Origin of the sequence: Rhizobium sp. NPDC092011 (genome assembly GCF_044756305.1) — a bacterium.
Taxonomy (GTDB): domain Bacteria; phylum Pseudomonadota; class Alphaproteobacteria; order Rhizobiales; family Rhizobiaceae; genus Rhizobium.
Genome location: NZ_JBIVSO010000013.1, coordinates 1 through 56145 on the forward strand (window position 1 = coordinate 1; position 56145 = coordinate 56145).

At 58.2% G+C, this 56145-nt stretch carries 54 protein-coding genes and 2 pseudogenes (1 of these 56 only partly in view); 30 read left to right on the plus strand and 26 right to left on the minus strand.

The window, feature by feature from the left end; translation table 11 throughout:
- The first annotated feature begins 254 nt into the window (after positions 1 to 254).
- Positions 255 to 422 carry a hypothetical protein gene (locus ACIQJ2_RS31040; protein ID WP_171026527.1) on the plus strand — a complete coding sequence of 56 codons (168 nt, stop codon included), beginning with the start codon at positions 255 to 257 and terminating at the stop codon, positions 420 to 422.
- Between the two features lie 344 nt (positions 423 to 766).
- Positions 767 to 940, plus strand: a complete 174-nt coding sequence (locus ACIQJ2_RS31045; protein WP_171026528.1) for a hypothetical protein — start codon at positions 767 to 769, stop codon at positions 938 to 940.
- A gap of 43 nt (positions 941 to 983) precedes the next feature.
- Here the strand turns inward: ACIQJ2_RS31045 and ACIQJ2_RS31050 are convergent, their stop codons facing one another.
- Positions 984 to 1253, minus strand: coding sequence for a WGR domain-containing protein (locus tag ACIQJ2_RS31050; protein ID WP_137935210.1), 270 nt, complete (start codon positions 1251 to 1253; stop codon positions 984 to 986).
- Positions 1254 to 1868: 615 nt separating this feature from the next.
- Between ACIQJ2_RS31050 and repA the strand changes: the two genes are divergently transcribed.
- The 3 genes from repA (at position 1869) to repC (ending at position 5441) form a co-directional block, all read left to right on the plus strand.
- Entirely contained in the window at positions 1869 to 3032 is a 1164-nt protein-coding gene (repA, locus tag ACIQJ2_RS31055; RefSeq protein WP_232375874.1) for a plasmid partitioning protein RepA, read from the plus strand.
- A complete protein-coding gene (gene repB, locus ACIQJ2_RS31060; RefSeq protein WP_137935212.1) occupies positions 3029 to 4036 on the plus strand; it encodes a plasmid partitioning protein RepB in 1008 nt (335 codons plus the stop codon). The genes repA and repB overlap by 4 nt, the downstream gene beginning before the upstream one ends.
- A 190-nt stretch (positions 4037 to 4226) precedes the next feature.
- Entirely contained in the window at positions 4227 to 5441 is a 1215-nt protein-coding gene (gene repC, locus ACIQJ2_RS31065) for a plasmid replication protein RepC (protein WP_137935213.1), read from the plus strand.
- A gap of 20 nt (positions 5442 to 5461) precedes the next feature.
- On the opposite strand, the gene ACIQJ2_RS31070 is transcribed toward repC, so the two are convergent.
- Together ACIQJ2_RS31070 and ACIQJ2_RS31075 are read right to left on the minus strand one after the other, a co-directional pair.
- The gene (locus ACIQJ2_RS31070) at positions 5462 to 5842 is read right to left on the minus strand and encodes a hypothetical protein (protein ID WP_137935214.1); all 381 of its coding nucleotides are present in this window, start codon (positions 5840 to 5842) and stop codon (positions 5462 to 5464) included.
- Positions 5839 to 6522 carry a ParA family protein gene (locus tag ACIQJ2_RS31075; RefSeq protein ID WP_171026529.1) on the minus strand — a complete coding sequence of 228 codons (684 nt, stop codon included), beginning with the start codon at positions 6520 to 6522 and terminating at the stop codon, positions 5839 to 5841. Before ACIQJ2_RS31075 ends, ACIQJ2_RS31070 begins: the two co-directional genes overlap by 4 nt.
- A gap of 487 nt (positions 6523 to 7009) precedes the next feature.
- Between ACIQJ2_RS31075 and ACIQJ2_RS31080 the strand changes: the two genes are divergently transcribed.
- Together ACIQJ2_RS31080 and ACIQJ2_RS31085 are read left to right on the plus strand one after the other, a co-directional pair.
- Positions 7010 to 7378, plus strand: a complete 369-nt coding sequence (locus tag ACIQJ2_RS31080; RefSeq protein ID WP_137935216.1) for a MobC family plasmid mobilization relaxosome protein — start codon at positions 7010 to 7012, stop codon at positions 7376 to 7378.
- Positions 7368 to 9938 (plus strand): relaxase/mobilization nuclease domain-containing protein, encoded by a 2571-nt coding sequence (locus ACIQJ2_RS31085; RefSeq protein WP_171026530.1) that lies wholly within the window; start codon positions 7368 to 7370, stop codon positions 9936 to 9938. The genes ACIQJ2_RS31080 and ACIQJ2_RS31085 overlap by 11 nt, the downstream gene beginning before the upstream one ends.
- Before the next feature lie 7 nt (positions 9939 to 9945).
- On the opposite strand, the gene ACIQJ2_RS31090 is transcribed toward ACIQJ2_RS31085, so the two are convergent.
- Complete coding sequence (locus tag ACIQJ2_RS31090; RefSeq protein WP_137935218.1) at positions 9946 to 10164, minus strand: hypothetical protein; 219 nt, start codon at positions 10162 to 10164, stop codon at positions 9946 to 9948.
- Between the two features lie 404 nt (positions 10165 to 10568).
- Between ACIQJ2_RS31090 and ACIQJ2_RS31095 the strand changes: the two genes are divergently transcribed.
- From ACIQJ2_RS31095 to ACIQJ2_RS31105, 3 genes are all read left to right on the plus strand, one after another.
- Entirely contained in the window at positions 10569 to 10871 is a 303-nt protein-coding gene (locus tag ACIQJ2_RS31095; protein WP_137935219.1) for a hypothetical protein, read from the plus strand.
- Positions 10872 to 11279, plus strand: coding sequence for a helix-turn-helix domain-containing protein (locus tag ACIQJ2_RS31100; RefSeq protein WP_137935220.1), 408 nt, complete (start codon positions 10872 to 10874; stop codon positions 11277 to 11279). It abuts the gene before it with no gap.
- Positions 11280 to 11716: 437 nt separating this feature from the next.
- The gene (locus ACIQJ2_RS31105; RefSeq protein WP_232375875.1) at positions 11717 to 12283 is read left to right on the plus strand and encodes an RHE_PE00001 family protein; all 567 of its coding nucleotides are present in this window, start codon (positions 11717 to 11719) and stop codon (positions 12281 to 12283) included.
- Between the two features lie 119 nt (positions 12284 to 12402).
- Here the strand turns inward: ACIQJ2_RS31105 and ACIQJ2_RS31110 are convergent, their stop codons facing one another.
- The 3 genes from ACIQJ2_RS31110 to ACIQJ2_RS31120 form a co-directional block, all read right to left on the minus strand.
- On the minus strand, positions 12403 to 14157 hold the full coding sequence (locus ACIQJ2_RS31110) for a thiamine pyrophosphate-binding protein (protein ID WP_137935221.1): 1755 nt from the start codon (positions 14155 to 14157) through the stop codon (positions 12403 to 12405).
- 304 nt (positions 14158 to 14461) lie between these two features.
- Positions 14462 to 15199, minus strand: a complete 738-nt coding sequence (locus ACIQJ2_RS31115) for an aspartate/glutamate racemase family protein (RefSeq protein ID WP_137935222.1) — start codon at positions 15197 to 15199, stop codon at positions 14462 to 14464.
- 43 nt (positions 15200 to 15242) lie between these two features.
- Positions 15243 to 16952, minus strand: a complete 1710-nt coding sequence (locus ACIQJ2_RS31120; protein WP_137935223.1) for a GMC family oxidoreductase — start codon at positions 16950 to 16952, stop codon at positions 15243 to 15245.
- Positions 16953 to 17297: 345 nt separating this feature from the next.
- Here ACIQJ2_RS31120 and ACIQJ2_RS31125 point away from each other — a divergent pair, with 345 nt between their 5' ends.
- Positions 17298 to 18242 (plus strand): LysR family transcriptional regulator, encoded by a 945-nt coding sequence (locus ACIQJ2_RS31125; RefSeq protein WP_137935224.1) that lies wholly within the window; start codon positions 17298 to 17300, stop codon positions 18240 to 18242.
- Between the two features lie 30 nt (positions 18243 to 18272).
- Here ACIQJ2_RS31125 and ACIQJ2_RS31130 read toward each other — a convergent pair.
- Positions 18273 to 18623, minus strand: a pseudogene (locus ACIQJ2_RS31130) (aldehyde dehydrogenase family protein); the annotation flags it as partial.
- Positions 18624 to 18716: 93 nt separating this feature from the next.
- Here ACIQJ2_RS31130 and tnpA point away from each other — a divergent pair.
- From tnpA to tnpC, 3 genes are all read left to right on the plus strand, one after another.
- Positions 18717 to 19115 (plus strand): IS66-like element accessory protein TnpA, encoded by a 399-nt coding sequence (gene tnpA, locus ACIQJ2_RS31135; protein ID WP_137935546.1) that lies wholly within the window; start codon positions 18717 to 18719, stop codon positions 19113 to 19115.
- Positions 19112 to 19459 (plus strand): IS66 family insertion sequence element accessory protein TnpB, encoded by a 348-nt coding sequence (gene tnpB / locus ACIQJ2_RS31140; RefSeq protein ID WP_137935547.1) that lies wholly within the window; start codon positions 19112 to 19114, stop codon positions 19457 to 19459. Before tnpA ends, tnpB begins: the two co-directional genes overlap by 4 nt.
- Positions 19460 to 19524: 65 nt before the next feature.
- Positions 19525 to 20931: an IS66 family transposase gene (gene tnpC, locus ACIQJ2_RS31145; protein WP_292855363.1), complete on the plus strand. Its 1407-nt coding sequence runs from the start codon at positions 19525 to 19527 to the stop codon at positions 20929 to 20931.
- Here tnpC and ACIQJ2_RS31150 read toward each other — a convergent pair.
- Entirely contained in the window at positions 20874 to 22061 is a 1188-nt protein-coding gene (locus ACIQJ2_RS31150; RefSeq protein ID WP_292855365.1) for an IS110 family transposase, read from the minus strand. The two genes, tnpC and ACIQJ2_RS31150, sit on opposite strands and share 58 nt — an antisense overlap.
- A 256-nt stretch (positions 22062 to 22317) precedes the next feature.
- On the opposite strand from ACIQJ2_RS31150, the pseudogene ACIQJ2_RS31155 reads away from it, so the two are divergent.
- The 3 genes and pseudogenes from ACIQJ2_RS31155 to ACIQJ2_RS31165 all read left to right on the plus strand — a co-directional run.
- Positions 22318 to 22602, plus strand: a pseudogene (locus ACIQJ2_RS31155) (transposase domain-containing protein); the annotation flags it as partial.
- Between the two features lie 81 nt (positions 22603 to 22683).
- Entirely contained in the window at positions 22684 to 23136 is a 453-nt protein-coding gene (locus ACIQJ2_RS31160) for a hypothetical protein (RefSeq protein WP_137935549.1), read from the plus strand.
- A 24-nt stretch (positions 23137 to 23160) separates the two neighbouring features.
- Entirely contained in the window at positions 23161 to 23394 is a 234-nt protein-coding gene (locus ACIQJ2_RS31165) for a hypothetical protein (RefSeq protein ID WP_137935550.1), read from the plus strand.
- Between the two features lie 16 nt (positions 23395 to 23410).
- Here the strand turns inward: ACIQJ2_RS31165 and ACIQJ2_RS31170 are convergent, their stop codons facing one another.
- The 10 genes from ACIQJ2_RS31170 to ACIQJ2_RS31215 all read right to left on the minus strand — a co-directional run bounded on the left by ACIQJ2_RS31170 (position 23411) and on the right by ACIQJ2_RS31215 (position 32386).
- On the minus strand, positions 23411 to 24514 hold the full coding sequence (locus ACIQJ2_RS31170; protein ID WP_137935361.1) for an aldehyde dehydrogenase family protein: 1104 nt from the start codon (positions 24512 to 24514) through the stop codon (positions 23411 to 23413).
- A 15-nt stretch (positions 24515 to 24529) separates the two neighbouring features.
- Entirely contained in the window at positions 24530 to 25222 is a 693-nt protein-coding gene (locus tag ACIQJ2_RS31175) for an amino acid ABC transporter permease (RefSeq protein ID WP_137935360.1), read from the minus strand.
- The gene (locus ACIQJ2_RS31180) at positions 25219 to 25893 is read right to left on the minus strand and encodes an amino acid ABC transporter permease (protein ID WP_137935359.1); all 675 of its coding nucleotides are present in this window, start codon (positions 25891 to 25893) and stop codon (positions 25219 to 25221) included. The genes ACIQJ2_RS31175 and ACIQJ2_RS31180 overlap by 4 nt, the downstream gene beginning before the upstream one ends.
- Positions 25894 to 25948: 55 nt before the next feature.
- Positions 25949 to 26851: a transporter substrate-binding domain-containing protein gene (locus ACIQJ2_RS31185; RefSeq protein WP_137935358.1), complete on the minus strand. Its 903-nt coding sequence runs from the start codon at positions 26849 to 26851 to the stop codon at positions 25949 to 25951.
- Between the two features lie 365 nt (positions 26852 to 27216).
- Positions 27217 to 28569: an FAD-dependent oxidoreductase gene (locus ACIQJ2_RS31190; protein ID WP_171026548.1), complete on the minus strand. Its 1353-nt coding sequence runs from the start codon at positions 28567 to 28569 to the stop codon at positions 27217 to 27219.
- Complete coding sequence (locus tag ACIQJ2_RS31195; RefSeq protein ID WP_137935356.1) at positions 28562 to 28828, minus strand: 2Fe-2S iron-sulfur cluster-binding protein; 267 nt, start codon at positions 28826 to 28828, stop codon at positions 28562 to 28564. The genes ACIQJ2_RS31190 and ACIQJ2_RS31195 overlap by 8 nt, the downstream gene beginning before the upstream one ends.
- The gene (locus ACIQJ2_RS31200) at positions 28825 to 29589 is read right to left on the minus strand and encodes an NAD(P)/FAD-dependent oxidoreductase (protein WP_400746678.1); all 765 of its coding nucleotides are present in this window, start codon (positions 29587 to 29589) and stop codon (positions 28825 to 28827) included. The genes ACIQJ2_RS31195 and ACIQJ2_RS31200 overlap by 4 nt, the downstream gene beginning before the upstream one ends.
- Positions 29586 to 30773: an IS110 family transposase gene (locus ACIQJ2_RS31205; RefSeq protein WP_292855365.1), complete on the minus strand. Its 1188-nt coding sequence runs from the start codon at positions 30771 to 30773 to the stop codon at positions 29586 to 29588. The genes ACIQJ2_RS31200 and ACIQJ2_RS31205 overlap by 4 nt, the downstream gene beginning before the upstream one ends.
- Positions 30774 to 30837: 64 nt before the next feature.
- Entirely contained in the window at positions 30838 to 31461 is a 624-nt protein-coding gene (locus ACIQJ2_RS31210) for an FAD-dependent oxidoreductase (protein WP_400746673.1), read from the minus strand.
- A 307-nt stretch (positions 31462 to 31768) separates the two neighbouring features.
- Entirely contained in the window at positions 31769 to 32386 is a 618-nt protein-coding gene (locus ACIQJ2_RS31215; protein ID WP_067941717.1) for a TetR/AcrR family transcriptional regulator, read from the minus strand.
- A gap of 332 nt (positions 32387 to 32718) precedes the next feature.
- Here ACIQJ2_RS31215 and ACIQJ2_RS31220 point away from each other — a divergent pair, with 332 nt between their 5' ends.
- The 4 genes from ACIQJ2_RS31220 (at position 32719) to ACIQJ2_RS31235 (ending at position 37114) form a co-directional block, all read left to right on the plus strand.
- On the plus strand, positions 32719 to 33468 hold the full coding sequence (locus tag ACIQJ2_RS31220) for an electron transfer flavoprotein subunit beta/FixA family protein (RefSeq protein WP_067941716.1): 750 nt from the start codon (positions 32719 to 32721) through the stop codon (positions 33466 to 33468).
- A 27-nt stretch (positions 33469 to 33495) separates the two neighbouring features.
- Positions 33496 to 34431 carry an electron transfer flavoprotein subunit alpha/FixB family protein gene (locus ACIQJ2_RS31225; RefSeq protein ID WP_067941714.1) on the plus strand — a complete coding sequence of 312 codons (936 nt, stop codon included), beginning with the start codon at positions 33496 to 33498 and terminating at the stop codon, positions 34429 to 34431.
- A gap of 49 nt (positions 34432 to 34480) precedes the next feature.
- Positions 34481 to 35356 carry an aminotransferase class IV gene (locus ACIQJ2_RS31230; RefSeq protein WP_067941712.1) on the plus strand — a complete coding sequence of 292 codons (876 nt, stop codon included), beginning with the start codon at positions 34481 to 34483 and terminating at the stop codon, positions 35354 to 35356.
- 87 nt (positions 35357 to 35443) lie between these two features.
- A complete protein-coding gene (locus ACIQJ2_RS31235) occupies positions 35444 to 37114 on the plus strand; it encodes an FMN-binding glutamate synthase family protein (protein ID WP_067941710.1) in 1671 nt (556 codons plus the stop codon).
- Between the two features lie 146 nt (positions 37115 to 37260).
- Here ACIQJ2_RS31235 and pcaF read toward each other — a convergent pair whose 3' ends face one another.
- The 7 genes from pcaF to ACIQJ2_RS31270 all read right to left on the minus strand — a co-directional run bounded on the left by pcaF (position 37261) and on the right by ACIQJ2_RS31270 (position 45957).
- A complete protein-coding gene (gene pcaF, locus ACIQJ2_RS31240; RefSeq protein WP_033967481.1) occupies positions 37261 to 38463 on the minus strand; it encodes a 3-oxoadipyl-CoA thiolase in 1203 nt (400 codons plus the stop codon).
- Positions 38464 to 38491: 28 nt separating this feature from the next.
- Positions 38492 to 40516, minus strand: a complete 2025-nt coding sequence (locus tag ACIQJ2_RS31245; RefSeq protein WP_093744152.1) for a 3-hydroxyacyl-CoA dehydrogenase NAD-binding domain-containing protein — start codon at positions 40514 to 40516, stop codon at positions 38492 to 38494.
- Between the two features lie 98 nt (positions 40517 to 40614).
- Positions 40615 to 41766, minus strand: coding sequence for an acyl-CoA dehydrogenase family protein (locus ACIQJ2_RS31250; protein ID WP_033967480.1), 1152 nt, complete (start codon positions 41764 to 41766; stop codon positions 40615 to 40617).
- Positions 41767 to 41984: 218 nt separating this feature from the next.
- On the minus strand, positions 41985 to 43355 hold the full coding sequence (locus tag ACIQJ2_RS31255) for an aspartate aminotransferase family protein (RefSeq protein ID WP_033967567.1): 1371 nt from the start codon (positions 43353 to 43355) through the stop codon (positions 41985 to 41987).
- Between the two features lie 68 nt (positions 43356 to 43423).
- On the minus strand, positions 43424 to 44221 hold the full coding sequence (tcyJ, locus tag ACIQJ2_RS31260; protein ID WP_137935353.1) for a cystine ABC transporter substrate-binding protein: 798 nt from the start codon (positions 44219 to 44221) through the stop codon (positions 43424 to 43426).
- An 87-nt stretch (positions 44222 to 44308) separates the two neighbouring features.
- Positions 44309 to 45154 carry a transporter substrate-binding domain-containing protein gene (locus tag ACIQJ2_RS31265; protein WP_137935352.1) on the minus strand — a complete coding sequence of 282 codons (846 nt, stop codon included), beginning with the start codon at positions 45152 to 45154 and terminating at the stop codon, positions 44309 to 44311.
- 152 nt (positions 45155 to 45306) lie between these two features.
- On the minus strand, positions 45307 to 45957 hold the full coding sequence (locus ACIQJ2_RS31270; protein ID WP_151652876.1) for a TetR/AcrR family transcriptional regulator: 651 nt from the start codon (positions 45955 to 45957) through the stop codon (positions 45307 to 45309).
- A 386-nt stretch (positions 45958 to 46343) separates the two neighbouring features.
- On the opposite strand from ACIQJ2_RS31270, the gene ACIQJ2_RS31275 reads away from it, so the two are divergent.
- The 9 genes from ACIQJ2_RS31275 to ACIQJ2_RS31315 form a co-directional block, all read left to right on the plus strand.
- Positions 46344 to 47051, plus strand: a complete 708-nt coding sequence (locus ACIQJ2_RS31275) for an ABC transporter permease (RefSeq protein ID WP_137935350.1) — start codon at positions 46344 to 46346, stop codon at positions 47049 to 47051.
- 6 nt (positions 47052 to 47057) lie between these two features.
- The gene (locus ACIQJ2_RS31280) at positions 47058 to 47777 is read left to right on the plus strand and encodes an ABC transporter permease (RefSeq protein ID WP_093744157.1); all 720 of its coding nucleotides are present in this window, start codon (positions 47058 to 47060) and stop codon (positions 47775 to 47777) included.
- On the plus strand, positions 47774 to 48568 hold the full coding sequence (locus ACIQJ2_RS31285; RefSeq protein WP_093744154.1) for an ABC transporter ATP-binding protein: 795 nt from the start codon (positions 47774 to 47776) through the stop codon (positions 48566 to 48568). The genes ACIQJ2_RS31280 and ACIQJ2_RS31285 overlap by 4 nt, the downstream gene beginning before the upstream one ends.
- A 263-nt stretch (positions 48569 to 48831) precedes the next feature.
- Positions 48832 to 50049, plus strand: coding sequence for a CaiB/BaiF CoA-transferase family protein (locus ACIQJ2_RS31290; protein ID WP_067938298.1), 1218 nt, complete (start codon positions 48832 to 48834; stop codon positions 50047 to 50049).
- A gap of 5 nt (positions 50050 to 50054) precedes the next feature.
- On the plus strand, positions 50055 to 50810 hold the full coding sequence (locus ACIQJ2_RS31295) for a TetR/AcrR family transcriptional regulator (protein ID WP_081988879.1): 756 nt from the start codon (positions 50055 to 50057) through the stop codon (positions 50808 to 50810).
- 2 nt (positions 50811 to 50812) lie between these two features.
- Entirely contained in the window at positions 50813 to 52048 is a 1236-nt protein-coding gene (locus tag ACIQJ2_RS31300) for a pyridoxal phosphate-dependent aminotransferase (protein WP_292855362.1), read from the plus strand.
- Positions 52049 to 52065: 17 nt separating this feature from the next.
- Positions 52066 to 53634 carry an acetolactate synthase large subunit gene (locus ACIQJ2_RS31305; protein ID WP_292855361.1) on the plus strand — a complete coding sequence of 523 codons (1569 nt, stop codon included), beginning with the start codon at positions 52066 to 52068 and terminating at the stop codon, positions 53632 to 53634.
- 62 nt (positions 53635 to 53696) lie between these two features.
- Positions 53697 to 55145, plus strand: coding sequence for an aldehyde dehydrogenase family protein (locus ACIQJ2_RS31310; protein WP_137934791.1), 1449 nt, complete (start codon positions 53697 to 53699; stop codon positions 55143 to 55145).
- Positions 55146 to 55218: 73 nt separating this feature from the next.
- Positions 55219 to 56145, plus strand: the 5' portion of a protein-coding gene (locus ACIQJ2_RS31315) for a sarcosine oxidase subunit beta family protein (protein ID WP_137934800.1). The gene runs 324 nt beyond the window's last position; 927 of the gene's 1251 nt are visible here — the first part of the coding sequence; its start codon is at positions 55219 to 55221; its stop codon lies beyond the right edge, outside the window.

A 56145-nucleotide genomic window follows, 5' to 3' on the forward strand; every position in this document is an offset into this window, starting at 1 on the left:
CATCGCTCGACAGCGCATTTGACGCCATCATGGCAGACGAGGAGCCGCCAGAATGACGGCGCCTTCTCCAAACAGGACGCTTGACTAAGACCTAAGAGCGGTTCCCCCAAATTTCAGTCCCGCCCCTTGAGGGCCGCGCCAGAAATTCGGCTCCCCCACTCGCCGGCTCCGCCGGTCGCGTTCCGCGATCCTTGACTCCTGCCTGCCACCATGACCGCGCGCGTCGTCTTTCACAAAACGTCAAGGAGACGACGATGACCTACGACCTCGACCGCACGATCCTCGAACTCGAAGCTGAAGCCCGCAACGCCGATCCGGCCGAGCGCCGTCAGATCGAGGCCGAACTCGGCCTGGCGCGGGCCGAACGGGAAACGATCCTGGCCGAACAGGACGGTCGCATGAGCGCCGAGCCGCCGTTCTAGGGGCGGTTTCTGCCGTGTCGACGGGCCAGCCGCGGATCGACCGACGCAGCCGGCGCGAAGCCCAGCTTCGCCTTTCCAGGCGGGAGGAAAGCGGCCGGAGGAGGAGAAAGGCCGGTTGCCGCTCCTTCCTTTCGATGCCCTGTCATCGGCATCGGGGATGTTGCATCCCTCCCGGCGCGCCGCAACCCGCCGCCGCCAGAATTTTCCCCGCCTGCGGCTCCTCGCGCGCCAAAATTCAGGTGCCGTCTGGTCCTCCGCATCCGCTGCGGCCGTCCCGGTGCAGCGCGCCTCTCCGGGTTGCCGCCTATCCCCGCAATGAAAGCTTATCGAAAGGAGTAGAGATCATGCGCCAACTCGCCAAATTCCTCACCGTCACCGGCCGACGCCTCCGCACCCTCGCCAAGGTCGCCGCCCAGTTCTTTCGCAAGGGCAAGCTCGGCCTGAAGATCGCGTTCAAGATCCCGTTCTTCGTCGAGATCGAAGTCGCCTTTGAGACTGACTGGACCCGACGTCGATGAGGCTTCCCGCGAGGCCCGTCGTCGCGGGCCTCCTCCCCCTCCCTCAGACGGCGCGGTCGGTTCGACTCGGTCCCGCAGGACGATAGCCGCGCGCCCGCTTCTGGCGTAGGAGATCGAGGAACAAGTGAACCGCCTCTTCCTCCCGCTCGAAATGATGCACCTTCTCCTGGCCCATCCTGCCGATGCGTCCCCATCGCCGTGTCAGGCAGGCCGTTCCGAACAGCGTCGGTTCGATCGTCATGGCGTAATACCGGGCCATGTTCTTCGTTGGCTCGGTGCGCTCGACATAAAGCTGGTAGGGCTGCGTGATCATGACGGAATCGTCGCTAATTGGGGCATTACTGTCCAACGACAATTCTGAATCGTTCGGACTTGATTGATTCACGTCGTTGATGGACGGCTGGACCGAGGAGAATCGGGCGAGATGCTTTGGCGATCGCGTGTTAGTCGATGCGCCGGGGAGCCCGAATACGGTGTCCGCCCATTCAACCCACCCCTCTCAAACTCTCCCCATGAAAGGTCAGGGCAGGATCTGCCGCCTCAAACACCCCACCCAAGGAAGGGCAAGCCCCTCCCTTGAACTCTACACTGGGGGAAGGGGATGGTTTCTTCCTCCCTTTCCTTAGACCCTATGCCTTTCCCGAGGGTGGCCCTTCGACGTGGACTTTTCGTTTTGCCTTGTTTCCCAAGGGGTTCAGCGAGTTGCCACATGGCAACTTTCGGCCCGGATCACCTATCCTGCTCCGCGGGAATCCTCATCGCTGGTTTCTACAAATCGCGTTAAGGTTTTGTTAACCCTATTTTCCTTGCCAACGATTGCGACTCGGAGCATTCTCGCCTACGACTTATTCGCCAACTTTGGAGAATTTTCGTAGTTATGTTGAAGGCTCGTAGTCAAGCCGCCGTTCCAGAGGCACCGAAGCCGTTGATGACCGACGTCATCGCGGGCGATGGCGCTGCGCTCTCCGAAGAGCTGCTTGCGATGCGCAAGGCGCTGTTCCCACCCGTTTCGAAAAAGACCCTTCGCTCTTTCTCCTCCGTCGAATCCGCGAAGTTAATTGGTATTGGCGACGCATACCTTCGTCAGCTTTCTCTTGGCGGGAAGGGCCCCCAGCCGGAAATCGGGTCTGGCGGCCGCCGCTGGTATAGCCTGGACCAGATTAATCAGATTCGCGCCGTCTTGGATGAGAATTCGAAGAGCAAGAATTATGTCCACCGGCGCAGGCCGGGTGAGCATTGCCAAGTCATGGCCGTCGTCAATTTCAAAGGTGGCAGCGGCAAGACCACGACCGCCGCTCATCTCGCGCAATATCTAGCGCTCCAGGGCTATCGCGTCCTTGGTGTCGATCTCGATCCGCAGGCCTCTATGACGGCATTGCACGGGTATCAGCCCGAGTATGACATCCAGGCGAATGAAACCATGTACGCTGCAATCCGCTACGATGATAAGCGGCGTCCCCTCTCGGAGATCATCAAGCCGACCTACTTCACCGGCCTCGATCTTATTCCCGGCAATTTGGAGCTGATGGAATATGAGCACGATACGCCCCGGGCCCTTGCAGAGCGATCCACGGAGCCCTTTTTCGGTCGCGTTGCATCCGCGCTCGGTTCCGTGGAAGCCAGATACGATGTGATCGTGATCGACTGCCCGCCACAGCTCGGTTTCCTGACACTGGGAGCGCTTTGCGCTTCGACGGGTCTGTTGATCACCGCCCATCCGCAGATGCTCGACGTCATGTCGATGTGCCAATTCCTGCTAATGACGTCCGACCTGCTCAGTGTGGTGCAAGATGCCGGTGGTGATCTCGACTATGATTTCATCCGATATGTCGTGACCCGTTACGAACCATCTGACGGCCCACAGGCGCAGATGGTCGGCTTCATGCGCTCGCTGTTTCGCGAAAGAGTGCTCACAAACACAATGCTGAAATCGACGGCAATTTCCGACGCTGGCTTGTCGAAGCAGACCCTGTACGAGGTGGGCCGTGAGAACTTCGCCAGGTCGACGTATGACCGGGCCATCGAGTCGCTCGATGCCGTAAACGGGGAAATCGAGAGCCTGATGAAGCAGGCCTGGGGGAGGGCGTCATGAGCCGCAAGGATACGCTCAAAGCCATGCTTTCCAGGCGAGACAGCGAGTTGCCACATGGCAACTCCGATGAGGAAGCGCACGAACTTGAAGCGGGCCAAGAGAAGAAGCTTCAGCATATCCGCTCGGGCGCCGTTGGGGCCATGGGACGATCGTTGGGCAACATTGTTAGCGCCGCAGACCAGGCGCGTGCCCTGATCGCGGAGGGGGCGGCAGTTGTCGATATCGCCCCCGACTTGATCGACAGCTCCTTCGTCTCCGATCGTCTGACGGATGACGGCGATAGCTTCCAGCAACTGCTGGAGGCTATCCGCACCTCCGGTCAGAGGAGCCCGGTCCTTTTGAGGCCGCACCCTGAAAAGTCTGATCGCTACCAGGTCGTCTTTGGTCATAGGCGCGTGCGCGTTGCCACCGCACTCCGGCGCCCCGTCAAAGCGGTCGTGAAGAACCTGTCCGACGAAGAACTGGTCGTTGCACAAGGTCAGGAAAACGCAGCGCGGGCCGACCTTAGCTATATCGAGCGCGGCCTGTTTGCTCTCGCACTCGAGGAGCGCGGCTTCGACCGGCAGGTAATCATGTCCGCATTGGGGATGGAGAAGACCCAACTCTCAAAACTTATGAGCGTCGCGCACTCGGTGCCCAGATCGATCATCGAAGCAATTGGACCAGCCCCGAAGGCTGGACGACCGCGCTGGATGGGATTGGCCGAGAAGCTCGCGGCAAGCAAGCCGAAGGCACTCGACGGTCTTCTGCAGAGCAAGGAATTCCGGGCTGCTGACACCGACGACCGCTTCGCGATGGTGATGGATGTGCTGACAGCAAAGCGCAAGGGAGTGAAACCCGAGACCGTCAAGTCAGAAAGCGGCCAGAAACTCGCGACCGTGCAGAGATCTGCCAAGGCCCTCAATCTGAGTTTCGATGAGAAATCTTCGCCTGCATTCGGCGATTTTGTGATCAGCAAACTCGAGCAGCTTCATCGTGAATATCAGGCGTCGATGGAGAGCTGACGTGGTTTACTTCTAGGACGACGGAAAGGATCAATCCGCAAAAGAAAAAGGCCCCCAATCGGTAAACCGTGGAAGCCTTCCTCGTATTCTGTAGCAAGATCGAGAATCGCATTTCCACGAATCACAGTCAAGAGTCTTTGGCACCGTTTTGGTGAGTGGATTTCTTTTGCCCTTTGAAAGGTGAAAGAAAATGCAAATTGGACGTGTGACAACGCCCCATGGGCGGCCGATGACGCTTGCCCTGGTGAGAGGCCAGCTCGAAACTGCCGACCGCGGCGCGGGCAAGGCGGTCAATAAGTGGAAAGTCTTCAATGACGTCGGCGAGGCGAAGGATGTGTTCGGCCTCCAGGATCGTTCGATAACGGTGCTGCAGGCACTGCTGAGCTTCTATCCGAGCGATGAACTCGCGGATGAGAGCGGTGGTCTGGTCGTTTTTCCGTCGAACAATCAGCTGTCGCTGCGCGCGCACGGCATCGCCGGCACGACCTTGCGCCGGCATCTTGCCGCGCTGGTCGATGCCGGCCTGATCGAGCGCCGCGATAGCCCGAACGGCAAGCGCTATGCGCATCGGGGTAGGGGAGGGGACATTGAGGCTGCTTTCGGCTTCAGCCTCGCGCCTCTGCTCGCCCGTGCGAGCGAGTTGGCCAGCCTGGCGCAACAGGTCGCTGCCGAGCGTCTTCAATTCAAGCGCGCGAAAGAGGCGTTGTCGCTTTGCCGCCGTGACGTTCGCAAGCTGATCTCAGCCGCCATGGACGAGGGCGCGGATGGCGATTGGGAGGCGATCGAGGCGATGTACATTGCGCTCCTGGCCCGTCTGCCGCGCTCTCCTCGTCGTCAGGACGTCGATGCGGTGCTCGAAGAAATGGCGCTTTTGCGTGAGGAAATCATCAACCGACTGGAAATTCAGGTAAAAGCAGAAAAAACGGGTGTCAATGACAGCCATGGCAGTCGTCACATACAGAATTCAAAACCCGAATCCTTCCATGAACTTGAACCTCGCTCCGAAAAAGAGCAGGGCGAGATGCCGAGCCCGAAACCGAACCGGACTGCCGAGCCTTTGAAAGCTTACCCGTTGCCACTGGTGTTGAGGGCCTGCCCGCAGATTGCCGACTACGCGGCCGGCGGCCGGATCGAGAGTTGGCGCGAGCTGATGACGGCCGCCGTAACCGTCCGATCGGCGCTCGGGGTCAGCCCGTCGGCCTATCAGGAGGCTTGCGAGGTGATGGGGCCGGAGAATGCCGCGATTGCGGTCGCCTGCATCCTGGAGCGGGCCGAGCACATCACCTCGCCCGGCGGCTATCTGCGCGATCTCAGCCGCAAGGCGGCGCGTGGTGAATTCGGGCTCGGGCCGATGCTGATGGCGGCGCTCAGGGCGAATGGGGAGGCCGCAAAGCGAAGCGCGTGATGACCTCTCCCTTTTCCCGCTCAGGAAATATCGGGAATCCGCTCGGCGATCTTTTCGAGATAGTCGTCGATCGCCTCCTCGATGTAGGAGTTGAACTTCCGCCGCTCGATCGCAGCGAGGATCTTCAGCTTCTTGTGGACCTCGGCGCGGATATGGATGCCGGTGGTGACTTTCTCGGTGTCGCGGAAGCGTTTGCCGGCAACCGGGTCGCGGCTTTCGCCCCTGGCCACCATGTTGCGGAGCTGGCCGCGCGCCAATGGCGGCTTCGCTGATGGTGCCGGCGCCTGGTCTTCTTCAGCGGATTTTGCGGGGGAAACCATCTTTTCGCGAACCGAAGGGCGATCGCGGCCTGTCGAGATCAATCCGAGGACGAGGTTCTTGCTGTCTACGCCGTCGCTCATCGCTTTGCCTCGCTTGTCTTCGACCGGTAGAGGGCAAGCAACTCGCCAAGGAGCGTTTCCATCTCGGCGATCGCCTTCGGATCAGGCTTCGCTGATGTCTGGAGCGTGCCGGCGGCGCCAATCGATTGATAGGACGCGCGGCGCGCGATCGGTTGGCTGGCGAGAGCGACACCGCTCTCGCGTAAAATTTCCCGGAGCGGCTCATGCGCCTTGGCGCGGCCGGTCACCAGATCGTGCTGGTTGATGACGATCATCGTCGAGAGCTTGCGCTTCTGATCCTCTTCGACCACCGGCACATGGTTCAGCGCGAGCTGCATGCCGGCAACGACGTCGTCCTGGGTCGTCTGCAGCGGGATCAGCACGATGTCGGCACAGTAGAGGCCGGCGAACAGGTTTTCGTTGGTCGTGCCCTCGACATCGACGAAGACGATCTTGCCCTCCTGCTGATGATGGAGAGCGAGCTTGTAGATCTGGTTGGGATCGAGGCAGCTTTCGGCTTCCAGCCGGTCGGGCCAGACGTCCATCTTTTTCGACATCGTGACCCAGCGCATCGTATTGGCGCGACTGTCGGCATCGATCAGGAAGACGTCGTTGCCGGCATGGGCGGCCGTGCCGGAGAGAGCGCGGACGAGGGTGGTCTTGCCGGTTCCGCCCTTGGGATTGGCGATGGTGACGATCATGATGGCTCCTTCATTCTGAGAATAAACTATAGTTATTTCCTCGCTTGTCTTTCCGCAATGCATTCGTTGCCCTTTGTTCGTTCACCGTTGATGATTGTCGATTGCTGATTGACCGCCGACAACGGGCAATGACCAACAGACAATTGCCAGTTGCCCGTTGACAATGAGTAACGGAAGCGCGGTTAACTGTCAGTGATTAATGGGTAATTGGGCGATTGCCAGTGATATCGCTAGCAATGATCGCACGAACAACGGGGAACTGTTAACGGGCCGGGTGGCGTTGGAGGTGCGTGGTTGTGGTGGGAGCTTGGGCGAGAGTGTTTGTATTGTGATGATGAATTGTAAAAAAATATATTTTAGTTATAGGTGGCAGGATAGTCAAGTTTGTGGTACAAACTCGACGTCGCCCCGCCTCCGGCAGGGCTCAGGTTCGCGCCGGTGGCGCTCTGGGGTCGCCTCCGGCAACCTCGCAAGCGGAAGGAAAGCGATGCGCAGCGAAGTGGTCAGGGTCCGTCTAAGGCCGGAGGAGCGGCAAGCTCTTGCGGACCTTTGCGGTGAAGACCGCACCGCCAGCGATGTGATCCGGCTGCTGTTTCGCGACCGGGCTGGGCTTCCGCTTCCCGTTGGACCCGTCGAAGCCGACGCTTTACGAGCTACGAACGAGGAGCTTCGCCGCATCGGTATCAATCTCAACCAGGCAGTTCGGGGTATTAATGAAGGCCGCGTCGGCTATGAACCCCATCTTGACGCAGCACTTCGCAGCCTTCTCGAAGGTGTCTTCCGGCTGCGGGCCGACGTTGACCTGATGCTGCGGATCAGCCGACGGGGGCGGAGGAGAGATGGTCATGGCGTATGACTGGACGAGCCTGCTCAGTGATATCGAGGGCTTCCAGGTGCGTCGGACAAAGTCGCTCCTCGAAGAGGAAGACGAGCGCCACAGGCGCGCAGGAATGGTGCGGATGGCCATTACCGCCGAGGCGCCCCAGCAACGATACGTGCCAACGGGCATCGCCAGCAAAGCCCGGCCAGCTGCTGTCCTCTCACCAGAACCGACTATCGCCTCCATCCTCCAGCCTGCAAGTGCCTCCGAGCGGGACGTGATCACCCTTTTTGGCGCTCTTGGTGCTGGTTCGAAATCCGTAGAGGATGACGAGCTGCGGAGATCGGGCGGCGGCGGAGGAGGGGCTGGCGGGACGCCGCGCGTCGACCGGCCGCCGGTTATGCGATCTTCTTCCCGCAAGCCGTCATCGATGGAGACGGCGAGCCGGGCGGCGATCGCGGCCGGTGCGCAGGCAGTCGTCATCAAGGTCACATCGACTGTTTCGAGCAGGGCGTCGGCCGTGGGTCTGATGACCTATCTCGGTACGCGGGAGGTCGAAAAGGAAAACGGAGAGAAGGGAAAGGTCGACATCCCGATTATCGACCAGGAGGGTGTGACGATTGCGAGCCGCGAAGAACGGGCGGCCGTTCTGCAGGAGTGGCTGTCAGAGTTTCGCGAAGCCTATGCGGTGAACGCAGTTGCCACCTTGTCGATCAATTTGCCGGAGGCGGTGAACGATGAGGATCTTCACGATGCGCTGAACTCGGCGTTCGGCTCCAAGCCCTTTCTCTATGCTCGCAATCCGGACGGTCAGGTTTCCGTCTTTGTTGTTACTGATCTTCCGTCAAGGAAGATTGTCGGTGCGCTCAGGACGCGCGAAAAGGGAGAAGGGCCGGGGCGGGCGGTTGAGAACGTCGAGACCGATATTGCGCGCCGTTTGTCGAACGCCGGTGTCTCGGCCGAGGTCCGCATTCTCGGCGCCGCGGTCTCTGAAAAGTCGGGCCGCTATTTCCTCGAGAAGTTCCTCCGCACGGAAAAGCATGCCATCACTAGCGCCGGCGAGCAGGTGCAGCGTGGCCCGGCGATCAAGAGCATGGTAGACAGCATCTGGCGGAATTGGTCGAGCGACATCCGGACCGTCGAGCCGCGCAATGCCTTCCATGTGATTTTCTCCGCCCGAGCCGGGACGGATGCGGAAGCGATGAATCGTGCCGTTCGTGACTTCCTTAGCGAGCAGGTGGCCGGCCATCGCTGGATCACGGCTCATCACCCCGATACCGGTCATGTGCATGTCCACACGATGATCTCGGCACGCGACGATATCGGCAAAGCATTGCGGCTAACGAAGCCGGAGCTTTATGCATGGCGGGAGCGGTTCGCAGCGAAGGCGCGCGAGCACGGCATCGCCATGGTCGCTACACGTCGCGCGGATGTTGCGGCGACCCGACCCTATAGCCAAGCACAGGCCGGCGCCTATGAGCGCGGCCGATCCGATCCACGTTATCTGAAGTCTGCTGCGGTCAATCAGCGTGTCGAGCGCAAGCGGGTGGGCGTTGTCGATCGAGCGACACTCTCCAATGGCAACCTCGCGCTCGCCCCGAAATGGCAGGCGACGGCCATCGCGCTGAAGGGGGCAGGGGCGAAGCCATCGGTCATCGCAGCAGCCGACAGGTTCGCAGCCGCGGCGACCACTCATGCACCGCATGCTACTTTGCGTGCCAGCGGCTTCGTTCTTCTCCGGTTGGAAGTCGAACAGGCCATGGAACGCGAGACGGTGGCTGTTATTCTCGAAGGCGCTATCGGCGTCGAGGCCAAATTGATTTCCGTCGCGGGGAAGTCCGTCCAGGTCCTGGCGCCAACGACCGCGAGCGTCAGCAAGATTGAGCGCGAGTTGGCCAAGCAGGGCGAAGAGTTTGGTCCCGGTTCCGAGACACGGTCCGTTGCCAGAGGTTTTCAGACGCGGTTGCTGTCGCATGGATTGCGTGCCTCCGTCGTCGTCGAGGCGGCCGGCTCCGCGAAGCATAGTGCGCCGTCGCCTTGGCTGCAGAAGAAATTCGATACTTTGACCGAGCGGTCCGCTGCGCCGCCGGACGAGCCACTAGCGGAATTCAAGGCCCTGATCACAACCATTCAACAGCAGAAGGAAAACGCTATGCCCCTATCGCTGAAACAGTTCGACGAGCGCGTTTCGCGTGCCACCAAATCGATGGATCGCCTTGAAGGGATGGTTGATAGCAGCGCCGAGCGCCAGGCGGTCGAGGAAATGCGGCGCGAGATCTCTGCACTGTTCGCGGAGCAGCGTCGCGATATCGAGATGCAGCAGGTAAGGTCGGCTACGGAAACTAATGGGGGAGGGGGTACATCGGCGGCGGCACGTTCAGATGACGGTCAGGCGCAGGGCCGACCGGCCCCTTCTACCGTCGATCCCGCCATCGCGGCACAGCAGCAGGCTATTGCCACTGGCCGCGCCTCTCGGGCCGCCCGCGAGCAGGCAGGCGCGGCGAAAAATGCACAGTATGAACATCGCCAGCAGGTTCTCCACCAAGCGGAACAGGACCGCCAGCGAGACAATGGTCGCGACGGCGCGGAGCGTTAATCCGCCGCTATTCCTGCATCAGGCCATCGAAGACTTCAAGCAGGGCATCTACGATGGCCTGGCCAAGGGCGTTGGCCGTTGCGGCAACTTCGTCTTCGCCGTGGTCACGCGTGGCGATGGCGAGATTGCCGCCTTCGTCAGCAACAATCGCCTTAGCCCGTTCAATTGCCCAAAGGGCGAAATCGCTGCGGCTGGAAATCGTTATCGTCTCGCTCTGCTCGTCCATGGCGTTCACCTTCCGTCTGGCCGCACAACTGGCCGTCTGTTTCGCTGATACTGAAACGCAGCCATATCGTTGGGCGCATATCGGGGGAACCATCTTCAGCATCTATCGACTGAATTCATTCGGAATTTCTACTCTGAGTGTTTGCACCGCGCCGCGTGATCGCCTAGACTCACGGCTGAAGCAGTCACGCGCTGCTTTGGGGCGTGGAAACCCCTCATAGCTAGGCAGGTGCCGCGACATGGCACCACTCTTCGACCTTTGCGGTCGGGGATCCTGCGGCGTATGCAACAGGTTCCTCGGAGCTAAAGGCCGTAGGGCCGTGCTATGCGGTTTCCAACTCCCCGATCACCAGGGGTCAAAGAGCAGAAGCGGGGGCGTACCGCGTTGCTCTGGGAGGAAACCGAGTGTCAGCAGCACCTTCCTTCACATTCTACACCTATTCGCCCACCTTCCAGTCGGCCGGGTCGCGTTGGCGTGACGATGTGGTCCGAAGTCCGTTTTTCGGTAGTGCGGAGAGTGCCCGCCAGGCGATCGTTGATTTACGCGAAGCGGTTTCAAGTGAACCGGATCACGATTTACCGCCAATGCATCTTGAGCGCGTCGTGACACTCCCGGTGACCAAGGAGGCAATGGTCGCGCTGCTCAATAGTGGCGTCGGGGCGATCGTCAAAAAGTATGATATTCTCGAAACGATCGAGGAGAACTGAATGGCGAAGACGCCTGACCCGATCGACGTGGAAGTCGGAAGCAAGATCAAAGCGCAGCGCCGCTTGAGGGGCATGAGCCAGGATACCCTGGCTGCCTCGCTAGGCGTCACTTTCCAGCAGATCCAGAAATACGAGAAGGGGACGAATCGGGTGAGCTCCAGCCGCCTCGCCGTGATTGCGAAGACATTCGGCGTGCCGCCCTCGTATTTCTTTCCTGATGCGGACGATTCCAGGCAAGGTATGGTGGCTGCGGCGCCCGAAATCACCAGCTTTCTCGAGACAAACGAAGGGCGTGATCTCAACCTTGCATTTTCACGGATCAGTTCAAATAGGATGCGCCGAAAGATCGTCGGCCTTGTTACCGCCTTAGCCGACGCATTTCAGCCGGAAGATGTTTCCGGCACCTGATGACGGCGCGCACAAATGTTTGTTAGGCTACTTATTGAGAATGCTGCGACGCAGCATAGATTCAGGAGATTGGAATCTGCACTCTTCCTCTCAGCAGTCTCGCGCGACGGTCGAACTTCCTCCTCCCGAAATCGGCAGACAGAATCAAGGCCTGGTGCAACTGCTCTCGCATCGGGCTTTCTCCGCGCAACCGGCCGGCTGGGCGCTGTCCAAGTCCGCCTGTACCACGCCGGCGATGCCGAAGATGCATACGCCTCTATAGAGGTGGGCCCGGCGGCGGCGGTACAAAACGATGTGGCGGAGAACAGCGGAGCCGGTGACATTGCCGACGATCCGATGACAATGGAGTTGGCGGCGATCAACGCCTTGCTGGTCCGCTCCGAGTCGGTGATTGTCGCGGCGAAGGCGCCGGCGCGCGGTAATGAGGGCGACCGTTCGTGTATGATGTGGACTGGGACGAGAACGCCCGTCTCGATGAATCGTGCGCCGTTCTAACAAAAATCAACGACATGCCGCCAGTGCTTCAGACCGTGCTGGCGCTTGATGCCTGGAATAATCTCGCCCTCCTGCAGCACGCGCCCTGGCTTGGTCGGCTTCTGGCCCCGTCCCTCCTGCACCAAGCGGGCCTCAGCAACGGCGGGCATCTCTTCGCCCTCAATATCGGCCTGAAGATCGTGCCCGTCGAGTGTCGTCGGCATCGCGACCGCAACATTCGTCTTTCGGCGATCCTACATGGTTTCGCGGTGGCTGCCGAACTCGGGATGAGGGAGCATGACCGGCTGACTTTGGCGCGTACCATGATGGAAAGGCGTCTTGTCGGTCGGCGCACTTCGTCACGCCGACCGGGGCTAATCGATCTGCTCATAGCGCAGCCGCTGGTCTCGGCCGAGATGGTCGCTGGCAACTTGGACGTCACGCCGCGGGCGGCACTTCGGCTGATTGATGAGCTCGGTCCATGTGAGATTACAGGGAGGAGCAGGTTTCGAGCGTGGGGCGTGATTTGATGGATATTGAATCTCTCCGTGGACGCCACTTTCGATGCATTCCGGCAACCTCGATGCCGTAACCGATCATGGCGTCCACGGCCGAGGTCTGCACGGCGCTGAGTTTGCAAGCGTGGAGTTCAGAAATAGCGGACTTCTTCAGCTTCGATGCTGAGAGGGTCCTTGCCTCTTTTGTTCAGCCAAGAGTAAACTGGTGGTACACGGTCCGCGATTGATTCAACATGGATATCGATCAGGCAAGGCCCCTGGTGATAAGCAAATGCTGCGGCGAGGGCCGAATCCAGTTCACGGGAATTGGTGGCCGTCCATGCCTTTACATCGAATGCCTCCGCGATCGCCTGTCCGCGCGGCGGGAGGAAGTCGACTCCAAAGCACTGATTGTGGCCCTTCAAGCGATGGAGCCCTTTGATCCATCCAAACGTTCCGTTGTTGAAAAGCAGCAAAATGGCGGGGACCTGCAAGCGGACGAGAGTTTCCAGTTCTCCGACGGTCATGCCGAACGACCCGTCACCAAACATTCCGATCGGTCGGCACTCCTTGTCGGCAAACCAAGCGCCAACGGTCGCTGGAAGGGCGGAACCGAGGCCACCGAATGCCCGAGGAATTGCGATCCGGGTACGATTGTCCTTGAGCCTCAAGAATCGTGTCATATGAGGAGTCGGTGTTCCAGCGTCCGAGTAGATTCGGGCCGGTTTTCCATATGCGTCAAGTGCCTCGTTGAAGCTACGGACAGCTCGCTCCGGCCGTAGCGGCGCGGCTTCCGAATTAAGCAACATCTCGGCATTTTCCCAGAAGTTGGCACGGAGCGTGTTGAGCTCGTCAACCCAATGCTGAGTCCGGGAAGCGTCGTTATCGTCGGGGGCCATTTCGAGCAATTTCCGCAGGACCAACTGCGCATCTCCCTGCACGGAAACGACGTTTTCATAGTTATTCGCCATCACCTCCGGATCGATATCAATCTGCGCAACGCGTTTGTTCAGGGTTACCTTCGGAAAGGTCCAACCGATGGTTACGACCGAACCCATTCGGGATCCAACAAAGAGGACGAAGTCCGCATGTTCAAGCGACCAGTTTGCATGCGGATGGAAGCCATTGTCACCAATCACCCCGACAGCGAGGCGATGGTCATCCGGCATGGTGCCTTGACCGGTCATGGTTGTGCAGACTGGTATGTTCAAACGCTCCGCCAGTTCCGTTATCTCAGTTCCGGCACACGAGCGATTGACACCGCCGCCAGAAACGATCAGCGGCCGCTTGCTGCTGGTCAGCAACGACATGACCGCTTCCAGCTTATCAGCCGGTGGAAGCGTCGGGTAAGCCGGGAAGGTCATGCACTCATGTTCGACATGCAAGGAAATCCTTGACGGATCGATTTCAGCGAGGAGCATATCTTCCGGGATCTGCAGATGCACGGCGCCAGGCTTGCCGGAGCATGCGACGCGGAATGCCCGTCTGATGATCTCCGGAAGCTTTTCCGGCGACTTGACCTGCACCGACATCTTCGTGATGGGATCGAAGAGGCGCGCGCAGTCCAGCTCGGTCAAGACGCCACGCCCTTCACCTGGGAGGGGAATGTCGATCGTCAAAAGGATAACGGGAACCGACGACATGTTGGATTCTGCGACCGGCGGCAAAGAATACATGGCCCCGGCTCCGGACGGGCACTCGAATACACCCGGCTTACGCGTGAAGCGCCCGTATGCATCGGCCATATAGCCGGCGGAACGTTCGTCCCTCGCCATAACGTGACGGATTTTTCCTTCACGTTCCTGAAGAGCCTCATAGAGCGGGACGTTTGTATCCCCAGGAACACCGAAGATAACCTCGACGCCGTAGCCGATGAGCATCTCCACCAATATGTCTGCACCACGCATCGTTCTCTCCTTCAGTATTCGTTATAAGATTCAAAGAATTGACTCAGCTTGGGAGCAGTTTAGGAGCCAGACCCTAGGCCTATTAGAGGCGTCATCATCGGGATCACGACCTCAGTCGAAGTCGCAGCAGCAGACCAGTTTTGGACACAACTCCTCATCGCCGCTGCCTACAATGGCCGCGGCCCCTCCGCGCGTCGTCTGTTCATGACAGGGATGTGCATTCGCAGCACATCTGTTGGTCAACGTGAGATCATTCTAGTCTAGCAGACCCGGCTGAGCAGGAAGACCCCCTTAGTGCTCACGGCTAGTAACCTCCCCGGAAATGGGACCGCACACAGCTAGCGCGCACATAATTGATCATCGTTGTGAAATCGAAGACAGGGACATGAATCTGATCCTGAAGCGATTTTGCGTATGGCGGGAGGTTCGAGCACTCGAGCAAAATGGCGCCAATGGAAGGATGCTGATCGATTAGCCCCACCCCGATAGCGACAACCTCCTGGCTGACAGCTTCCGGATCGATGTCCCCCATTTCGTCAAGGATCGCATGGCGAAATTCCGACTGCTTCTGCATGCCTCCGACGAATATCTCCCGGTCCTGCGCTGGAAAAGCCTTGCGCAGCATATCGTCCGTTAGGCTGCTGGAATTAGCACATATGATCCCTATCGACTGGGAGGGGGGCAGGAGTGCCGAAATCAAGGGCAATTGCAGCAAGCTTGACATCATCACCGGAACATCGACAGCTTTTCGCACTATGTCTTGGAAATGCAGCATGTAGCCGCAATCGCTCGTGATTGCCTTGACACCCTGCCGCTGGAGATGGAGTGCAGCGTCCACGATATTTTGAGCGAGGCTTAGATCCCCCTCCTCAACAAGACGCTTGATCGTCACGTCGGGGACAAGGTGATACAGAACGGGGAAGTCGTAGGTGTAGGCGTTCCCGACATCACCAGGGATGAACGGGTTGAAGCAGTCGATCATCAATATCCCAATGTCGTGACCGTAGCTTATCGCTCCTTGCCTTCCCTTCAGACGTTTCATGTCATCCTCGATCCCGTTTTCGATTCGGCCAGCTCAGTCGTCACTATGCCGCCTGCTGAATGTGATCGGCCATCTTCTCGGCGATCATCATCGTGGAGAGGTTCGTTGTCGCGCAGGGGACCGAGGGCATGACCGATGCATCGACGACCCACAGGCCTTCGACTCCATAGACCTTTCCGCGAGAGTTGACGACAGCCGCCTTGTCGTCCGGTCTACCCATGCGGCAGGTTCCACAAGCATGCCAGTCGCCCTGCACCCCGGTGCGTATCCACTCCTCGAGACTGTGCTCGTCATTCAGTACTTTATCGAGGGTGAAACGACTGTCGATCGCCTTGCCGAGAACGAAGTTGCGAGCCATTCCGCCCATGTCGAGAAAGCTGGCGGCGATCCGGGTCTTGACGTCGTTGATCCAGGTCTTTGCCGCGAGATTCCTGAGCGAGTCTGCATAGATGCCGGGCCAGAACGTTCGAACATAGTCATTAACAGGAGCGCTTGAAAGAATACCGCTTACCCACCGAGCCGTGGCCTTCATACGGTTCAAATCACGAATATCGGCGAGATAATTGAAGGCCACGAGCGGGTGCTCATTGGGGTTCTTGCTGCGCAGTTTGACGAATCCTCTCGAATAAGCCTTGTTCGGGCCGAAATTGACCATCGCAAGGCGCTTGCCAACCTCGCTCCAAGCAAACCGACCAGAAACAGTCAGTTTCATATCGGTTGGTGGGCAGCCCTCGTAGCCCGAGCTCCAACGCATATGCATCAAAAGACTGCTTTTTACGTAGTCGTCCATCATGCCCTTGGGGTCGAGATACACAGCGAAGCCGATCAAGGGATGGTCCTGCAGGTTCTGACCGACGCCCGGCCGATCGGCAACTACATCAATACCCAGTTCGCGAAGGTGTTCGGCTGGCCCTATGCCTGTCCGCATCAACAGCGCCGGCGAGTGCAGGGCGCCGGCCGACAGGATCACTTCTTCCGCGTGGATTGTTTCGGTCTTCCCCTTTCTGCGGAGAACAACGCCCTTCGCAACCCTGCCTTCGAGAAGGATGGATTCAACATGGGCTTCGGAGACAATCGTCAAGTTCGAACGCCGGCGCGTCGCCTCGTCGAGATAGCCTGCGGCCGAAGACACGCGATGATCGTAGACATTGTTACGGGTAAACGGAAAGCAACTGTCGATCGGTTCGGCATGACAATTGTCCACGTAAGGGATTCCCTTGGTCGCAACGCCTTCCCTCATGGCAAGCGCAAACTTGCTCCAGTGCTGAGGAAAGGTCCGTCGAATAGGGATTCGTCCTGCCGGCTGCCCGCTTACGGCGGGAAAGTCGATGTCGTTCTCCATTTTTTGAAAGTATGGTTCGCAGTCTCGGTACGACCATCCATCCGCTCCGAGCTTTTCCCATTCGTCGTAATCAGATGGAAGCCCACGAATGGCAACCTGGCCGTTGACCGTCGATCCGCCGCCCATGACGCGCGCCTGTTCGTAGCGCCTTGGTTTCATGTCTGCTTCTATCTGCTGCGGCGACCGGTTACCGACCGGGTCTGCGTATGCTGTCAACTCGGTCCAGTAACGGTTGGGCTGGAAATAGTCTGGGAGAAATGCATCGCCATAAACCGATCGCGGCACGTCTTCTGGCGGGGTATCGGGACCAGCCTCGATCAAGCATACATTATGCTTCCCGGTCTCGGAGAGTCGGTTGGCGAGGACGCATCCGGCGGAGCCGCCACCTACGATCAGATACTTGTATTTCATTGAAATCCACTCGTTTGCCGGAGACCAAATTCCATGCCGGTCGGAAGTATGGAGATAGCCGACAAGACCTTCTCCGACGCCGTGCGCGGGCAATGTGTGGAGCAGGCTAGCCGCTTGAGAAATCGAGCAGAATACAAATATGCGATGCCCTTGTAGGGGAAACCTTGGAACTTTGGCCGCGTTGGCGCGAATTGCTATCGAACGCAAGCCGCGATCTTTCTTGTAGTCATTTCAAGGGGCTTTTGCTACCAAACTTGGCGTGAACCAGTGGGGCAATGCAGCATCTCCAGGCGCTCGAACGCGCCCGGATATAGAACAAATGCCCATCAAGGAAAATGTTTCTCAATGAAGAATGTCAGCCTGACCCTCGTCCAAACGTTCCATCTGGTCGCGAAGGAAGGTTCTTACTCTGCCGCCGCTCGAAAATTAAATATTTCCTATCAGTCTGTAGCTAATCATATTCGTCGTTTCGAACAGATACTCGGCGAGAGATTGGTCGTGTCGGAGCAAGGCGCAAAGACAACGGTTCTGACCGCACGCGGTCGCACGCTTTACAATCTGCTTGTACCAGAGCTGGACGCGATGTTGAGCCGTCTTAACGAGCTCATCGATAAGGAGCGTCCCGTCATTCGTTTCGGCATGCCGCAGGCGATCTTCTACTATCTTTTCCAACCCATCATTGGCGAATTCAGTTCCACATATCCGGAAGTTCAGATCGTTTGCTATGAACGCGACGTAGCATTGGTGGAACTGGTGAAGACCGGACAGGTTGATGCCTTTATAACGGAGCGGCCGTTCATTGGTGATGAAGTGGTGCAGCACGCGCTCGGCAGTTACAAACTCGCCTTGATCTACCCGATGGACTGGCAATCGCCAGACGAGTTTGCGTCAGTTGCGGACTGGGCTGATGGGAAGCCCTACGTTACGTTTGAGCCCGGTCATATGTTGCGGAACATGGCATTGGACCTCATGCGCAGAGACGGGAAATCGCCGAGAGTTGCGATTTCGACATCGTCGAGCTCCAACGTTAAACGCTGCGTGGAGACAGGGCTCGGCTTTACAATACTGCCTACCTGGACGCTTGAAAGCGCGCGCTCGCACCTTGCGGTTAGAGTTTTAGAAGAGGTGCAGGATATCCCGGTCTATTTTGGGGAATCGAAATATCTCTCCCAAAACCCCTACATCTTGTTGCTCAAAAATCTCTGTCAGCAGAAATTCCCACAGCTCTTTGAGATCAATCACGACTACGGTGACATGCCAATATCCTCGGAAACTGCCGGAAAGCCATAGAACCGTCGTCTATTCCGGCACAGACGTTCCTCAAGCGTCGAGGCCGACCTGCGTAGCGAACTTCACGGACAGATAAGCATCAAGGCCTTCCGTGCCTCCCTCGGAGCCAAAGCCGCTATCCTTAACGCCTCCAAACGGATGCTCCGGCAGACCCAATCCATGATGATTGATCGATATCATGCCCGCCTCGATTCGGTTCGTAAGCGCGGCCGCTGTTTTCGCCGAAGAAGTGTAAGCGTAGGACGCAAGACCATAGGGAAGGCGGTTCGCTTCCATCAAGGCGTCATCGAAGTCGTCGAACGAGTTTATAAGGGCCACCGGGCCAAAGGGCTCGACGTTGCGAGCCTTGGCGTTGATCGGTGCGTTGACAAGGATCGACGGTAAGCGTCCGGTGAATCTGCCTTTGAGATTTCCCGCGAACACCTGAAGTTACGTCACTAATTCCGTCATTAGAGACGTCATCAGGGATGAACTATGGGCCGCATGGAGATTTTGACGGGCGTCGAGCGTCGACGCGACTGGTCCGACGACGAGAAGCTTTCGATACTGCAGGAGGCTGCCGAGCCGAATGCCAGCATTGCCGACGTCGCGCGGCGGCACGATGTCAAACCCCAGCAGATTTATGCCTGGCGGCGCAAGTTCGCGGCCGAACAGTCGGAGCCGGTGGTCTCCTTTCTGCCGGTCGCATTGATTGCCACGGAGACGAGCAACGAAGCGGAGCGACCCGCCTCCGTCGACAAGCCTGCGGCAAAGCGGTCGGCACGCCCCATGCGGATCGAGATCGGTTGCAAGGGCGGCCGCGTCTTGAAGGTCGAGGCCAACATTGCGGCTGACGTCCTGAAAGCACTGATCCGCTCGGTTGAAGACGCATGATCGCGCCCGGCGCAAATGTACGCGTCTATCTCGCCTGCGGTGTGACGGACATGCGCAAGGGGATCGATGGCCTGATGGCGCTGGTGCAGTCGTCACTTCGCCAGAGGCCCGCGTCGGGTTCGGTCTTCGCGTTCCGAGGCCGTCGTGGTGATCGTATCAAGCTACTGTTCTGGGATGGTCAGGGTTTCTGCCTCTATTACAAGGTCCTGGAGAAGGGCCGCTTTCCCTGGCCGTCCGCGACCGATGGCACGGCCCGGCTGACGGCGGCGCAGTTGTCGATGCTGTGGGAAGGTATAGACTGGCGGCGTCCTTCCTGGACCTCTGCGCCGACACGGGTCGCGTAAGACAGATGCGAATCTTTACAGATAGATAAGTGGCAATCTGACGCCAAATCAGCTACAGTTTTGGCATGGAAACGAGCCCTTCGATCCTGCCGGATGACGTCGATGCGTTGCGAGCCATTATCGCTGCGCAGGCCGATCAACTGGCAGAACAGGCTCGAAAGCTTCAATCCCGCGACACCCTGATCGACAAACTGAAGGCGCAGCTTGCGGTTCTCAAGCGGGCACGGTTCGGCTCGTCCTCCGAAAAGATGGACCGCGCCATCGAACAGCTCGAACTGGCGTTGGAAGATATCGAGGCGGCCGAGGCGGAAGCCATGGCCCCAGCATTGTCGTCGACTGCCGGTCCGGCAAAGGCCAAGCCGAGCCGCCAGCCATTGCCCGATCATCTGCCACGCCATGACGTGACGCACCAGGCAACTTGCGCATGCCCGGTCTGTGGCGGCTCCGACTTCATCCGTGCAGGCGAAAGCGTCAGCGAAGTTCTCGACTATGTCCCGGCCTCATTCCGTGTCGTGCGCCATGTCCAGCCCCGCTTCACCTGCAAGGGCTGCGATACGCAGATTAAGGCCGACATGCCGTCGTTGCCCATTGAACGCGGCAAGCCGGGACCGGGGCTGGTTGCCCATGTGCTGATCGCCAAATATTGCGATCACCTGCCTCTTTATCGCCAATCCGAGATTTATGCGCGGGAAGGCGTCGATCTGTCCCGCTCGACCATGGCCGACTGGATCGGCAAGGCTAGCACATTGCTGGAGCCGTTGCTGGCGAAGCTTCGAGACCATGTGTTCGCTGGCCATCGACTTCACGGTGACGACACGCCCGTTCCAGTTCTGGAGCCAGGCAAGGGCAAGACTAGGACCGGGCGGTTGTGGACCTATGTTCGCGACGGTCGTCCCTATGGTGACACGATCCCACCTGCAGTCTGCTACTTCTTCAGCCCGGATCGTAGAGGACTGCATCCCCGGCAGCATCTCGCTACCTTCTCCGGCGTGCTGCATGCCGACGGTTATGCTGGCTTCCGTGATCTCTACGAGCCACACAAGCCAGGCGGCCCACCGACCATCCTGGAAGCCGCCTGCTGGGCGCATGCAAGACGCAAGTTCTTCGATCTGACGACTTCAGGAAAAGCGCCGATTGCGGAGGAAGCGCTCCGTCGGATTGGCGAACTCTACGAGATCGAGAAGACTATTCGTGGGGAGCCGCCAAACGTGCGGAAAGCTGTGCGGCAGGAAAGAGCCAAGTCTAAGGTCGAAGCCCTGCGATTATGGCTGGACGACAACCTCAAGCGCCTGCCGCAAAAATCCGGGACGGCGGAAGCGAGCCGATATGCGCTTTCCCGTTGGAAATCGCTCTGCCGTTTCCTCGATGACGGCAGTATCGAGATCGACACGGATGTTGTTGAACAGCCCCTTTCTCAGCTTTTTTGTGGTTTAGGTGGCCTATCTCTCCAGGCTTCGACCATGGCCGCGTAAGCTGCCTCCGCCTGTGCAACGAGCTCCATCTCTCGATGGCGGATTTCCTTGATCCAGTAATCGCGGGCGGGACCAGCGGGCCCATGTGCTTTGGGAGCGCCGGCACGAAGTTCAAGCTTGCGCATCTTCATGGCGACAAAGGCGGGCCGAGCCCATCTGTAGGGAGCCTCCTTGGTCAGCAACTGCCAGATCAGATTTGCGATCTTGCGCGCCGTGGCGACCGCCGCGACGTTGAGGCCTTTGCGGTCCTTGATCCGGAGAAAGAAGGCACGCAGCGGCCCAGGGACCGAGGCGGCCGACCAGGCAGCTTCAATCAGCATCGTTCTGGCAGTCGCATTTCCCTGTTTCGAGATGCGGCCATGGATTGCGCCGCGATCGCCGGACTGGCGCACCCGCGGGGTCAAGCCGAAGTAGCTCGCAAGCCGGTCGGGCGTCGGGAACCGGGAGATGTCGCCAATGGCGGCTATTACCGCCGTGGCAACCACAGAATTTATCCCGGCGATCGTCATCAGCTTGCGCGTGCGAGTGTCGTCAAGCGCAATTCGTGCCATGGCACCATCCAGCTTTTCAAGCTTGCCCTTCAGCCAGTCCAGTTCATCAAGATGGCGGGCGAGGAGGTCGCGCTCTGCCTTGGGCAACGGGGCCGTCAAAAGCCAGTCTCTGCCATCTTTTCCGAACAGATGTCCCGAGTATTTCGGCACGAGATTGGCGTGGAGAACGGCCTGGACCCGGCTCTTCACCCGTCGCACTGATCGCACGAGCGCCGCGCGCTCCGACACGAGACGACGCAGGTTCAGGGTATCGTCATCCGCAGCCCAGACCTCTGGCAAAAAGCCGGCGGCATGAAGCTGTGCCAGAATCCGCGCGTCGACTTTGTCGGTCTTGACGCGCGCGTGGGCGATGGCCTTCACCTGAAGCGGGTTCGCAATCACGACCTTGGCCACGAACGGCGTCAACAACCTTACAATGGCCGAGGTGTTCCCAGTCGCTTCCAGTATGACTTCGTCATCCTTTCGAAGCTTCTGCCCAAAGGCCACCACAGCGTCGTAATCCAGTTCCACCCGGAATTCTTCGGTGACCTTGCCCCGGTCAAGAACCGCGACCTGCGCAAAACTTCGATGCACATCCATTCCGATCGACCGCATTCCAAATCCTCCATGTTGTTGATGGGGGAGTGCGCGGGCTGTGCGACATCTACGGATACGCGCTCGCAGCGCAGACGGGATAGTCGCAGGGGCGGCCAGATAACAACGCGAGCTCGCAGCTCAAAGTCAATTCGGCCTGCCCGCTTCTTCGCACTCCGACGCCCCTGTCCCGACACGACAATTCTAACATGACAGGATAGAATCTGCCGAGCGTTCGTGGGACGCCGATGGCAACATGCCCGATAATAATGCTGCCGAACGGGCAATCCGGCCGATTGCGCTCGGCCGCAAAAACTGGCTGTTCGCTGGCTCGGACAAAGGCGGCGAACGTGCTGCCGCGATCCTGTCGCTGATTGAGACTGCAAAGCTCAACGGCCTCGACCCGGAAGCCTACCTGCGTGCTGTTCTATCCCGGATTGCGGACCATCCGATCAACCGAATCGATGAACTCTTGCCTTGGAATACAGAGATTGCCGTGACGTCGGACTTTCCGACGCAAGGCAAGGTGCACATCGCTTTTGCCTGACGCCGCAAATTATTCTTATGTCCAAGCTCAACATTCCGAATCTTGGCTGTAAAATTGAATTGAGAGAGCAGGAGATATGAGATGCAAGCCGAGACCTTCTACTTTGATGACGCGAGCAGCGTTGACTTCGACAAAACCACCGCTATCGAGGTCATCGCAGATATTGCTTATGTGAACTCGGATTTTTTTGCCCGGGACCTGGCTGTACAAGATGACCCCAGAGGACCGACCGGCGAAGGGGCTGCGCTACTTGTGCCGCACGCCGGACTTCGCACCATCAGGCTTGCCAAAGGTGGAGAAAAATTGTCCCGGGCCGACATCGGTGCTTGGGATGACCTAGTGAACAATCATCTACTTCCTTTCCTCGACCGACAGATAGCCGATCTCGAAGCAGAGAAGAGCGCCACGCCCGAGTTCGAACAGCCCTACGCGCTGCTTGCGGCGAGCATTCGGTCAAAGCGTGAAGCGACCGCGCGGCAGCACAAGGCATTCATGAGTGGCTTCGACATCGCTTCGAAATCCAGACAACGCTGACAGGAGCCTTTGACGGAGATCGATATGAAGCTGACGAATGCGCAACGAAGGCTCCTTGACCGTGTTAAGGCCGACGGCGGAGCTATCCGTCAAGTTGACATGACGGCCTACGAGAACCGCTCAGCCCATGCCCTCCGAGAGCGGGGCCTTCTCGAACTGGATGGGGCGATCACGTCCAACATCTACGGCGGATCGACATACAATCATTTTACGTGGGTGTTGCCAGAGGACTCTGCCGAGAACATCGCATCCAAGTGAAAGTAGAAATGGTCCCTCACCGGACGCTTACGATCGACGGCTCGAAAAAGAAGCCTCTGTTGCCGATTCGCTTGCCTCCGAGCCGCAGCTCGGCACCTTGATTGGTGGCGTCCTCAATCAAATCTTCCATGCTCGCGATGCGGCGGCTATTGGCGAGCGGCCCCATGAGGGTGTCCGGGTGCATCCCGTCCCCAACACGGATACCTGCGGAATGCTGCGTAAAGCGGTCCGCAAACCTCTCGAAAATCTGTTTCTGCACAAGGATGCGGGTCGGCGATCCACAGACCTGGCCTGCGTTGCGGTACTTCTTGCTGGAAAGGATTTCTGCGGCCGCTTCCCAGTTCGCGTCCGCAAATACAATTGCGGGTGCATGGCCCCCAAGTTCCATGGTGAGGCGCTTGAGGTGACGCCCTGCAAGCGCCGCCAAATGCCTGCCGACGATGGTGGAGCCGGTGAAGGACAGCTTACGGACCCGTTGGTCGGCGATGATCCTTTCCGAAATTTGAGCAGGTTCTCCGAAGACAAGATTGAGTACGCCAGCAGGCAGGCCGGCATCGGCGAAGGCTTGCACCATCGCGGCGGGCGCCCCCGGCGTTTCCTCGGCAGCTTTCAGTACCACCGCACAACCTGCGGCAATCGCGGCAGCTACCTTCATTGCCGCGGTCTGGATTGGGAAATTCCAAGGGCTGAACGCGGCGACCACACCCACGGGCTCCTTCAGCACGAGCTGTCGCGTGTCCTCGGTCCTGCCGGGGATGATCCTGCCGTAGGCGCGGCGACCCTCTTCAGCATTCCAGTCGATCACGTCCGCGGTGACAGCTACCTCCGATAGGGCCTCGGCGATAGGTTTGCCCTGTTCTACCGTGATTTGCCGCGCGATTTCCGCTTGCCGCTCACGCAGAAGGTTGGCGGCTTCGCGCATAATGCCATAGCGGTGATATGCACTCTTCTCGCGCCACCGTTGGAACGCGACCGTTGCGGCACCAATAGCGGCATCGACATCGTCCGGTTCTGCTTTTGCGACAGACCCGATTGTCTCGCCGGTTGCCGGGTTTTCGACCGGAATGGCAGCTCCATTGCGGCCGGCGCGCCAAACGCCATTGATGAACAGTTCGGTCATGATGCTATTCTCCTGCTAGGATTTTTGGCTCTTGGACGGCATCCTATAGTCGGAGAATTTCTTCTCGAGATGGAGCGTCAGGTAAGCGAGAGGGATTAGAATTGTGGAAAACAGGAGGGCAAGGGTTGTATAGGCTTCAATCGGCCGAAACTCCTGATCCGAAATTGTCTTTGTGTGCAATACGAGTTCCCCATAGGCGATGATGGAGGCGATAGAGGTCAGTTTTATGATCTCCATGGCCTGATTGGCGAAAGGTGGGATCATCTTGCGCACGGCTTGAGGTAGTATGACCAGACGCAGCGTTTGAAGGCGCGTTAGTGCTAGCGCTCTTGCAGCCTCGATCTGCCCTTTTGGGATCGAGACAATGCCGCTCTTGAATATCCCCGAAATATAGCATGCGCTGTACAGCGAAAACGCGACGATGGCGGCAATGAACGGGCTAAGCTGCACCCCAAGCAGGACGGGGAGGGCGTAGTAGATCCAAAGGAGTTGCACCATCGATGGAGTATTGCGGAACAAGCCGACGAACATCTGAGCCGGTATTCGAAGCAGCACTCGATGTGACGAGAGCGCCAGTCCGAGCAGAAGGCCAAGGAGCGTCCCAAACACAAGACAGATTGCTGCCAAGTATAGCGTGCCGGCTAGGCCTTGACCAAGATATCCGATGTTGTTCCAGATCGTCGAAAAATCCCACTGAAAGTTGCTCATGCGCGGACCTCGTTTCGACCAAGCCGGCGCTCAAGATAGCTTGCAAGCTGATTCAGCAGGAAAATAACCACGAAGTAGAGCGCCGCGACGATCGTATAGGTCTCAAGGGGACGGTAGGTTGTCGATGCCACCATTGAACCTTGAAAGGCTAGTTCAGCATAGGCGATAGCAGCGGCGAGAGATGTTCCCTTTATGATTTCGCTGAGCACATTCACCAGAACGGGAATGATTGGTCTAATTGCCTGGGGTGCAATGATGAGCCAAAAAAGCGGGATGAGATGTAGACCGAGCGCCCTGCCGGCCTCCCATTGGCCACGGGCGACGGATGTGATTCCTGCCCGGAACACTTCGGCGAGGTAAGCGGAGTTTTGCAGACCCAACGCGAGGGCGGCCGCCTCGAAGGACCCCACCCGTAGCCCTGTTATCATTGGGAACGCAAAATAGAACCATATGATCAGGACCAGCAGGGCAGACGTTCTGAAGAAGTCCACGAAGGCGCGCGCAAACCAATATATCATCCTAATGTTCGAAAGAAGCGCTAGAGCAAGGATGAAACCCAGCGGAACTGCTATCGCGATAGTCACCGCGGTTAGATTAAGGGTCGCAACAAGACCCTTCCAGAGAAGTTCATTACTCCTCAGAACTACACTAAAATCCCAGTCGTAAGCCATATGGGAGACCTGTTCAGAAACGGAGGAGTGCCGTTTGGCCCTCCTCCGCGTATTGTCAGAGCAGTCGTTCGCGCATCAGGGGAACCGATTTAGAGGGGTCGAGGCCGCGCCAGCGGGCATAATCCTCGTAGGCGTTCTGGATTTCGCTAGCGAAGTAGAGATATCCGACTGACGTGCTGAGATAGTCGCGCAAGCGCGGAGTCGGCTCGTAAGGAAGCCCCGCACCGGAGGGGATTGCGAAGAGCGGCTTGGGGATTACCACATTGCCAATCTTCAACTTTTCACGCAGGAGATCCATTTCCGGCCCGGCGCCCGTGATGCCCTTCACGCGCCCGCCTTGGAAAGCAGCGTAAGTCTGCGAGGCTTCCTGGAAGCGCACGATTTCCGCTTTGGGGAGGAGTTTCGAAATAAACTGGTCCATCGATGTGCCCAACATCACCGCGACCGAAAATTCGGGGTTGTTGAGGTCCGACCAGTTCGCGGCGTTCACGCCGTCGGCGACCAGAACGTTGAAAGGGTTCCAGGCCATCTGAGTGGTAATGAAATCAATAGCGAGCGCGCGGGTCGGTGTGCCATCGAGCGCGAGCATTACGTCGAATTGGCCGGCCTGGAGGCCCGCGACGGCGTTCCCCCAGGTCGTTTCGACGAGTTCGAGCTTCACGCCCATCGCGTCCGCCAGCATCTTGGCGAGGGCCGGGCAAACGCCTCTCCAAACCACGCCGTTGGATTCGACCCCGCCAGGCGCGTCACTGCCGCTCACGTCCTTGAAATACCACGGCTCGCTGTTCGCGGCACCAAAGCGGATCACGCCGTTTTTGCGGATCCGGGCAAACGCGTCCTCACCTGAGACGGGAGCCTCTTGCGCCGATGCTCCAGTAGCGGCAGCAGCTCCGGCGATTGCAGCCGCAGCACCGATAGCGGGAAGGCCCGACAGAAAGTTTCTTCTCGATTCATCCATTTCGTTGTTCCCCTTGTTTGACTTTGCCCAAAATTCCTGTCGCAAACCTTTGCCGAAGAAGCCGAGGTTGCGATCGTTCGGTATCGTGACGAATTTTCGATCCGAGACGATACAAATTGACCTCGTCTTCCTAACGGCAATTTTGGAGCTATCGCGGATTGGTTGCGACTTCTAAAATCAACACACCCGGCATGTGTGCTTCTGATGCAAGTGGAGATGGATAATTCCGATGAACACGATGGCCAGCACGAAGGTCAAAGTGAATTCGTGAAGCCCGGAGGACGTGAGCAGAATTGAAGGGAACAACGCAGCAGATTTTTCCGCGGAAGTCCTTTAGATCTGGCGCGGCCAGCCCTTCTGGTCGGTCATCGCTTTGACGAAACTGCATTCGCAGGCTGGAGCAAGATAGGTTCCTGCTCGAATTCCGTCTGAAAAGGTGTAACGGAGCATAGAGAGGCGATCGATACTGGTCGCAAAGGCCATCGCTGTTCCTGATGGTTCCTTCCGGAGAGTTCCTCCGCCGATATTCCGGTGATCCGATTAACGCTTGCGCGGCAGAAGCGGCCCTGGCACGGCCCTGTTCCGAAACGACCTACCAGTCGTGTTTCAAACGCGGACCGCCCATTGCCGAGCTTGAGAAGGTCAGAGCGCTTCATTCCCTCACAGCGGCAGATAATCGGATCGCCTACCAGTTCTGAGTGGTCGAGCGACGTCAGCTTCCTCAATGCAGCCTGTAGCTTTCGCGCTTTTTCGAGTTCATGCGAAGGAGAGGGAGTTGGCGCCCCTTTCAAAAGAGCAACAAGTTTCCTAGCTGCAAATGCGCCATCCTCAATTGCTGCGTCGGCACCGAGAATTTCGCGGCAATCCCCTGCATGAAGGATAGGGTAGACAGAAGACTCCGAAGTTCTCGGCAAGCCGATCTGATTCGAGCGGAGTCCGTTGCTGATGACCAGGTTATCTACCTCGTACCGCGCTATCCTACCGGTGTCGGAAGTGACTTCCACCAGAAGAACCGAGCCGGACGCTTCTGCCCTTACGATACCAGTCCCGGTTTTATAGGGAATCCGCTTACGCAGGATAATGGATCCGTATCTCATCGTCTCCGCAAATGTAGACCGGCTTGCCAGCAGGCGAAACGCCGCGCCTGGCGCTCGCCAAGGTGTTCCGCGTTCCACAAGCGCGACTGGCGGAGCGCCGGCCGACGCCAGTTGCGCAGCAACAGCAAATATCAACGGCCCCGATCCGACCACTAGGGTCCGCCCAGGTACAAAACGCCCAGTTTCCTTCAACATGAGCTGCGCGCCACCAGCGGTCATGACGCCGGGTAGCTGCCAACCTTCGAAAGGTTCTATGTGCTCGATCGCACCAACCGCAACGAGAAGTCCGGCTGCCTTGGCCGAAAGGGTGCGTCCCAATGCACGATCTTCAATCAAGGCATGACCGGTATCGTCGGCACCGAGAAAGACGCTATTGTAAAGAATTCGGATCTTTCCCTGAACGGCGGACAGTCTTTCGTTAAGAGCACGCCAGTTGCGAGTATGATGCCTTCCATGAAGGGAATGAACGATGTCACGATTGGCGGGCTGTCGGTGAATTGCACCGCCGAGTCGGTCGCGCTGTTCGACCAAAACAACTCGATGATCGCTTTCGGCAAGACTGACAGCTGCTGCGACACCGGCGGGCCCACCGCCAATTACCAGAACGGGCGCGTCACACATCGTTGTCTCCCGCATCAGTGAGAAATGGCCTTAAGCACATCGCTTCATCCGCCCGAGTGATGCAGCTCTCGAAAGGAGCACCACCACGATCCGTGACGAGGCAGCTTTGGCAGGCACCGATACCGCAAAAGTAGCGGGCGCTGGTCGATGGCGAATACGAACCGAAATCTCGGACACCTGAAAGCGCAAGCGCCGAAGCGACGGTTTGACCTTCGACAAACGGTATCAACCGGCCATTCCATAAGAACGCGTGTGTCATGAAGCGGCTCGTTCAGCAAGAAAGCGCTGGGGCGCGAGAAGTGAATATTCAGGTTCCGTTACCTTGTCCGTGATGATGTCAGCCACGATTTTCCCTGTATATGGTCCTAAGCAGATTCCATCTCCTTCGAATCCAGTGGCCAGAACGAGGTTCTCGATAGTCGGATGTTGGCCAACGATTGGCAGCCCGTCACGCGTGGCGGTACGAACGCCCGAAAAGGTCCTAATCACTCGGCGCGCCAGAAGCGGTGGATACAACGCAGCTGCCTCGCGAACGATTTGGGAAATCGACTCGATATCGGTGCCTGTGTCGGATCTATTGTCCTCTCGCGTTCCTCCAAGCAGAAACTGCCCCGTTTTGAGCGGATCAATAACAAGGCCTACACGAGAGGGTGCAGTTTTTGAGCCTCGCCGTTTGGCGGCAATATAGCTTGCTGCCATTAGATGTCCGTCAAAAGCGGCATGGCCAATCCCGCCCCGATCCGTAATCACGATCTGGCCTTTTCTCGCGAATAGCACATCTTCCAAGCCAAGCAACCGGCTCGAGCCCAAGCCTGCGGCGACCACAATAGCGTCGGCGGAAACGAGTCCTTGCGATGTGTAAACGCCCGTTACGCGGGCACCGGCCGTAGCTACCGCATCGCACCGACAATTGCGGATAATCTCGACACCAGAGCGGCTCAGAAGCCGCTCGGTAACCTCATAACCGAGCGCATGCCCATCGTTCCAGACACGGATGTTGTTGAACAGCCCCTTTCTCAGCTTTTTTGTGGTTTAGGTGGCCTATCTCTCCAGGCTTCGACCATGGCCGCGTAAGCTGCCTCCGCCTGTGCAACGAGCTCCATCTCTCGATGGCGGATTTCCTTGATCCAGTAATCGCGGGCGGGACCAGCGGGCCCATGTGCTTTGGGAGCGCCGGCACGAAGTTCAAGCTTGCGCATCTTCATGGCGACAAAGGCGGGCCGAGCCCATCTGTAGGGAGCCTCCTTGGTCAGCAACTGCCAGATCAGATTTGCGATCTTGCGCGCCGTGGCGACCGCCGCGACGTTGAGGCCTTTGCGGTCCTTGATCCGGAGAAAGAAGGCACGCAGCGGCCCAGGGACCGAGGCGGCCGACCAGGCAGCTTCAATCAGCATCGTTCTGGCAGTCGCATTTCCCTGTTTCGAGATGCGGCCATGGATTGCGCCGCGATCGCCGGACTGGCGCACCCGCGGGGTCAAGCCGAAGTAGCTCGCAAGCCGGTCGGGCGTCGGGAACCGGGAGATGTCGCCAATGGCGGCTATTACCGCCGTGGCAACCACAGAATTTATCCCGGCGATCGTCATCAGCTTGCGCGTGCGAGTGTCGTCAAGCGCAATTCGTGCCATGGCACCATCCAGCTTTTCAAGCTTGCCCTTCAGCCAGTCCAGTTCATCAAGATGGCGGGCGAGGAGGTCGCGCTCTGCCTTGGGCAACGGGGCCGTCAAAAGCCAGTCTCTGCCATCTTTTCCGAACAGATGTCCCGAGTATTTCGGCACGAGATTGGCGTGGAGAACGGCCTGGACCCGGCTCTTCACCCGTCGCACTGATCGCACGAGCGCCGCGCGCTCCGACACGAGACGACGCAGGTTCAGGGTATCGTCATCCGCAGCCCAGACCTCTGGCAAAAAGCCGGCGGCATGAAGCTGTGCCAGAATCCGCGCGTCGACTTTGTCGGTCTTGACGCGCGCGTGGGCGATGGCCTTCACCTGAAGCGGGTTCGCAATCACGACCTTGGCCACGAACGGCGTCAACAACCTTACAATGGCCGAGGTGTTCCCAGTCGCTTCCAGTATGACTTCGTCATCCTTTCGAAGCTTCTGCCCAAAGGCCACCACAGCGTCGTAATCCAGTTCCACCCGGAATTCTTCGGTGACCTTGCCCCGGTCAAGAACCGCGACCTGCGCAAAACTTCGATGCACATCCATTCCGATCGACCGCATTCCAAATCCTCCATGTTGTTGATGGGGGAGTGCGCGGGCTGTGCGACATCTACGGATACGCGCTCGCAGCGCAGACGGGATAGTCGCAGGGGCGGCCAGATAACAACGCGAGCTCGCAGCTCAAAGTCAATTCGGCCTGCCCGCTTCTTCGCACTCCGACGCCCCTGTCCCGACACGACAATTCTAACATGACAGGATAGAATCTGCCGAGCGTTCGTGGGACGCCGATGGCAACATGCCCGATAACAACGCCGCCAATAGCGGCATCACTCAGACCGGGAACGAAACGTTTCAGACGCTCTGAATCCGCAATCTCTGTCTCTTCGCCGGATGCTCTAAGGTCGTGTGCGTGAACCTCAAGCAGTTCCATTTCTTCTTCAGTACGAGAAATTAAGAACGTGGGTCGCGGATGATAGATTCCAGCCAGTACGCCTTCAGATGCGAGTTGAGAATAAAAAGCTCGAGCCTTCTGCGCGAGCGTCATCATCATCCCCGGCTGTTTGCTTGCAACCGATACGGCACCATCCGAAGAACCCGTCGCGCCGGCGGAGGGGCCAGCGGTATCGATTAGAGACACGGCGATCCGTTGCTTCGCGAGAAAATAGGCTGCCGAGGCGCCTACAATTCCGGCTCCCACCACAACAACTTTTGGTGCATTGGCATTCACATACATCGGCTTCATTCTCGACAGAACCAGCCGGAGCATTTTTCAAAGTGCGCCTCAAGTCGATCCTAATGACCACACGAGGCTTGTTTGTTTTTTTTTATGTCCATTACCAAATGGCATAAAGGAATAGATGTGACGCAATTTGTACGGAAAAGGTTGCATAAGGCGAGCAAGCCCATGACTCCAGCGCGCCATCGCAAATGACTGGAGAATGCCATTCGCGATGCTAGGTGGTTCAGTCGAAGAAGAGCTAGTGGTGACCTGTAAAAACTGCCTCAAACCCCACTGCGATATCTTCCTGCCGCTCTTACTCTCATCGGCTGTAGAGACCATTTGTAAGGAGATCAAAATATTCCGCTGCGACGGTTTCCGCGCGTTTTTGTCCGCCTGGTTTGAACCAACGGACCATCCAGTTGAGCATAGAGAGAACCGAGTGAGACGATATTGTCACATCCGCCTCGCGGAAGGCGCCGGTTGCCATTCCTTCCCGAAGAATTCCCCGGAGTATGCTCTCATACTCGATACGAAGCTGATTGGCTTCGGACTTGAGCCCCGGATTTGCCATACCGCCGTATCCGATCAGCATGCACACGAAACCCCAGTAGTTTTTTTCAAAGTACCCAGCGTGCGAAACCATGAATGATTTCAGCTTACCGTCAGCCGTGGTGGACGCCGCAACAGCTCTACTGACATGTTCGAGCAGTCCCTCCAATGTGCGTACAATGATGGCGTCATAAACAGATTGCTTGGTGTCGAAATAATGGTAGACGGCAGCCTTGGAGACGCCGAGCCGCTCGGCAACGACATTCATAGAGCCATTGTCGAAACCGCCCTCTCCGAACAAGACGGCGGCCTCGTCAAGAATGCGATCGCGAGCATTTTCGAGAACGGGCGGTCGTCCCATGCGGGGCTTTGTTTTGGTCTGCTTCATTGGGCCTCTGATGTAGGTGTTTGCTCGCGTAGAGTGGGATTTCTCTTGTGCTACCACATTACCAATGCGCGACAAACACCAATACGCCGATCAAACTTCTTGTTGCCAACTTAACGACGGGTCGGAAGGGAAAAAAGAGTCCCTCCAGAAGTTCGGTGACCTAACTTGCTCTGATAACGGCCTCGACGAGAGCAAGCGCGTCCTAAGATTTCTATTTACTTACCGACGGAACGGAATATAAGTATTCGCATCTGTCACGGAGTAGAGCGTAGGCCGTTATCACGCCCGCGTTGGGTGCGGTGCTGCGTCCTTATATGGAAGGCAAGGCTGCTATGAAAATCTTGGTCCCAGTCAAGCGGGTCGTTGATTACAACGTGAAGATTCGCGTGAAGGCGGACGGCTCGGGTGTCGAGCTTGCCAATGTGAAGATGTCGATGAACCCGTTCGACGAGATTTCGGTCGAGGAGGCTCTGCGCCTGAAGGAAGCGGGCAAGGCCGAGGAAGTGGTCGTCGTGTCGATCGGACCTGCCAAGGCCGAAGAGACGCTGAGGACGGCGCTGGCCATGGGGGCCGATCGCGCCATCCTGGTCGAGACCGACGATCAAGTCGAGCCGCTGGCCGTCGCCAAGATCCTCAAGGGTGTGGCCGACGCCGAGCAGCCGGGCCTCATCATCGTCGGCAAGCAGGCGATCGACGACGATTCCAACCAAACCGGCCAGATGCTGGCGGCCTTGCTCGGCACGGCGCAGGCCACCTTCGCCTCGAAGATCGAGATCGGTGACGGTTCGGCCAAGGTCACGCGCGAAGTCGATGGCGGCCTGCAGACGATCGAGGTCAAGCTTCCGGCCGTCGTCACGTCGGACCTGCGCCTGAACGAGCCGCGCTATGCCTCGCTGCCCAACATCATGAAGGCCAAGAAGAAGCCGCTCGACAAGACGTCGCCCGCAAACTTCGGCGTGTCGACGGAGCCGCGGCTGAAGGTGCTGAAGACCGAGGAGCCGTCGGGCCGCAAGGCGGGCGTCAAGGTCAAGACGGTCGCCGAGCTGGTCGAGAAGCTCAAGACCGAAGCCGGCGTGCTTTGATCGGCGAGATTTGAGGAGATTACGATAATGGCCATTCTTCTTCTGGCAGACCACGACAACGCCCACCTTTCCGACCAGACCGCCAAGGCGCTGACGGCGGCCTCCAAGATCGGTTCCGACGTGCATGTGCTTGTCGCAGGCGCGGGCGCCAAGGCGGCGGCTGAGCAGGCGGCCAAGCTTGCCGGCGTTTCCAAGGTGCTGGTTGCCGAGGATGCAAGCCTTGCCAACAATCTGGCCGAGCCGCTGGCGGCGCTGATCGTGTCGCTCGCCGGGTCCTACGACACCATCCTCGGCGCGGCCACCTCGGTCGGCAAGAACGTGCTGCCGCGCGTGGCGGCGCTGCTCGACGTGGCGCAGGTGTCGGAGATCGTCGAGGTGGTGAGCCCCGACACGTTCAAGCGTCCGATCTATGCGGGCAACGCCATCCAGACGGTGCAGGCCACCGATGCGAAGAAAGTGATCACTGTCCGCTCTTCATCCTTTTCTCCTGCCTCCCAAGGCGCACCTGCTGCCGTCGAGGAACTCTCGACGGCAGCCTTTTCTTCTGATCTATCGGCTTTCGTTTCTGCCGACTTGTCGACCTCGGACCGTCCGGAGCTAACCTCGGCCAAGATCATCATCTCGGGCGGCCGTGCGCTGGGCTCGTCGGAGAAGTTCCAGGAAGTGATCCTGCCCGTCGCCGACAAGCTCGGCGCGGCCGTCGGCGCGTCACGCGCGGCCGTCGATGCCGGCTACGCACCGAACGACTGGCAGGTCGGCCAGACGGGCAAGGTCGTCGCTCCGCAGCTCTACATCGCTTGCGGTATTTCCGGCGCGATCCAGCACCTTGCCGGCATGAAGGACTCGAAGGTGATCGTCGCGATCAACAAGGACGAGGAGGCGCCGATCTTCCAAGTAGCGGACTACGGCCTTGTCGGGGATCTCTTTGAGGTCCTACCGGAGCTGCAAAAGGCAATTGGCTAACCGCGACTGCCCCACAATTTTTTCCAACGAAATGACAGGAACGCGCACAATGGGCAGGACAGTGTTCGTCAACGGCCAATGGCTGGACGAGACGGCAGCAACGATCTCGATCTTCGATCGCGGATTTCTTTTTGCGGATGCGATATATGAGGTAACTGCCGTTGCTGACGGCAAGTTGATCGATTTCAAGGGCCACACCGATCGACTGAAACGCTCGCTCGAAACGCTCGGAATTCCGATGCCGGTCGCGGAAGGTGAACTCTTGGCTTTGCACCAGGAGATCGCGCGCCGGAATGGCATTACGCATGGCTTAGTCTATTTGCAGATTTCCCGTGGCGCGGAAGACCGCAATTTTATCTACACCGATGGCCTCCGTCCGACGATCGTGATGTTCACGCAGCCGCGCACCATCCTGGCTAACCCTGGCTGGGAACGTGGCATCACAATGAAGACAGCACCTGATGGGCGATGGGCTCACCGGCAGATCAAAACGGTACAGCTTCTCTACTCGTCAATGGCCAAGATGGAGGCGTTGCGCGAAGGCTATGATGATGTGCTTTTCGTGGAGGATGGCCTCATAACGGAGTCAGGTTCAGCGAATTTCCACATCATCACCAAGGATGGCATTCTGATTACGCGGGACCTCTCAAACGCCCTACTGCATGGCATTACTCGCGCGTCGGTTCTGGATCTCGGGGCACGAGCGGGGCTTGAAACACGTCAGGCTGCGGTCACGCTCGAAGAAGCCAAGAATGCGGAAGAAGCGTTCATCACCGACTCCATCAGCTTCGTTATGCCTGTTGTTTCGATCGATGGTCATCCGGTTGGACTTGGCAAACCCGGTCCGGCGACTGCAAAGCTACGCAAGCTCTACATCGAAGATCGCCTCGCCACCGGCATAAACATCGCGGAAAGAGCGGCATAGCCGCTCCTCATTTTTCACCGACCTGTACTTCATCGCAATCTTCCGACCGCGTGCCCCGCTCGTCGACGAAGAATAGGGAATGGAATTATGATCCTGTACCAGCGGTACGCCATCTTCCTCGTAATTCTCTTGGGTTCACTCCTCTCGGTCATGGGCCTCGCGCTTTCGAGCCCTTGGTGGGCAGTCCCTGCCGTGGTTCTTGTTCCGCTCGCGCTGATTGGCGTTTACGACATCAAGCAAAGAAGGCATGCTATTCTTCGGAACTATCCGGTGATCGGCCATATCCGCTTTCTCATGGAAAGCATCCGTCCGGAAATCCGACAGTATATGATCGAGGCTGATCACGAGGAGGTTCCGTTCAGCCGGCAGGCGCGAGGGCTGGTCTATCAACGCGCAAAAGGTGTCGAGGACAAAAGGCCGTTTGGGACGATCGAAAATGTTTATGGCGCCGGCTATTCGTGGCTTACCCACTCTGCCACGCCAACACATATCACCGACTTCGATTTCCGGGTGAGTATCGGTGGGAGCAGTTGTCGCCAGCCCTATGATGCCAGCCTCTATAATATTTCCGCAATGAGCTTCGGTGCCCTTTCCGGCAACGCGATTTCAGCTCTGAACCGGGGAGCCAAGAAGGGCGGCTTCGCCCATGACACCGGGGAAGGGGGGATCAGCCGCTACCACCGCGAAGGTGGTGGCGACCTAATTTATCAGGTCGCCTCCGGCTATTTCGGGTGTCGGGGAGACGATGGAAGCTTCTCAGAGGAGAAGTTTGCTGCAATCACTGCCGACCCTCAGATAAAGATGATCGAGGTCAAGCTAAGCCAAGGCGCGAAGCCTGGTCACGGCGGTATGCTTCCGGCGTCGAAAATCTCGCCTGAAATTGCCGAGGCGCGGGGCATTCCCATGGGTGTAGACTGCATCTCACCGCCAGCACACAGCACGTTCTCCACGCCTGTCGGTCTGATGGAATTTGTCGCCAGATTGCGCGAACTATCTGGCGGTAAGCCGGTAGGCTTCAAGCTCTGTATCGGTCATCGCCGTGAGTTTCTCGGCATGGTGAAGGCTATGGTGAAAACCGGAATCAAACCGGATTTCATCGTGATTGACGGTGCGGAAGGAGGAACAGGAGCCGCTCCGGTGGAATTCGCCAATCGGGTCGGCATGCCGATGCTTGAGGGCCTGACCTTCGTTCATAACGCGCTTCGTGGCGCGGGCATTCGCAACGATATCAGGCTCGGCGCAGCGGGGAAGATCATTTCCGCGTTCGATATCGCCCGCGCACTTGCTCTTGGTGCAGACTGGTGTAATTCCGGCCGGGGCTTTATGTTTGCCGTAGGCTGTATCCAGGCTCAGGCATGCCATACGAACAAGTGCCCGGTTGGGATCGCCACGCAAGATCAGGCCCGTCAGCGTGCTATTGATGTAGGTGATAAGAGCGACCGTGTCGCGCGTTTCCATCGCAATACGATGCGCGCCTTGAGCGAGATTGCCGGCGCCGCAGGCCTGACCGATCCTCGCGACTTCATGCCGTACCACTTCATGTTCCGCCAGTCGGACAACGAATTCCTTGATGGCAATGAGGCGTATCCATATTTGCCCGAAGGGTTTCTGCTGTCGGAGGAGGAAATTCCGGAGTTGGCGGATTGGTACGATCGCTGGGACCGGGCGAGCGCGGAGACCTTCGCGCCGCCGGAGATCCCCTTTGGGCCTTTTGCCTCGCGTCGAAAGCGTAAGCCTGACCTGCGGGCCATGGCGTAAAGCAATCTGAAAGTGATGGTTAAGGAAAAAGCCGCAGCCCGACCAGGTTGCGGCTTTTCTGTTCTGCACGCCAACGTTCATTCAGGTGACGAACAACAAGCTGGAATTCGGGAATGGGCGACGAGACGCCGCCCAGCCTTCAATGCTTATACTGACGCGAGGGCGATCGCGATGCCCTGACCAACGCCGATGCACATGGTCGCGAGGGCGAATTTGCCGCCGGTGTTCGCCAGCTCCAGCGCCGCCGTGCCCGTGATCCGTGCGCCCGACATACCCAATGGATGTCCTAAGGCGATGGCACCCCCATTTGGATTCACGCGAGGATCGTCGTCGACGATGCCAAGGTCACGCAACGTCGCAAGCCCTTGAGATGCGAACGCTTCGTTGAGCTCAATGACATCGAACTGCTCCTGGCGCATTCCAAGGCGGGACATCAGCTTTTTGGTCGCCGGCGCAGGGCCAAATCCCATGATCCTCGGTGCTACACCTGCGGTCGCGCCACCCAGAACGCGTGCGATCGGAGTCAGTCCGAATTTCTTGACGGCGGCTTCGGAAGCCAGAAGGATTGCCGCCGCTCCGTCATTCACGCCTGACGCATTGCCTGCGGTCACAGTGCCGTCGGCGCGGACAATCGGTCGGAGCTTGCCGAGAGCATCGATGGTTGTCGCGCGGGGATGTTCGTCCGTGTCGACGATTAGTGCGTCGCCCTTCTTTTGCGGGATCGTGACCGGGGTGATCTCTTTAGCGAAGCGGCCATTTGTCTGGGCCTGTGCTGCTTTCGCTTGCGAACGCACCGCGAAAGCATCCTGGTCCTCGCGGCTGATCTTGAAGTCATCCGCCACGTTCTCGGCGGTTTCCGGCATCGAGTCGACGCCGTACTGCTTTTTCATGAGTGGGTTGATGAAGCGCCAGCCAATCGTTGTGTCGTGAATCTCCATCGAACGAGAGAAAGCCGTCTCGGCTTTTGGAACGATAAAGGGAGCACGGCTCATGCTTTCGACGCCGCCGGCGATCACCAGGTCAGCTTCACCGGAAGCGATAGCGCGCGCACCGGTGATTGTGGCATCCATGCCGGAGCCGCACAGGCGATTGATGGTTGTTCCGGGAACGCTCACAGGCATGCCCGCGAGCAAGGACGACATGCGTGCAACGTTCCGGTTATCCTCGCCTGCCTGGTTGGCGCACCCGAACACCACTTCATCGATGGCTTCGAAGTCGAGGTTGGGATTTTGCGCCATGATTGCCTTCAAGGGGATAGCGCCGAGATCGTCAGCCCGCACGGATGAGAGCGAGCCACCGAAGCGGCCGATCGGCGTGCGGATATAGGCGCAGATATAGGCTGGGGACATCGGATTCCTCCAAAAAGTATGGGTTGGTTCAATCGAGCAATGCGAGGTTCCCGCGGCGGCCGCCGCCGACTACGGTCGCAAGAGTACGTTCAAGGCGGTAACGTGGTTGACGCTTCGCCCAGAAGAGTGGTCCACCAAGATGTTTCGGAAAGCCATATCCGTTGATCATCACCAGATCGATATCTGAGGCACGCGAAGCGATGCCGTCTTCCAGAACGAGCAGGGCCTCGTTGACGATCGCGCAAAGCGTGCGCTCCTGGATTTCGTCCCGGTCCAGCGACCTCGGCGCAGCGCCATAATGTGCCCGCGCCTTCGCGATGAGATTTCTCACGTCTGGGTCCGATGCGCGTTGGCCATCGTCATACCGATACCAGCCGGCACCTGTCTTGCGGCCGAGCCGGCCGGCTTCAACAAGCCATTCGAGGACCGGAACGTCACCATCCTTGTCCCCGCGGGCCTCCTGCTTCCTCTTCCGGTTAGCCCAAGCTATATCGAGCCCTGACAGGTCCGACACGCTGAACGGCCCCATGGCAAAACCGAGCGCCTCAAGGGCGGTATCAATTTCGTCCGGGCTTGCGCCATCGATCAGCATCGCTTCGCTCTGTGCGCGGTAAGCATTGTAGATGCGGTTGCCGATGAAGCCTTCTCCGACTCCGGAAACGACGGCGACTTTCCGAAGCCGTCTTGCGATCGCAAAAGCGGCCTGCAGGACTTCCGGTGATGTTTCTTCGCCCCGAACAATCTCCAGAAGCTTCATGATGTGCGCCGGCGCAAAGAAATGCAGTCCAACGACGGATTGAGGACGCGTGGTCGCGGCGGCTATGACATTCACATCGAGATAGGAAGTGTTGGTCGCAAGGATCGCATTGGTCTTGGCGAAACTGTCGAAACGAGCCATGAGCTCAGTCTTCACGGCCAGATCCTCGAAGGCAGCTTCGATGAGCAGATCGCACTCTGAAAGATCTTCGAGATCATGGACCAATGTCAGCTCGGCGGGGTTCGAAGCTTTCGCGAGAAAACCTTCGATGCGGGTCCGTGCGCTTGCTAGGGCCTCTTGTTTGAGGTCCGTGAGCTTCACCGGATAACCTGCGGCGAGAAAAGCGGCGGCGATCCCCGCGCCCATGGTTCCGGCTCCGACGATACCGACTGTCTCGATCGACAAGGGCGAAGCGTCCGCGAGGCCCTCGACACGCGCGGCCTGCCTTTCCGCAAAGAAAAGATGCCGCAGGGCCGCCGACTCATCGGAATCGCGGAGGCGCCGAAATGCGGTGCGGGCTGACGCGAGCGCGTCATCGAAGGGAACCGTGACTGCCTGCCAGATTGCTTCGGTCTGGTCGAAGACGAAGGGTCGCCCGCGACCGCGTTTCAAGACCTGCTGGACGGCAAGGTCAAACGCCTTGTGATCGAAGGGCTTTGGTTCTCTGTCCCTTAATCTGATCTTCGTGGTCCCGAAGGCACGAGCATAGGCAATCGCATCGTCTGGAATTTTCCCAACAATAGCGTCGATGAGGCCGAGGTTCTTGGCTTCTGGAGCTTTGACTTGACGGCAAGACGCGATCATGTCGAGTGCGGTGACGGCATCAGTCACCCGAGGCAGTCGGACGGTGCCCCCGGCACCTGGAATTATTCCGAAGGTTCCTTCCGGCAGTCCGACGGCAGCCTTTTCCGTCGCGATCCGCGCGTCGCAACCGAGGGCGATTTCGTAGCCACCGCCGAGTGCCGCCCCTTCGATTGCCGCGATGACTGGCTTCGAGCACTGCTCGATGGTTTCAATGACATCCGGCAATGTGGGATCGGTCAGGGGTTTGCCGAACTCCTTTAGGTCGGCTCCGGCGATGAACGTACCGTTTTTTCCAAGAAGGACGATCGACTGAACGTCGTGTTTCGCAGCGAGATGGTTGATGGCGTCGATCATAGCTTCGCGGAGATCGCGCGAGAGCGCATTGACAGGCGGATTGTCGATCGAAACCAGGCCGACACCATCAACGATTTCGGTGGTGGTAAGACCTGAGCCAAATTTCTGAACGAGGGGCGAGGGGGTCTCTGTAGTCATAGCGGGCTCCGTAAGGATTGTTCGAGCCGTCGGTCCAGCCTCCCTCCGACGCCGTGCTTGCAAGCCCGCCGAAGAACGAAGGCTGAGTGAGGGGACGCTTACGAGGCGGCCTTGATCATGTTCTTGGCGATCACAATCTGCTGGATCTGCGTGGTGCCCTCGTAGATGCGGAACAGCCGAGCATCGCGATAGAACCGTTCGATGCCGTATTCGGCCATATAGCCGGCTCCGCCATGAATCTGCACGGCGCGGTCGGCGACTCGACCGACCATCTCGCTTGCGAACATCTTGCAGCACGCGGCATCGGTCGTCACGTCCTGGCCTGCATCACGGCGCCGTGCAGTTTCCAGCACCATGCAACGTGCGGCGTAGGCTTCCGTGCGACTATCGGCGAGCATCGCCTGGATGAGCTGGAATTCGGCGATCGGTTGTCCGAACTGCTTGCGGTCCATTGCATAGCGCAAACTGTCCTCGATCAAGCGTTCGGCCATTGCAACACAGATCGACGAGATGTGCAGGCGACCGCGATCCAACGTCTTCATGGCTGTACGGAAGCCCTGGTTCTCAACGCCGCCGAGAAGCGCGTCGAACGGGACCAGGCAATCCTCCAAAATCACATCCGACGTATGAGAGCCCTTCTGACCCATCTTGCGGTCGATGGGGCCGAGCGAAAGGCCGGGCGTTCCTGCTTCGACCAGAAACGCCGAGACACCTTGGGCGCCGGGCTTCGAGGCGTCAGTGCGTGCGAAAACGGTGAAAAGACCGGCGTGAGGGGCGTTTGTGATGAAGCGTTTCGTGCCATTTATCACATAGCCGTTCTCAGTGTGCTTTGCAGTGGTTCGTACCGACGCAGCATCCGAGCCAGCTTCCGGCTCGGTCAGCGCGAATGAGCTGATGAGTTCGCCGGTGGCAAGGCGAGGCAAATACCGCTGCTTCTGCTCTTCCGTGCCGTCGAGAATGAGGCCGAGCGAGCCGATACCGTTATTGGTCCCGATAAGCGAGCGGAAGGCGGGAGAGGTCTTGCCCAGCTCCAGTGCGATCCGGACTTCTTCCTCCATATTGAGACCAAGGCCACCGTACTCTTCGGGAATCGTCAGGCCGAATAGACCTAAATTCGCGATCTCCTGGCGGATTTCGACCGGGATAGCATCGTTATCGGCGACCTGTTCCTCGAGAGGACGAAGACGCTCTCTAACGAAACGCCCGACCGTATTCACCAGTTCATTCATCGTGTCTGAATCGAGAGCCATGTAGTCTCACCTGTTTGCTTGCGCCACCAATGGCATTTAAAGCATTTATATACTGTTTGGACGGTAAGTAAATAAGCCAGGAGACCCGATTCGAAAAATACCGAATGAATTCGAGCCGTTGGATCATCAGTCCCGTCAGCATCGCTGCGAATGCGGACCGGGGCATGAAACTCCGGTCCGCTACGCTGTCGTGGTCTGCCATCCGTATTTCGCGTACGCTATGCGGCGAGTTCCGCTGTAACTCGATTGAGAACCTTGCCGATCTTCTCGATTAAGAAGTCTGCGTCCCCCACGGTGATCGTGAGAGGCGGGCAAATCGTGAGCGCGTCGACGGCTGCGCGCAAAAGCACGCCCTCCTCGGCGAGATACGCATTTGCCTTGGCGCCCAGTTCTCCGTTCTTGAGGCCGGCTGCATTTGGGAAATTCTGCTTGAACAGTTCCACGGCGGCGACCAATCCAACGCCACGAACCTCTCCCACCAACGGATGATCCGAGAAACGTTGCAGGCCGTCACGCAGGTATTGACCGACGCGTGATGCGTTGCCGACGAGGTCGCGATCTTCGATGACGGCGATGTTTTCGAGTGCCACGGCCGCCGCAACCGGATGCGCACCGCCGGTAAAGCCGTGGCCGAAGGTGCCTATGCGATGGCTCTCATCAGCAATCGGTTGGTACACCTTGTCATTCACGAGCAGAGCGGAAATCGGAAGGTATGACGAGGAGAGCGCCTTCGAGAGAACCATAATGTCCGGTTTGATATCGTACGTCTGGGAACCGAACATGTTACCGGTTCGGCCGAAGCCGCACACGACCTCGTCAGCGACCAACAGTATATCGTATTTCCGCAGAACGGCCTGAATCTTCTCCCAGTAGGTCCGCGGAGGAACGACAACACCTCCGGCGCCGAGGACCGGCTCGCCGAAGAAGGCAGCGATTGTCTCCGGACCTTCATCGAGGATCAGCTTCTCCAGTTCGTTCGCCCTTCTGGATGCAAAATCCTCTTCGCTTTCACCAGGTTCCGCATCGCGCCAGAAATGGGGGCTGCCCGTACGTAGGACGTTGGCAATGGGCATGTCGAAGGATTCGTGATTGTAGGAGAAAGCGGTCAGGCTGCCCGAGGCCAGCGTGACACCATGATAGGCGCGTTCTCGGGCAATAAGCTTTTTCCGCTGGGACTGGCCGAGCGCATTCGACCTGTACCAGATCATCTTGATTGCGGTATCATTGGCTTCGGAACCGGAATTCGTGAAGAACACCTTGCTCATCGGGACCGGGGCGATCTCTACTAGCTTTTCCGCAAGATCGATCGCCGGCATATGCGTCCGGCTAGTAAAATTGTGGCCAAAGCTCAGGCGTTCCATCTGCCGTGCAGCGGCTTGCACGAGACGCCGCTCGCCGAAGCCGACGGCGACGCTCCAAAGGCCGGCCATGCCTTCAAGGTAGCGCTTCCCGTTGCTGTCGTAGACGTAAGCCCCCTCAGCCCGGTCAATGATAAGCGGCGTCGTCGCTTCATGCTTCCGGGCGTCAGTATAGGCGTGGAAGTGGTACGCAATATCCCGCGCTTCATTGGAGTTGGGTATCATCGTCATCTTCATTCACTTTCTTTGTGGAGAGCTGCATTCGCAGCTCTCCTGCTTGATGGTAGGAACGCACAGTCTCACTTCGAGACATCGACACCGAGCCATTTGATCGACATGGCCGTCAAAGTGCCGTCGGCTTTCATTTCTTCGATGGCTTTGTCGATGGCAGCTTTCAGTGCCGGTTCTTTTCGCATTGCGACCGCCTGCTCTTGGGGGGCGAACGGTTCGCCCGCCGTGACGAAGCCCGAATCGGCTTTTTTGATCAGACTCGCCGCGACCATCGTGTCGTTGAGGGCCACGTCGATCCGGCCCGCCTTCAAATCGCGATACATGGTGGCGTCGAGGTCGTAGGTCTTGACGTCCGCGTCAGGGACGTTGGCACGAACCCATTGCTCGAAGTTCGTGCCGAGCACCGCGCCAACGGCGCGCCCTGAAAGCTTTTCAGGTGCCGTCAGCTCGGCTGCGAGTTCTTTCCGAGTGACCATCTGGATCTTGGTGATCGTGTATGGAACCGAGAAATCGTAGTTCTTCTGACGTTCCGGAGTGATGGTGATCTGATTGATCACGACGTCGAGCCTACCAGACGCGAGAGCCGCGAGAATGCCGTCAAACTGTGTCGGCACATATCTAGGCGTCAGTCCGAGCCTCTTGCAGAGATCGTTAGCAAAATCGACCTCGAACCCGACGAGATTGCCGGATTCATCCTGAAAATTAAAGGGGGGATAGGTCGACTCGAGACCAATCGCAAGTTCACCCTTTCCGGCGATTGTCGACGGCAAGACGTCGGCTGCGGCCGTGGCTTCCAGAGCGGTCAGGGATGTCAGGCAAAGCGCAGTTACTGCGAAAAATGCCCGTCGGTTTAAGTTGAAATACATGAAGAATCATCTCCATTGAGTTTGAATTATTAAGCGACTAGTCGGTATGTAAAGACGACATGCGGTCTGAAGGAATATTCTGCAAGTTTACGTCGGCGAAAGATCCGCGCCGAACCATTTGATGGTGAGCGCCTTGATCGTTCCGTCCTTCTTCGCGTCCTCAATAGCCTTGTTGAACATTGCTTTGAGATCCGCATCGCTCTTGCGAAGGCCAACGCCGGCGCCAGCACCTAGCAGGCCGCCCGCAAGCTTCGGCCCGACGACAACCATATCGCCGCCATCCGCGCCCTTGAGAACACCCATCAGGTAGGGCAGTGTATCGAAAGCGATATCAATGCGGCCGGCTTGGAGGTCGAGTACGTATTGTTCGGCTGTCTTGTATTGCCGAATCTCCGCGACGTCGGCGAAGTTCTTCTCGACGAAGAGGGTGTTGGCGGAAGCGGTCAGCACGCCGAGCGTCGAGCCAGGGAGTTCGGAGCGGACCGCGTCGATCTGCTTGGTCGCGGAATCGGCGTCCTTTTCCAGATCAAGGATGGATTCGCCAAGCGGAAGATTTGCGAATTTGCTCGACTTCGTCGTCAGGAAAGCGCGCGGGCTCGCCGCATAAGAGACAGAGAAATCGATCTCCTTCAGCCGCTCCTCCGTGATGTTCATTCCCGCGATGATGGCGTCGAACTTCCCGGCCTGCAGGCTGGGAATGATCGTATCCCAAGGCTGCGATGTGAGTTCGCATTCGACCTCCATGCGTTTGCAGAGGTCATTCGCGAGGTCGACTTCGTATCCCAGGAATTTGCCGTTGGCATCGGTATATGCCCAGGGAGCATAACTGACGTCCATGCCGATCACGATCTTCTTCCACTCCCCGGCATGCGCCGGCATCGTGGGGAGTACAAAGGCCCCTACGATAAGTAGATTGGACAAGAATTTTTTCATCGATAGTCCTCCTCAGTGTGAATGTTGTTGCGTTGCCTTCACGTACATCCATGCAGGGCGTCAGAAAAAACGCACAGATGCACCGCTCCTGGTGAGACCTTTACGGACCCCATCCAAGGTCTTGATATCCATGATTTGCGGATGCGTAGGGGCTAAGCTCTTATCGCAATGCCAAACAGGACAGTCTTCAGGTCTTCTTCAAGCATGGCGGTGAGATCATCGACCGTTGCTTCCTCACTGGTTATGTAAAGGACAAATACGTGCCGTATGACGCTATGGATAATGCGGGCTGCGCTATCCAGATCAACATCATCATGGATCGAGCCTGTCCCACGAAGCTTGTTCAAAGCGACACGCACATGTTTTGCAGTAATCGAGAGGAGCTCACGGAACTGGCTGCGCTGCTCAGGGCCCATGTGTATCGATGCCCCCAGGATCTCCCTCCACACGCCTTTTCTTGAAATATCATATCCATCCAAAAGGACCGATTTGGCGATCAGCACCATCGCCTGGACAGGATCGTTTGGCAGCCGCTCCACAACGCGCGCCAAATTCGGCTCAAGGATATGCCTGTCCTCCTCAAGCAAGCCTAGCAGCAGATCGTGCTTCGATTTGAAAAAGGAGTAGATGGTGGGGACGGAGACGGTAGCGCGCGCGGCGACGGCTTCGAGACTAACCTCATTGAAGCTGTGTGCCGCGAACAAATCACTCGCCGCAGCGAGAATGTTCTCCCGCCTTATTAGGCGTTGGCGCTCCCGCAAGCCCATTCCTGCATGCCTCCCCCCAGACTTTTGATTGATCATGGCCTCACACCGTTTTGAGTTTCAACGCGCTGAAAACTTTTAACGGATGTAAATATTTATGCAATTCCGTGATGACCGCCGGCGGCTGGCGACGCCGACATACGGTCGTCCGACGGACTGTCTGATTGACCTGGCACACTTTCTCGACGCGTCCAAACTTCAATCGAACAAAAACTTTGTATCTAAAAAAAAGATTCCTTGCAATAAAAATATTTTGTGCGAACTGTGATGCCGCTGGAGGAGCGTGGCTGAGGGAGCGCGGCCGTGCAGGTGTCTCGTAGTTCGACAATTGGGCTATCCCCAATTCGATCAGGCCGCCACTGTGCCCTTCACATCCGTAATTTCTGAAAATGCGCATTGTATTGGACAAGCTGTGGGTTGGCTGCATGAATTACACTGATCTTGTTGGTTTTGGTGAAGGAGGATGGGGTCGTGTCCTCATCGCTGGCGCGGGCGTCACGTCCGCTATCGCCGTTTTGGGGTTCCTCATCGGGTCTATTCTTGGCAGCCTCGTTGCCTGGGCAAAAATGTCACCAATCCGTTTGGCTCGTGGCGTCGCCGACGCTTACACGACCACACTGCGAGGCGTGCCTGATCTTCTGGTCATCTATCTACTCTACTTCGGCGGAAACTCACTTTTGTCGACCTTCGCCGGCTTCTTCGGGGCGAACGGTTTTGTTGGAATGCCTACGTTCGCTACTGGGGTTCTCGCGATCGGGATCATTTCTGCCGCTTATCAAGCTGAAGTGCTTAGAGGCGCTTTCAACACTGTCGCCAAGGGCAGTATCGAGGCGGCTCATGCGGTTGGCATGGGCCGTTGGCTACTGTTCAGGCGCGTCGTTGCACCACAGGTACTGCACTACGCATTGCCGGGCCTCGGCAACACATGGCAATTGGCCCTGAAAGAGACGGCCCTCATCTCGGTCGTCGGGCTTGTGGAACTGCTTCGGCAAGCTCAAATGGCTTCGGGTTCAACGCGCCGACCGTTTGAGTTCTTTATCACGGCTGGACTGCTCTATCTGACAATCACCGTGGTCTCGTCGCTTCTCTTCCGCTTCGCCGAGTATCGCTCTGCGTGCAGGATGGGGGGCTAAACAGTGATCGATTTCGGTTTTCTCTGGCAGGCTTTCGTCAGGCTCATTGCCGGTTTGCCTATTACGCTCGAATTGGCCGCAACGGCGATACTTGTCGGGACAGTCCTGGCAACAGCCCTGGCGATTGTTGCGCACCTGCGGGTCCCCGTCGCTTCCCAATGCGTTGCCTTTTTCGTCTTTTGCATACGCGGCTCGCCGCTCCTCCTGCAGATGTTCATCATCTACTACGGCCTCGGACAGTTCCGTCACGAACTCCAGAGTTGGGGTGTCTGGCCGTTTTTCCGTGAACCTTACTGGTGCGCCATCACTGCTCTAGTGCTTAGCGTCGGCGCCTATGGAAGTGAGATCATCCGCGGAGGGCTAAAGTCCGTTTCGGCCGGATTGATTGAGGCGGCAAGGGCTTGCGGCATGTCCGGTTTTCTACTGTACAGGCGCATCATCCTTCCGATCGCATTCCGGCAGGCTTTGCCAGCCTACGGCAATGAAGTCATTCTCGCGGTAAAAGCAACTTCCCTCGCTTCCACCATCACCATCATGGAAGTAACTGGTATAGCTGCGGAGCTAATCTCCCAGACATTTCGCGCTTTCGAAGTGTTTATCGTCGCTGGTGCAATTTATCTGACGCTCAACTTCATAATAACCCGCCTGATCGCTCTACTTGAATACCGTCTGTCACCGCATCAGCGCGATCTCCCCGTCAAAACAAACATTGAGGCGCGGCCATGACGTCAATCGAGACGAATAACGTTCCCGTAATTTCCATTCGCGACCTCCATAAAAACTTTGGCGATCTTGAGGTGCTAAAGGGCATCACGTTCGAAGCACATGAAGGAGAGGTGGTCTCGATCCTTGGATCGTCGGGCTCTGGCAAGTCCACAATGCTCCGGTGCATCAACATGCTCGAAACCCCGAGCGCGGGAACAATCGCCATCCGGGGCGAGGAAATCGCCATGCGAACGACCAAGAATGGAACCCGTCCCGCGGATCGAAAACAGCTCGACCGGATTCGGTCAGACGTCGCGATGGTGTTCCAAGGCTTCAATCTATGGCCACACATGTCGATCCTCGAAAACGTCATTGAAGCGCCGGTCCATGTTCAGAAGCGTTCAAAAACGGAATGTGTGGACGAAGCAATGTCACTGTTGGCGAAGGTGGGGCTTTCCGACAAAGCCAACAGTTACCCCAGACACCTATCGGGCGGGCAGCAGCAACGCGCAGCGATTGCAAGGGCGCTTGCTCAGCGGCCAGCAGCCATCCTGTTCGATGAGCCGACATCGGCGCTAGACCCGGAGCTTGTCGGGGAGGTCCTGAAGGTCATTCGAGATCTGGCTAAAGAGGGACGAACAATGCTCATTGTCACCCACGAGATCAATTTCGCACGGGAGGTTTCGAACCGCATCATTTTTCTGGAAAAGGGTACGCTCATCGCGGACGCGCCGCCCGCAAAACTCTTCTCTGAAGCTGCACCGGACCGCTTCAAAAAGTTTATCTCCAAAACCTTACACACTTCCTCCTAGGCCGTCCGCGGCTCCGGTTGTGCGGTGCGCCACAACGCTATCGTGTAGCCTCCAAGACACTAAATTCTGAGCGGCATGGCGATTGACATGCCGCTATCAGTTATATACTGTTCGGACGGTAAGTAATTAGGTCGCTTCCGCCCGAGCAGTCTGGTGCATTAAGCGGCTCGATTCACCGTGAGGAGAAGAGCTGCCCCGCCTTATCCGCGTAGGCCTTTCTCCGATATTTTGTTGAAACGGATAGAGGAAGGATCGCGTTTCCGATGAGCGTCGCACTGAACGGAATCAAGGTTCTCGACCTGTCTCGCGTTTTGGCCGGCCCCTGGGCAACAATGACGTTGGGTGATCTCGGTGCTGACGTGCTGAAGATTGAGCAACCTGGAACCGGGGACGACACCCGGACGTGGATGCCGCCGGCTGTGGAGGGTGTTTCAACCTACTATCTGGGCGCAAATCGCAACAAGAAGAGCGTTGCGATCGACATCGGCAAGCCGGAAGGAAGAGATCTGATCATTGAACTCGCAAAAAAGAGCGATGTCCTGATCGAGAACTTCCGCCCGGCCTCGCTCAAGAAATTCAAGCTCACCTATGACGATCTGAAGGACATCAACCCTCGGCTCATCTATTGTTCCATATCGGGTTATGGCCGCGGTCACGAGCTGGAGGAGCGTCCGGGTTACGACTTCATTATCCAGGCTGAATCTGGATTCATGTCGATTACGGGCGAAAAGGATGGCGAGCCGATGCGGCTCGGTGTCGCCTTCATCGATCTCATATCGGGCATGAATGCCGTGCAAGCAATTCTCGCTGCCCTGTTTATGCGCGAACGCACCGGAAAGGGCCAGTGGCTCGACATCAGCCTGACCGACAGCGCGATGTTCATGTTGGCCAACGTCGCGTCGGGTCATCTCAATACCGGAAGAGAAGCGTTGCGCTATGGCAACGCTCATCCGAGCATCGTACCATATCAACTGTTCGATTGCGTCGATGGCCGAATTGCACTCGCAGTCGGAAACGACGAACAGTTCCGGCGGTTCTGCAAGATCATCGGTCTGCCGGATCTCGCGATGGATGAGCGGTTCGTCACCAATAAAGGACGAACCGAGGCGCGTGATGAGTTACTGCCGATCATCGAGGACAAGTTGCGCGATCGTAAACTGCATGAGCTTCTCGCCGAACTTCGCGCCGTCGGAGTCCCGGCTGGCGAGCTTCGCACTGTCGGCCAGGCGTTCGCTAGCGATGTTGCAATCCTTCGGGACACTGTCGTTTCGGTTCCTTCCGAAAGGATCGGCACCTTCCGCTCCGTGCGCAGCCCGTTGCGCATGTCGGAAAGTCCGTTTGCTCCGCCGACACTTCCACCCGAGGTCGGCGAGCATACCCGCCAAGTCCTTCAGGCCGAGCTGGATCTGAGCGCAGATCGGGTCGATCAGCTTTTGGAGATGGGCGTAGTTGCCGGTATCCCGGCGACGACCCGAAAGTAGCTCTGATGCAGAAGGAGCGCGTTCGCCGCCAGGGCCGTCCACCCACGATGGAGAATGCACGCGGCAAGATTCTGGACGAAGCCGCCGAACTGTTCGCGCGGGAGGGCTTCGATGGGACTTCGTTAGGAAGTGTCGCGGAAGCGGTCGGCGTCACCAAGGCCGCGATCTACCATTACTTCCCGAACAAGAAGGAAATATACGAGGCTATCATCGTCCGGACGCTCAAGGGCCTTCTTGAAGCTGTAAATATCGCTGTTGATGGTGACGACGAGGCCCCGGAGGCTCTTTGCCGCTTTATGACGGCACACGCCGACTACTTCGAAGCGCATTACCATGGCTTCGTCACGATGTTGGTGGGCTACGGCGGCATGGAGAATGGTGGGCTGCTCGAAGAAGCGCAGGAACTGCGCGACGCCTACGAAGAGCTTCTTCGACGGATCGTGCTCGCAGGCATCGAATCCGGCCGCTATCGAAATACGGATTCCCGGTCGATAAGCCGCGCGATCCTCTCGATGCTGAACTGGATGGTTCGCTGGTTCAAGCCAGGGCATGGCCGTCCCGCCTCCTCCTTCGCGATGGAGTATTGCGAGCTCATTCTGAACGGTCTGGCCGCCGACGGCCGAGCCCTGAACACCGACACGCGTCCTCAGCCCTCCGATAGGCGCCGAGGCCATGAGAGCGCATCAAAAGTCAAGCGTTCCGTCATCTCAGTCGATGGCGAATGTACGCAGAAGTATCCCATGAATTGGAAGAGGAACTAACAATGGCAGATATCCATACTTCGGCCGCCGCGGTGTTCAAGCCGTCGAACGCCTTGTCGAAGGTCGGACCTTCGGCGATCTCTCGCATGATGGCCGCGACGGCAGAACTCAGCCGCCAGGGCCGCGACATCGTGGGTCTTCATGTCGGCGAGCCGGATTTCGATACACCTGAGAATATTCAGGAAGCGGCGATCAAGGCGATGCGCGCCGGGGATACTCACTATACCGCGCTCGATGGCTCGCCCGCGATCAAGGCTGCCGTGCGCGAAAAGTTCAAACGCGAAAACGGGCTCGATTTCACGCCGGAAGAGATCGTCGTCACGACCGGCGCGAAGATGCTCCTGTTCAGCGCATTCTTCGCGACGATCCAGGCTGGCGACGAGGTAATTCTTCCGGCGCCCTACTGGGTAAGCTACAGCGACATCGTCGAGATGATGGGCGCGACGCCGATCATTTTGCAAACACGGTCCGAAGATGGGTTCCGCCTGCGGGCAGAAGATCTGGAACGGGCCATCACGCCGCGTACCCGCTGGTTGTTGATCAACTCGCCGTCCAACCCGACCGGCTCGATCTATCGCAAGGAAGACTACGAACCTATCCTCGATGTGCTCGCACGCCATCCGCAGGTCTGGTTCATGGTCGATGATATGTACGAGCATCTCATCTATCAGGATGAGCCCTTCGTCACCCCGGCTCAGCTACGGCCAGATCTGCGCGACCGGATCCTGACCGTGAACGGTGTGTCCAAGGCCTATGCGATGACGGGCTGGCGCATCGGCTATGGCGGCGGTCCGGCGCCGCTGATGAAGGCGATTCGTGCGGTTCTCAGCCAATCCACCTCTTGCACCTGCTCCATCGCGCAGGCCGCAGCAGCGGAAGCGCTGACCGGGCCACAGGAAAGCGTCAAGCAGTATCTCAGCGAATACCGCAAACGCCGTGATCTCGTGATGGCGGAACTCGCCACCATTCCGAATCTTGCATGCGAGGCACCGGCCGGTACGTTCTACGCTTTCGTCGACTGGCGTCAGCTTGTGGGCGGCAAGACTTCGTCGGGTCAGGTGATTGGCGATGACGAAGCGCTATGCAACTACCTTCTCAATGACTGGGGCGGCATGACGGCGGCGCCCAGAACCGCGGAGATCGTCGCGGATCTTGTCGCCGGCCGAGAGCCGAGCGTCCCGATCGCGCCGTTCTCCCCGCAACGATTTCCCTATTACCACTACAACCCTTTGTCGTAACTAACAGGTGCAGAAATATGTCCTCACAAGCAGCCACCAATCAGATGAACGGCGCTGAAAGCCTGGTTCATACCCTCTTGAATTCCGGCGTCGACACATGCTTCGCCAATCCTGGCACCAGCGAAATGCACTTCGTCGGAGCGCTCGATCGCATCCCCGGCATGCATTGCGTTCTCGGCCTTCAGGAGAACATCGTTACTGGTATGGCCGACGGCTACTACCGGATTGCGCGCAAGCCGGCTTCAACACTGCTCCATTGCGGTCCCGGTCTGGCGAACGGTATGGGCAATCTCCACAATGCTCGGCGCGCCCGCGCTGGCATCGTGAACATCGTCGGTGATCAGGCGACATATCATCGCCCGTTCGATGCGCCGCTGACGGCCGATACCGAAGGAATGGCGCGGACTGTCTCGCATTGGGTTCGTACAAGCACCGACGTTGCAGAGGTAGGTCGTGATGCGGCGGTTGCAGTTCAGAATGCCCGCGCCGTTTCCGGTCAGATTTCGACTCTCATTCTCCCCGCCGATGCTTCGTGGAACCCGGGTGGCGTGGTGGCTGATGCGCTTCCTGTTCCAGCCGCTCCGCCGATCGACCCCCATGCGGTCGAAAACGTTGCACGCGTCCTTCGCTCGAACCGTAATGTCTTGATCCTTCTTGCGGATCAGGCGACGCTGGCTCCCTCTCAGATTCTTGCATGGCGGGTCGCCGAGGCGACGGGGGCCCATCTGCTCGCGACCTATACCAATGGTCACATGCAGCGCGGCCGTGGCCGCCTAGCGCTTGAGCGCGTGCCGTACGGGACTGACGCCGCAATACAGGCGCTGGGACAGTATCAGCATATCGTTCTGGTGAACGCAAAAGCGCCGGTTGGCTTCTTCGCTTATCCGGGCAAGCCCTCGACGCAGTATCCGTCGAATGCCCAGATCCACGTACTCTCCCGTTTCGACCAAGATTCAGTAGCGGCGCTGCAGGCGCTTGTCGATGAACTCGGTGCTCCCGAGGTGGCGATCCCGGATGTGGGTCCGCGCCCCGAACCCGCGCGTGGAGCCACGACACAGGAAAACCTGGCCGTCACCCTCGCGGCCCTGATGCCCGAAAACTCGATCGTTTCCAACGAGAGCATCTCCTATGGCCGCGACTTCTATAAGCTCACGCACAATGCCCCAGCTCACGACTGGCTGAACCTTGGCGGCGGCGCGATCGGCGACGGCCTTCCGGTCTCCACCGGCGCAGCGGTCGCCGGTGGCGGTGATCGAAGGGTTATCAGCCTGCAGGCAGACGGCTCCGCGATGTATTCCCTGCAGTCGCTCTGGACGCAGGCCCGAGAAAAGCTCCCTTGCACGACGATCCTGCTCAATAACCGGAAGTACAATATCCTGATCGGCGAATACAAGAACGTCGGCGCCGTTCCCGGCCCGACAGCGATGGGCATGCTTGACCTCTCGAACCCCGATCTTGACTGGATCAAGTTGGCAAATGGCATGGGCGTCGAGGCCGCACGCGCGACCACAATGGAAGAGTGCGCCGACCTGATGCAGCAGAGCTTCAGGCAGAAGGCACCGTTCCTCATCGACCTCATTATCTAATGCCATCGATGCCCGCTCTTCCGGCGGGCAACGTCCTTCCTTTCGAAAAATTGGAGACAGCAATGCTGGAAAAGAAATTGTTTTACATCGATAGCGAATGGGTGGCACCGCTGGAAGCCCGCGAACTCGCCGTTATCGACCCGTCGACAGAAGAGGCCTGCGCAGTTATCAGCATCGGTAGCCCCGCCGACGCCGACCGGGCGGTCGCGGTCGCCAAGCGTGCGTTCGAGAGCTGGTCGAAGACTGCCCCCGCCGAACGTCTCAAGCTGGTCGAGCGCTTGCTCGAAATCTACAAGCGCCGCGCACCGGAAATGGCCCAGGCAATCAGCCTGGAGATGGGCGCGCCTATCGACATGGCGCTGGAAAAGCAAGTCGGCGCCGGCACCTGGCACATCTCGAACTTCATCACCGCATTCAAGGACTTCGAGTTCATCCGGCCGCTCGGTCCGCATGCTCCCAACGACCGCATCCTCATGGACCCGATCGGCGTCGTCGGCCTCATCACTCCCTGGAACTGGCCGATGAATCAGGTGACTCTCAAAGTCATCCCCGCTTTGCTGGCGGGCTGCACCATGGTCCACAAGCCCTCCGAGATCGCGCCGCTTTCCTCGATGCTGTTCGCGGAATATATCGACCAGGCTGGTTTCCCCAAGGGCGTCTTCAATCTCGTCAATGGCGATGGTGCTGGCGTAGGCACGCGTCTGTCCTCGCATCCCGATGTGGAAATGATCAGCTTCACGGGTTCCACGCGGGCCGGCGTCGCGATCTCCAAGACCGCGGCAGAAACTCTGAAACGGGTGGTCCTCGAACTTGGTGGAAAAGGCGCCAACTTGGTGTTTGCCGACGCGGACGCGGAAGCGGTGAAACGCGGTGTCCTCCATTGCTTCAACAATACCGGGCAGAGCTGCAATGCGCCAACGCGTATGCTGGTAGAGCGGTCGATCTACGATCGCGTCGTTGACGAGGCGAAGGCGGTTGCGGAAAGCCTCGTGGTCGATTCCAGCCACAAGCCTGGCAACCATATCGGACCGCTTGCATCGGAGGCGCAGTTCCAGAAGGTCCAGGAAATGATCCAGAAGGGAATCGAAGAAGGGGCGCGTCTCATCGCTGGTGGTCTCGGTCGTCCGGAAGGGCATGAACAGGGCTACTTCGTCCGTCCGACGATCTTTGCCGACGCCAACAATGACATGGCAATCGCACGGGAAGAAATCTTCGGACCGGTCCTGACGATCATCCCTTTCGACACCGAAGAAGAGGCTGTCCGGATCGCTAATGATACGCCTTATGGCTTGTCGAATTACGTCCAATCCACCGACGGCGAAAGGCGTAACCGCGTCGCCTCGCAACTCCGCGCCGGGATGATCGAAATGAATGGCAATCCTCGCGGCGCCGGTTCGCCGTTCGGTGGCGTGAAGGCATCCGGCCGGGCTCGCGAGGGCGGACTCTGGGGGATCGAAGAATTCCTCGAAGCCAAGGCGATCTCGGGCTGGGCGGGCTCGAACCCGGCTTGATCGAATGTCCGGCAGCGCATCGCAGCATCATGCGATGCGCTGCATTTCCCCGCAGCATATTCGGTATCTTTCGATGCGCTACTCTGCCCTCTCGATTTTTGCGAACGGCCTCTTCGGTAACAGATGGTGGAAGCCAGCCTGGCGCAGCCCCGAACCGAAGCCGCATTATGACGTCATCATTGTCGGAGGTGGCGGTCACGGACTTGCGACGGCCTACTATCTCGCAAAGGAATTCGGGCTCTCGAACATAGCTGTATTGGAAAAGAGCTACATTGGGTCCGGCAATGTCGGACGCAACACAACCATCATCCGCTCGAACTATTTGCTTCCTGGAAATAATCCTTTCTACGAATTCTCGTTGAAACTCTGGGAAGGGCTGGAGCGGGAGCTCAATTTCAACGCGATGGTTTCCCAACGCGGCGTGCTCAATCTCTTTCATACGGACGGCCAGCGCGACGCCTTCATTCGGAAGGGAAACGCCATGCACCTCCATGGCGTCGATGCAATGTTGCTCGATCTCGATGCAGTGAAGTCGATGGCACCGTACCTCGGCTTCAACAACACGCGTTTTCCTATTTTGGGCGGGTTCCTCCAGAGCCGTGGCGGTACGGTTCGCCACGATGCCGTCGCCTGGGGCTACGCGCGCGGGGCCGACAGCCGCGGCGTCGACATCATTCAGAATTGCGAGGTCAACGGAATACGCCGCGAGGATGGAAAAGTTGTTGGCGTCGAGACCAGCCGCGGCTTCATGGGCTGCGGCAAGCTGGCATTGGCCACGGCCGGCAATTCGTCGAGGCTTGCGGAGATGGTGGGCCTCAAACTTCCGATTGAAAGCCATGTGTTGCAGGCCTTCGTGTCAGAGGGACTGAAACCCTTCATCGACTGCGTCGTATCGTTTGGAATGGGGCATTTCTACATATCGCAATCTGACAAGGGGGGCTTGGTCTTCGGCGGCGACATCGATGGTTACAATTCCTATGCCCAGCGCGGTAATCTGGCG

Coding starts and splice junctions, on each gene's coding strand:
- ACIQJ2_RS31040 (WP_171026527.1), top strand. CDS start 255: ATGACCTACGACCTCGACCGCACGATCCTCGAACTCGAAGCTGAAGCC.
- ACIQJ2_RS31045 (WP_171026528.1), top strand. CDS start 767: ATGCGCCAACTCGCCAAATTCCTCACCGTCACCGGCCGACGCCTCCGC.
- ACIQJ2_RS31050 (WP_137935210.1), bottom strand. CDS start 1,253: ATGATCACGCAGCCCTACCAGCTTTATGTCGAGCGCACCGAGCCAACG.
- repA (WP_232375874.1), top strand. CDS start 1,869: ATGACCGACGTCATCGCGGGCGATGGCGCTGCGCTCTCCGAAGAGCTG.
- repB (WP_137935212.1), top strand. CDS start 3,029: ATGAGCCGCAAGGATACGCTCAAAGCCATGCTTTCCAGGCGAGACAGC.
- repC (WP_137935213.1), top strand. CDS start 4,227: ATGCAAATTGGACGTGTGACAACGCCCCATGGGCGGCCGATGACGCTT.
- ACIQJ2_RS31070 (WP_137935214.1), bottom strand. CDS start 5,842: ATGAGCGACGGCGTAGACAGCAAGAACCTCGTCCTCGGATTGATCTCG.
- ACIQJ2_RS31075 (WP_171026529.1), bottom strand. CDS start 6,522: ATGATCGTCACCATCGCCAATCCCAAGGGCGGAACCGGCAAGACCACC.
- ACIQJ2_RS31080 (WP_137935216.1), top strand. CDS start 7,010: ATGCGCAGCGAAGTGGTCAGGGTCCGTCTAAGGCCGGAGGAGCGGCAA.
- ACIQJ2_RS31085 (WP_171026530.1), top strand. CDS start 7,368: ATGGCGTATGACTGGACGAGCCTGCTCAGTGATATCGAGGGCTTCCAG.
- ACIQJ2_RS31090 (WP_137935218.1), bottom strand. CDS start 10,164: ATGGACGAGCAGAGCGAGACGATAACGATTTCCAGCCGCAGCGATTTC.
- ACIQJ2_RS31100 (WP_137935220.1), top strand. CDS start 10,872: ATGGCGAAGACGCCTGACCCGATCGACGTGGAAGTCGGAAGCAAGATC.
- ACIQJ2_RS31110 (WP_137935221.1), bottom strand. CDS start 14,157: ATGCGTGGTGCAGACATATTGGTGGAGATGCTCATCGGCTACGGCGTC.
- ACIQJ2_RS31115 (WP_137935222.1), bottom strand. CDS start 15,199: ATGAAACGTCTGAAGGGAAGGCAAGGAGCGATAAGCTACGGTCACGAC.
- ACIQJ2_RS31120 (WP_137935223.1), bottom strand. CDS start 16,952: ATGAAATACAAGTATCTGATCGTAGGTGGCGGCTCCGCCGGATGCGTC.
- ACIQJ2_RS31125 (WP_137935224.1), top strand. CDS start 17,298: ATGAAGAATGTCAGCCTGACCCTCGTCCAAACGTTCCATCTGGTCGCG.
- tnpA (WP_137935546.1), top strand. CDS start 18,717: ATGGGCCGCATGGAGATTTTGACGGGCGTCGAGCGTCGACGCGACTGG.
- tnpB (WP_137935547.1), top strand. CDS start 19,112: ATGATCGCGCCCGGCGCAAATGTACGCGTCTATCTCGCCTGCGGTGTG.
- tnpC (WP_292855363.1), top strand. CDS start 19,525: ATGGAAACGAGCCCTTCGATCCTGCCGGATGACGTCGATGCGTTGCGA.
- ACIQJ2_RS31150 (WP_292855365.1), bottom strand. CDS start 22,061: ATGGATGTGCATCGAAGTTTTGCGCAGGTCGCGGTTCTTGACCGGGGC.
- ACIQJ2_RS31160 (WP_137935549.1), top strand. CDS start 22,684: ATGCAAGCCGAGACCTTCTACTTTGATGACGCGAGCAGCGTTGACTTC.
- ACIQJ2_RS31165 (WP_137935550.1), top strand. CDS start 23,161: ATGAAGCTGACGAATGCGCAACGAAGGCTCCTTGACCGTGTTAAGGCC.
- ACIQJ2_RS31170 (WP_137935361.1), bottom strand. CDS start 24,514: ATGACCGAACTGTTCATCAATGGCGTTTGGCGCGCCGGCCGCAATGGA.
- ACIQJ2_RS31175 (WP_137935360.1), bottom strand. CDS start 25,222: ATGAGCAACTTTCAGTGGGATTTTTCGACGATCTGGAACAACATCGGA.
- ACIQJ2_RS31180 (WP_137935359.1), bottom strand. CDS start 25,893: ATGGCTTACGACTGGGATTTTAGTGTAGTTCTGAGGAGTAATGAACTT.
- ACIQJ2_RS31185 (WP_137935358.1), bottom strand. CDS start 26,851: ATGGATGAATCGAGAAGAAACTTTCTGTCGGGCCTTCCCGCTATCGGT.
- ACIQJ2_RS31190 (WP_171026548.1), bottom strand. CDS start 28,569: ATGTGTGACGCGCCCGTTCTGGTAATTGGCGGTGGGCCCGCCGGTGTC.
- ACIQJ2_RS31195 (WP_137935356.1), bottom strand. CDS start 28,828: ATGACACACGCGTTCTTATGGAATGGCCGGTTGATACCGTTTGTCGAA.
- ACIQJ2_RS31205 (WP_292855365.1), bottom strand. CDS start 30,773: ATGGATGTGCATCGAAGTTTTGCGCAGGTCGCGGTTCTTGACCGGGGC.
- ACIQJ2_RS31210 (WP_400746673.1), bottom strand. CDS start 31,461: ATGTATGTGAATGCCAATGCACCAAAAGTTGTTGTGGTGGGAGCCGGA.
- ACIQJ2_RS31215 (WP_067941717.1), bottom strand. CDS start 32,386: ATGAAGCAGACCAAAACAAAGCCCCGCATGGGACGACCGCCCGTTCTC.
- ACIQJ2_RS31220 (WP_067941716.1), top strand. CDS start 32,719: ATGAAAATCTTGGTCCCAGTCAAGCGGGTCGTTGATTACAACGTGAAG.
- ACIQJ2_RS31225 (WP_067941714.1), top strand. CDS start 33,496: ATGGCCATTCTTCTTCTGGCAGACCACGACAACGCCCACCTTTCCGAC.
- ACIQJ2_RS31230 (WP_067941712.1), top strand. CDS start 34,481: ATGGGCAGGACAGTGTTCGTCAACGGCCAATGGCTGGACGAGACGGCA.
- ACIQJ2_RS31235 (WP_067941710.1), top strand. CDS start 35,444: ATGATCCTGTACCAGCGGTACGCCATCTTCCTCGTAATTCTCTTGGGT.
- pcaF (WP_033967481.1), bottom strand. CDS start 38,463: ATGTCCCCAGCCTATATCTGCGCCTATATCCGCACGCCGATCGGCCGC.
- ACIQJ2_RS31245 (WP_093744152.1), bottom strand. CDS start 40,516: ATGACTACAGAGACCCCCTCGCCCCTCGTTCAGAAATTTGGCTCAGGT.
- ACIQJ2_RS31250 (WP_033967480.1), bottom strand. CDS start 41,766: ATGGCTCTCGATTCAGACACGATGAATGAACTGGTGAATACGGTCGGG.
- ACIQJ2_RS31255 (WP_033967567.1), bottom strand. CDS start 43,355: ATGACGATGATACCCAACTCCAATGAAGCGCGGGATATTGCGTACCAC.
- tcyJ (WP_137935353.1), bottom strand. CDS start 44,221: ATGTATTTCAACTTAAACCGACGGGCATTTTTCGCAGTAACTGCGCTT.
- ACIQJ2_RS31265 (WP_137935352.1), bottom strand. CDS start 45,154: ATGAAAAAATTCTTGTCCAATCTACTTATCGTAGGGGCCTTTGTACTC.
- ACIQJ2_RS31270 (WP_151652876.1), bottom strand. CDS start 45,957: ATGATCAATCAAAAGTCTGGGGGGAGGCATGCAGGAATGGGCTTGCGG.
- ACIQJ2_RS31275 (WP_137935350.1), top strand. CDS start 46,344: ATGAATTACACTGATCTTGTTGGTTTTGGTGAAGGAGGATGGGGTCGT.
- ACIQJ2_RS31285 (WP_093744154.1), top strand. CDS start 47,774: ATGACGTCAATCGAGACGAATAACGTTCCCGTAATTTCCATTCGCGAC.
- ACIQJ2_RS31290 (WP_067938298.1), top strand. CDS start 48,832: ATGAGCGTCGCACTGAACGGAATCAAGGTTCTCGACCTGTCTCGCGTT.
- ACIQJ2_RS31295 (WP_081988879.1), top strand. CDS start 50,055: ATGCAGAAGGAGCGCGTTCGCCGCCAGGGCCGTCCACCCACGATGGAG.
- ACIQJ2_RS31300 (WP_292855362.1), top strand. CDS start 50,813: ATGGCAGATATCCATACTTCGGCCGCCGCGGTGTTCAAGCCGTCGAAC.
- ACIQJ2_RS31305 (WP_292855361.1), top strand. CDS start 52,066: ATGTCCTCACAAGCAGCCACCAATCAGATGAACGGCGCTGAAAGCCTG.
- ACIQJ2_RS31310 (WP_137934791.1), top strand. CDS start 53,697: ATGCTGGAAAAGAAATTGTTTTACATCGATAGCGAATGGGTGGCACCG.